Here is a 57,086-nt window from a genome sequence, read left to right on the forward strand (position 1 = left end):
CCGCATCTACCTCGAAGCCAACCGTGACCTCCCTACCCCCTTTTTGAACGCTTTGGATACTCGCAGCCCCTCTTACCTCGACATCATCGCCTACCTCATCGACACCGGAAAGACTCCCGCTACGCGCCAGGACGTGCAGGCCAGCTTCCTCGCCATTCATAAGCGCCTTCCCGGCCCGGCGGAGCTGGAATCCACCGTGAAGCGAGTCCAGGAGTTCGGCCTAGAGGCCAGCTAACCGCACAGCCCCACTGTTCGGAGAATGCTGCCCGAGCCGGCTTGTACATTGGTCAGCATGACCGGAAACTCTTCCCTCGTCCCCCTGCAGCCGACCGTCATCAGCGCGGCCTCGCCCGAGCTTTTCGCCACCTCCCTGGAGGCTCTAAAGCGGCTGCTCGCGGGGGAAATCTCCATCCTCCCCCTCCCCGCGGATTGGGAGCAAACCTGCCCCGAACTGCCGAAACAAATGCGCGCAGGGAGTTCCCTTAAAGACGATTTGGTTGCGCCCGGCACACTCATCGCCTGCACCTCTGGCTCCACAGGCACGCCGAAGGGTGCGGTGCTCGGGTCGCGGCAACTCACCACAAGTGCGGACGCCACCGCCTCCTTCATTGAGCGCCATTATCAAGCGCAGCCGGGGGCGTGGCTGCTCACACTTCCGGCCCATCACATCGCAGGACTGCAAGTGATGCTACGCAGTCTGCGGGCGGGCTACACTCCCCTGGCCGCTGCGCACTTGCAAGCCCAACACCTACAAGCTCAGCGCCCGCACGCCGGCGTGCGTTTCACCGCAACCGGCTTCATCGCAGACACAGAATCATTAGCGGAAACCTACCCCGACGTGGACCTCTACACCTCCCTCGTACCCGCACAGCTGGAAAGAATCGCTGAAGACCCCGCCGCCGTTAAGGCACTGAAGCGCTACGTCTGCGTGCTGGTGGGTGGCGCGGCGGCGCGTGAGGGCGTCATAAAAAAGATGGCCGAGGAAGGAGCCCAGATCGCGCTGACCTACGGCTCCAGCGAGACGGCGGGCGGGATGGTGTACAACGGCCAACCCCTGCCGGGCGCGCAGGTGCGGGTCGACGGTGCGGACGAGCGCGGGGCCGGGCGCGTGCGGATCAGCGGGCCGATGGTGGCGGACGGGTACCGCAACGTGGATTCGGCGGAGGCGTTTCCGGTGGCAGGTGAGTTCGTAACTTCCGACATCGGGGTTCTGGAAGGCGGCGTTCCAAAAGGCGGCGAAGAGTCAGGCGGCACGCTGCGGATTCTCGGGCGCGCCGACGGGGCCATCAACACCGGCGGCTACAAGGTGCTCCCAGAAGAGGTGGAAAAGGCCATCTGCCAGCAGGTTCCAGGAGCCGAGGCTGCCTTTACGGCAGGCGTGGAGGATCCCAAGTACGCGGAGTTCGGCGAGTCAATCGGGGCGCTGGTAGTACTGCGAGAGGCTGGCAACGGCGCGGCCGAGCACCCCCGCGAAGTGACCGACCTGGTGCGCGAGGCAATGCGCGGGCAGGCGGGGCCAAGTCTGATTCCCAGGCGTGCCTGGGCTATCCGCGAGATGCCGACCACTGGGCCGGGCAAGACCGACCGGCAGCAAGCCGCCGCGATGCTGGACGAGCTCTACGGGCAGCCGCACTCGTAAACGCCCCGGCACCTACACACCCCAGCACCTACGAGCTTGGGTCCCGGCGCCTACGGACTAGACTGAAGAGGTTTGCGGCACCCCATACTCGCGGGCGCCGCTCCCCAGTGCGAGCCCCAAGAAAGGCGGACCATGACTTCCACCCCCAGGCAGTATCCCGGCGCGACCCCGGCCCAGTGGCTGGAGGGAGCGCGCCCGCACACCTGGGCAAACGCCGTTGCCCCGGTGCTGGCTGGCACCGCGGCGGCCACCCTGGCGGGCGAGGCAAACCCCCTGCGGGCCGTACTGGCCGGGGTTGTAGCCCTGGCGATGATCGTCGGCGTGAACTACGCCAACGACTACTCCGATGGCATCAAGGGGACGGACGATGACCGCTCCGGCCCACTGCGCCTAACCGGCAGTGGACTCGTGGAGCCGAAGAAGGTCAAGTACGCGGCGTTTGCTTCCTTCGGCGTGGGAGCGGTCGCCGGCATCGCGTTGAGCCTGCTGAGCGCCTGGTGGCTGGTCCTCGTCGGCGCGGCTTGCATCGCCGGCGCATGGTTCTACACCGGCGGCAAGAACCCCTACGGCTACCGAGGGCTGGGTGAAGTCGCGGTGTTCGTGTTCTTCGGCCTGGTCGCAGTACTAGGAACGGAATTCACCCAGACCGGCAGCGTGAGCTGGCGCGGCCTGCTACTGGCCATCGCCGTCGGCAGCCTATCCAGCGCCGTGAACCTAGCCAACAACTTGCGGGACATTCCTACTGACGCCGCCACCGGTAAGATCACCCTGGCCGTTCGCCTGGGGGACGCGAACACCCGCCGCCTGTGGGTGGGGCTGGTTTCCCTGGCGGTAATCGTCACTATCGGCATCAGCATCGGCCACTGGTGGGGGCTCATCGCCCTGCTGGCGGTTCCGCTATTCGTGGTGGCAGCCCGCCCGGTGACCAGCGGCGCGGAGGGCCGGGCGCTGATTCCCGTGCTGGGCATGCTGGGCCGCGGAATGCTGCTGTGGTCGGTACTGGAGTTTGCCGCCGCCCTGCTGGCCTAAGCTGGGTAGTCCCCTGCTGGCCTAGCCTGAGCAGCCTCGCCGGCCAAGGCTGAGCCGGCTTTGGGCTACGCGGGCGCCGGGCCGAAGTCCACCCCGTGGAATCGGACATTGTCCGCGATCTGCTGGGTCAGGCCGTCCCGCCATGCCATGGGAACGGCGGAGCCCAACTTGAAGGTCACCCCGATCGCATCGACCTCGTAGATTCCTCGCGGCAAGCTCAGCACTGCTGCCTCCACCTGCACCGATTGGATGCGGTACACATCCAACGCAGACTGCGTCGGTACGCCAGGGCGACCGGGGCTACCGGGGCGGAGCACCACCTGAAGTGCAAACTCCCCATCCAAGACCCCGGCACTGCGCGTCCACTGATCGGCAAGCTCGGGGCCGAGCCCCACCGACTCCGGCCCCGCACTTTGGTAACGAGTGCTGATCACGTTCACCCGCGCAATGTCGCTCCATGGGATTCTTATGGCTGCATCCCCCACCCCCGAATCGTCCACGACAAGCGCCGGGTTGATCGTTGTACTGGACGTAGCCCGCGCGTTGGCCTGTCGCTGGCTGGTGTACCAGCCAAACATCGCAAGCCCCACCAGGGCGAGGGCTACCAGCGGAATCAGAGTCTTCTCGACCACCATCATGGCTACACACCCCACAGCGAGGGCGGCGAACACTAGCCCAATAGCCAGCCCGCCGAGCTGCTTGCCCCGCTGTGTTCGCGGGTTTACCCACACCACAACGTCCTGGGGTCTGCCATACATGGCAGTCAGTTTAATCGCCTTAGTCGTCCAGGCGCTCGCGCAATTGGTTACGCAGCTCCTGCTTGTGGGCCTGCCTATCGGCATCCCACGCCGCCACCTGTCGGGTCACCCGCAACCGCAGGCCCTTGAACATGAACATCGACAGCGGCAGAGCCAGGATCAGCGCCAACGTCATGCTAATCAGCAGCGGGAAGTAGTTCGCCATTCCCAGCAACACCACGACCATGTGGATGATGAACGTCAGCACCAGGAACAAAACCAGGCGTAAGAAGCCGTACAGTGCAATGTCACGTACAGCCTTGCCCTTGTCGACCGACGGGCTCTGACCCTCCGTCGTGTCCTTTGCCTTCACATCATCATTAGTCACGCCCCCAACACTACGTTCACCCCCTGGATAACCGGTAATCACCGGCTGGAAGTAAACGCGGGTGAATCCTCTATGCTGGAAGCCATGGGTCGCCTTGTTTTGCTCATCTTGATCATCGTCACCATCGTGCTGCTGTGGAAGGCATTCGGTCCACAGACCTGGGGGAATGGGTCGCCGTTGAGGCGAAAGGGCGTCAGCAATAAACAAGAAGGGCTAAGCCACAAGGGGCCGGACGACGACCCGGACTTCCTGTGGAACATCGAGAAAGAGCGCTTCAAGAAGCGCCGCGCGCAGGAGGCCAAAGACGCGGAAGAGGCCGAGCGGAAGCGCCGCCAGGAGCTCCGTGAACAGCAGCAACGCGAGGCGCGCGGCGACAAGCGCAGCGAGAACACCCGCGACGAGCAGAAGCCGAATGACCCGGAAAACACGGACGACCCGGACACCCCGAAAGACGGAGCGTAACTAGAGCAACTCCACGCGCGGCGAACGCCCCGTGCGGTAGTGGTCGATCAGCAGGAATATGTTGTCCCAGTCCTTGTAGATTTCCGCGCGGCGCAGCACGCCCGTATCCTCGGCGCTCTCGGAGGTACGTCCGCCATCCGGCGCGCGGTATAGCGGCCCCGGCATCGGCTGCGGAACACCCGGCACAACGGGGGCTTGGCGACGCTGCTCGTGCTGAATAATTGCCTGTTCGTAGACCATTGTCGGCAGCTCCGGTGCGATGCCCGCGAAGTGCGCATAGTCCAAGGCCGGGTCGCCGACGGTCATGTCGGAAAAGTCGATCACACCCACGCCGCCTTCGGCGTTCCACAGCATGTGGTCCTCGTGCAGCTCCCCGTGGGTCAGCGCGCGCTGCTGCTCCGGACGGGAGATCATCTCGTCCACCTGCGCAAACACGCGCTCCACGAACTCCGCCTCTGCAGCGCTCAGATGAGGGGCCAGGATCGTTTCCGTGCGGGACTTCATCAGCTCCAACTTGCCCGGCAGGGTGCGCGGGGCGTGGTTCAACTCGCTGGTCGCCTCTCCGTCGGTCCACCAGGAATCCACGCGGCTCATCGGCAGCACATCCGGGTCGAAGGCGTGCATCGTGGCCAGCAGGCTGCCCAGCTGCTCGGCCACCCACGCGCGTTGGCTGGTAGACAGCTTTTTCCAGAGCGCGGCGGTCAGCGGTTCGCCCAGCAGCTCGGTCTGCATGGTCAGCATCACGGGCTCGGCGGTGTTGAATGTCCCCCGCGCGTAGGCCTGCCGCACCGTCCCCGGCACCCGCACCTTGGTGCGGCGGAAGAGCTGCGCGATCAGCGAGGATTCCAGCATCGCCTGTTCCCGGTATTCCTTCTCGAAGGGAACGCGCACCACGACGGACTCGGGAAGCATGTCGTTGAGTTCAAATTCCTTTGAGCGCAGTCCGTCCAGAATCACCACTGCGTGGTCGATGCCCTGCTTCGGCACGCGCTGGCCCGTCCATTCCAGGTCGCGCCAGGTGCGCGCCACCATCTCTGGGATGCTCTCGATTGAAATAGCCACTTGTCTACCGCTCTTTCCCACGCTTCAGAAGCCCGCTGAGGTACTGACCGTAGGCGCTCTTGCCCAGTTTGCGCGCGGACTCCCCCAGCTCCACATCGTCAATGTAGCCCAGGCGCCACGCGACTTCCTCCGGGCAGCTGATCTTCAGGCCCTGCCGTTGCTCGACAGCGCGGACGAAGTCGCCGGCGGCGGCCAGGTCGTCCACCGTTCCCGTGTCCAGCCAGGCGGTACCGCGCGGCAGCACCTCCACATGCAGGCGCCCCTCCGCCAGGTAGCAGCGGTTGATGTCCGTGATCTCCAGCTCGCCGCGCTCGCTGGGTTCCAGCGACTTGGCGATCCGCACCACGTCATTGGAGTAAAAGTACAGGCCGGGAACTGCATAGTTGGACTTCGGCTCCGCGGGCTTTTCCGCCAAGCTCAGGGCCGTGCCTTCGCGGTCGAACTCCACCACTCCGTATGCCTCGGGTTCGGCCACCCAGTAGGCGAAGATCGCCCCGCCGTCGGGGTTGTGGAAGCGCCGCAGCTGGGTGCCCAGGCCAGTGCCGTAGAAGATGTTGTCGCCCAGCACCAGGGCCACCGCGTCGTCGCCGATAAAGTCCTCGCCCACAATGAAGGCTTCCGCCAGGCCATTCGGTTGGTCCTGCACCGCGTAGCTGATCTGCACGCCGAACTGCGAGCCGTCGCCCAGCAGCCCGCGGAACTGCTGCGCATCCGCTCCCGTGGTGATCACCAGGATGTCGCGAATGCCCGCCAGCATCAGAGTCGTCAGCGGGTAGTAGATCATCGGCTTGTCGTACACGGGCACCAGTTGCTTGGAAATGCCCTGCGTAATCGGCCACAGCCGCGAGCCGGTTCCCCCGGCCAGAATGATGCCCTTCATCAGTCGGCCTGCTCCCACTCGTCGGCGGCCTGCAGCGCCTCGGCCCAGTCGGCGCGTAGTTGTGCCTCCCATGCCCGCACCTCGCGGTATTCGGGCAGACGGTCGCGCACCTCGCTCAAGCTTGGCGCCGAATCGTCCTTGGTGGATAGTACGGCTTGTTCCTTAGTGACGCCCCAGGCTACAGCCAGTTCCGCATCAAACGGGTCGATACCGTATTCCCTCTGTGGGTTGTATGCCTCGGTGACCAGGTAGTTCACGGTCGTCTGGTCGGTGTGTGCGCGGAATCCGTGGCCCACGCCCAGGGGCACGTAGACGCTGAAGTTATTCTCCGCAGACAGCTCCACGGTGATGTGCTGGCCGAACGTCGGCGAGCCCACGCGCACATCCACCAACACATCCGTAATCGCACCGGAAAGGCAGCTGACGAACTTCGCCTGCCCCGGCGGCACATCCGCCAAGTGAATGCCCCGGACCACGTTGCGGGAGGAGCGCGAAAGGTTCCCCTGGGCCACCTCGAAGGGGTAGCCCAGCTTCTCGCCGAAAGCCTCCGCCTTGAAGCTTTCGTGGAAACTGCCGCGCTCGTCGCCATGCACCTTCGGCACATAAGCCCAGGCGCCGGGGATGGGGAGATCCACAATGCTGCCCGGTTCAGCGGTTGCCAGTAGCTCGTCGGTGCGCGGGGTGGTTTCACTCATGGTTTCTACTTTAGCGGCGCTGCCGGACAACCAACGGCAAGGTTGTGCGGCGAGCTTAGAAGTAGCAGGCCATCGGCCCATCGGGGCCGTCGACGACGGTCACGGGGGTGTCAAAGATGTCGGTCAGGATCTCATCGGTCATGAGCTCCTCCGGGGTGCCGAAGCGCACGATCTGTCCGTCCTTGACGGCGCAGATGTTGTCCGAATACTTCGCCGCGAAGTTAATGTCGTGCAGCACCACAATGATGGTGCGGCCGAACTCCGAGGCCGCCCGGCGCAGGTGCTTCATCATCTGCACCGCGTGGGCGATGTCCAGGTTGTTCAGCGGCTCGTCCAGCAGCACATAGTCGGTCTCCTGGCACAGCACCATCGCCACATAAGCGCGCTGCCGCTGCCCGCCGGAGAGCTGATCCAGGTAGCGGTTCTCCAGCTCGCGGAGGTTAAAGAAGTCGATATAGGTGGAAATAATCTCCTCGTCCTTCCGCGTCAGCCTTCCCTTCGAGTATGGGAAGCGGCCGAACCCCACCAGCTGGCGGACCGTCAGGCGGGTGACGAAGTGGTTCTCTTGCCGCAGGATCGACAGCACCTTCGCCAGGTCCTTGGACTTCGTGGTGCTCACATCAAAGCCCGCGACCTCGATGCTGCCCTCGTCCAGATCCAGCAGTCGCCCCATCATGGTGAGCAGGGTGGACTTGCCCGCGCCGTTGGGGCCGACCAGGGAGGTCACTCCCCCGGCGGGGATCTCCAGGTTTGCCGGACCGATGCTGGCTCCGGAGCCGGAGGCGTCACTATATTTTTTAGCGACTTCGGACAGCTTGATCACAGTCGACCCTTTCTAAGAATGACGTAGAGGAACACTGTACCGCCGACCAGCTCAATGATGATCGAGACCACGCCCTGCGCGTAGAAGATGTGATTCATCACGAAGTACGCGCCCGCCAGCACGCAGAAGGCCGTGGCAATGGCCATCGGGAAGACATAGCGGTGATCGGAGGTGCCCGCGAACTGATAGGCCAGCGTGGCCACCAAGAATCCCAGGAAGGCCATCGGGCCAACCAGCGCGGTGGAGACGGCCATCAGGACTGCGACCAGGATCAGCACCACGATCGACTTGCCCCGGTGGTTAATACCCAGGTTCGTTGTCGCATCCGGCCCCAAGGCCAGCACATTGAGAGTGCGGGACATCAGCAGTAGCGCGCCTGCGGCCACGGCAACCAGCACGATAGAGATCGGAAAGTACTCTGGCTCCGCGTTATTCACCGACCCGAACAGGCGGGCGGTCAGCAGGTCGAAATCGCTGGGCGTCAATAGGCGCTGCATAAAGGTAGACACCGACCCCAAACCTGCCCCGATAATAATGCCGACCAGCAACATCGCGTGCATGTTCGCGTTCTTTCCGGTGAGCAGCCAGGAATACAGCAGCAGCGCGAAGCCGACCATGAGCACCAGCTGGATGATGTAGGTGGTCATGGTGCGGGCCTCCACCAGACCGCTGCCGCCCAGGAAGAACACGGTGGAGGTGTGGATGGCCACGTACAGCGACTCGAACCCCATGATTGACGGGGTGATGATGCGATTATTCGTCACCGTCTGGAAGGCCACCGTGGCCACAGCCTGGGCAACCGCGACGATGGCGATGGCGATTACCGCGTTCATGCGGCGCTCCGCCAGCAGCCAGAAGCCGCGCGTGCCGAAGGGCATCGGGTTGCCATAGGCCAGCAGCCCCACCGCAGAAGCCGCGCCCAGGACAACGATGATGCCGAGGGCTAGCCAGTACTTCGCCGCCATCGACTGCGTGGGGAACGCGCCTGAGGAGCGGCCGGGCGTGCTCGAGAGCAAACGCTGCGGCACCAGCCGCTCGAGGGTTTGGTTCGTCATTAGCGGTTCCTCACAATCAGCACGACAAAGACCACAGCGCCGACGATGCCCAGCACCACGGAAACGGGGATCTCGAAAGGCGAGATCAGTGTGCGGGCCAGTAGGTCACAGGCGGCGACGGTAGCGATGCCCACCAAGCACACCCACGGCAGGTTACTGCGCAGGTCGTCGCCGCGGATCATCGAGACGATGTTCGGCACGATCAGCCCCAGGAAAGGCAGGTTGCCGACCACGACGGTCACCACGCCCACGGCGATGGCGACCATGATGGTGCCGACCAGCACGATCCGTCGGTAGTTCATGCCCACGCTGGTGGCGAAATCCTCGCCTAGACCAGCCAGGGTCAGACGGTCGGCCAGCAGGAACACGCCCACCACGACCAACAGCACTACCCACAGCACCTCGTACTGGCCCTTGTAGACCGAGGTGAAGCTACCGGCGAACCACACGCCCAGCTGCTGCAGCATATCGGTCTGCAGGGCGACGAAGGTGGAGACCGCGGAGACGACCGCACCCAGCATGATTCCCACAATCGGCACGATCAGCGAGGAGCGCAGCGATACGCGCTGCAGGAAGAAGAAGAACACCATCGCGCCGACAAAGGAGAACACGACGGCGCCGACCATCCGCCCCATCACAGTCGCACCGGGGAAGACGACCATCACAAACAGCAGGCCCAGGCCCGCCCATTCAGTGGTGCCGGTGGTGGTCGGTGAGACGAAGCGGTTCTGCGTGAGCATCTGCATCACCAGTCCGCACATAGCCATCGCCGCGCCCGCCAACACCAATGCGATGGTGCGCGGGACGCGGGTGATGGAGAACATGTCGATGCCATCTTGCGCGTTGAAAACATCGTATTCGCCGATCAACAGACTGCCGACGAGAAGCGCCCCTACAACCGCTGCGGCGACCAGGAACTTCCAGTCGACGAGTTTTCCCCGGGTACGCGCAACCCGAGGTTCATTGCGAACCTCGGGTGATGTAGTGCTCTGAGCAGTCATTCCAGCTGGTCAATTCACTTTCTATAGCGTTGTGCAGCGCTGCACGGCGGCAATGCGCGGTGCAGCACGGCGGTGCGCAGTATTCGCGCTATTACTTCCCTTCGAAGGCGTCTGCCAGGGAGTTCAGGATCTCGGTGTAGGTCGTGATCGACTCGTTGATGTACGTATCCTGCGGTGCCACGAGCACGCGATCCTCCTTCAGCGCCGGCACACCCTTCAGCGCATCGGCGCGCTTGATCACGTCTGCCGCCGGGGAGTAATCCGGCTTGTCCGCGTTGATGGCACCGTCGCGGTCCATCACCAGCATCCAGTCCGGCTTCGCATCTGCGATTGCCTCGACGGAGATGTCATCGCCCTCGTGGTTGCTGGAGGCGTTGTCGACCTCCAGTGCCGGGTCCATGCCCAGCCAGTCGAACACGGGACCCCACACGCGGCCGATGTGCGGCGCAACGTAGCCGATTTCGCCGCCGGAGACGTTGACGGCCATGACCTTCTTGTCGCCATCCAGCTTGTCGTAGGCCTTCTTCGCGCGATCCTTCGCATCGTTGAAGTCCTGCACCATCTTGTCGGCTTCGTCCTTCTTATCGAAGATTTCACCCAGGGTGGTGATCTGGCGGATCAGCTCCTCGTCCATCGGCTTATCCTCGCGGGGCTCCAGCTCCACGACGGCCGCATCCGGGACCAGTTCCTTGATCTCATCGTCGCGGTCCTTGAAGCGCTGGCCGCTGATCACCAGGTCCGGCTGGGCTGCCACCAGAGCCTCGAAGTCGGGCTCCTTGTGGTTGCCGAGATCCTTGATCTCCTCGTCATCCTTGTAGTCGGTGACGGTCGCCGGAACCAGCTTCTTCGGAGCAGCGGAAAGTTCCACTCCCCACTCGTTGAGAATCTCGAAGCTGCGGTTATCCAGTGCAACCACGGACTTCGGGTTCTTCGGAACCTGCAGTTCGCCGTTGTTGTCCTCGATGGAAATCGTGCTGTCGCTGCTGGACTGGTTGCTCGACGCACCCTCGTCAGCGGAGCCACAGGCGGCCAGGGACATACCTGCGGCCACGAGTGCGGCCAGCAGCTTGATGCGATTCTTTGCCATTTTTCCCTTACAAGATTCAAACTAACTCAACATACGGTTAGCCGAACCTTACATAGGTCTTACTTACTTAGTCAAGCCTTGCTTAAAAGGGCGGTCACCCCCGCGCGGGTGACGCTACGAGGGATCAACCTCTTCTGCGGTTATTTCTTGTTCGGTGGCGCGGTATTTCTTTTCGGACGCCGCCCTGGACTCAACCCACCACTTCTCATTCTGGCGGTACCATTCCACCGTCTCGGCGAGCCCGGAAGCAAAGTCCGTGAAGCGCGGCCGCCACCCTAGTTCGGCAATGCTGCTGGGATCAATCGCATAACGGCGATCGTGGCCGGGGCGGTCAGTGACGTGCACAAAGTCATCCCCCGGGCGGCCGAACTGTTCCAGCAGGTCGCGCACGACCTGCAGGTTGGAGCGCTCCCCCTCTGCGCCGATGAGGTAGGTCTCCCCCAGTTTTCCGGAATCCAGAATCCTCCACACCGCATCGTTGTGGTCATCCACGTGAATCCAGTCGCGGACGTTCTCGCCCGTGCCGTACAGGCGAGGACGGTGCCCCTCGATCAGGCCAGTGATCTGCCGGGGAATGAACTTCTCCGGGTGCTGGCGCGGGCCGTAGTTGTTCGAGCAGTTGGAGATAGTGGCCTTCAACCCCCGCGAACGCACAAATGCGCGGACGAAGTGATCCGCCGCCGCCTTGGATGCAGAGTAGGGCGAGGAGGGGTTGTACGGGGTATCTACCGTGAAGCGGTTCGGATCGTCCAGGGCGAGATCGCCGAAGACCTCGTCGGTGGAAATGTGGTGCAGGCGCACCCCGAGGTCCGCGGCCGCCTGGGCGACGTTCAGGGTGCCCTCCACGTTGCTGCGGGCGAAGATCGCGGGGGTAGCCAGGGAGTTATCGTTGTGGCTCTCCGCCGCGAAGTGCACGATCGCCACCCGGTCGGCGGCGGACTGCTGGGACTCGGCAGCACCTTTGTTCCCCGCATCCTCTACGGCTTCGGTAAGCGTAATCGCCCGCTCGAGAGCCTCCCGGAACGCCGAGGCATCCGCCACGTCGCCTTCGATGAACTCCACCCGCCCCGGATAAGCAACCTCCAGCGGGATGCCGTCCTCGGTCTGCAGATTCAGTGGGTTCGCGGCATACGTGAGGGCGTCAAAAATAAGAACCTTGACGTCCGGTTTGGTCTCCAGCGTGCGGTGGACGAAGTTCGCGCCGATAAAGCCGGCCCCGCCGGTGACGAGGACGGTGGAAAAACTGCTCACGTTACTCCCCCGTTAGCAGGATCAGCGTAGCTATTGCCGGAGCATCGCCGAGGCTACGCAGAGCGTGCAGTTGGTGAGCAGGTACATGGATTGCGGTACCTGGGGTTAGCTCTACGATCTCCGGCGTACCTTCAGCTTCCGAACCGGCCCAGACAGTGAATTCGATGCGACCCTGCTGCCCCATCACCAGAATCGGCTTCGGTGCCTTGTGGTCTGCAAACACGTCGCCTGGCTGGAAGGAGATACGCACCACGCGGGCACCATCGACATTGGCTTCAACCTTGACCTGTGGAACAGCACGACCACCTTCGACGTCCTTCGGGGCAGTGAGGTCCGAAATGAAGGTGTGCTGAGCGGCATTGTGCTCGGTCACGGAGACATCCTTCCTGGATAAAGGCAGAACGGCGAATCTAGCGCCAGGCTAGTTCAGGCCGGCGTAGGAGTGCAGGCCGGAGACCACCATGTTGATGAAGAAGAGGTTGAAGACCATCGTGGCGAAGGCGAAGACGTTGATCCACGCAGACTTCGGGCCGCGCCAACCCGGGGTGGCACGGGCGTGCAGGTAGGCGGCGTAGAGGATCCAGGTGATGAAGGAGACGGTCTCCTTCGGGTCCCAGCCCCAGAAGCGACCCCATGCGGCATCCGCCCAGATGGCGCCGAAGATGATACCCAAACCGAAGATCGGCAGTGCCCACACGGCGGTGCGGTAGGCCAGTGCATCCAGCTTGGTGACATCCGGCAGCGGGGCGGCTACAGTGCCCAACCAGCCCTTTTCCTCACCCTTCGGGTTCGCGTAGCGCAGCAGGTACATCAGGGAAGCCATGCCGGAGATCAAGCCGATGCCGGCGCCAATAGACACCACGGATACGTGGATGACGAACCAGTAAGACTGCAGCGCCGGTACCACCGGAGCGGTCTCCGCGTACAACTTGGTACCCGCGTAGAACAGCAGGCCGACGACCGGGGTCAGAACCCACGGCCACATGACACGCATCGCCTTGCGGCGGATCATGAGCGCGGCAACGACCATGGCGAACAGGGTGACCACGCCGACGTACTCGAAGAGGTTGCCCCACGGGAAACGGTTGGCGGCCAGGCCACGCAGGATCACGAACACCGCATGGATTGCGATGGCCAGCCAGACCAGGGACTGGGTGATCCCGCCGAGCTTGTCGGCGCGGTCCAGGGTCTTGGAGATACTCTCGGAGCGCAGACGCTCCGGCAGTTGTGCCTCGAAGGAGGCGAAGTCGGGCTCGATGTCCTCGCCCGTAATCTCACCGGCATCGGCAACATCCGAGTCGGCCGCATTGCCCGTAGCACCTGCGCCTACGGTCACCTTGGTGGTGGAGGCAGCGCGCGCGGAGTGCTCCGCCTGCAGCTTCTTCAGCTCCTCGGCGCGCTGGCGACGACGGTCCGCACCTACGCGGACCATCCCGTAGAAGACCAGGGAGACGGCGAGTGCCAGCAGGTACAGGGACTCTGCGGAGCGGAAGGCCAAGTCGGAGAATTCGGATAGCTGCGGATCGATCTGCATCGAAAATCCTTCTAAAGAAAAGTCTTAAATCGCTACAAATTATCAGCTTAGCGCCTGTTCACGCGCTTCCACAATCACCCATTCGGGGTGAATCAACCCCGTGGCGCCAGGTGATCGTCGATGTGGTCCTCCCAGTCGTCGGAATCCACGTCGTACTCCTCGTCCAGGGCCTCTTCCTCCAGCCCCAGCACGCGCTCGGCACGGCGGTTGAATTCGCGGCCCCAGCCGGCGGAGTCAGTGCGGGAAAGGCCGGCGATCTGGATCCGCGTGCCCTCGCCCTCCGGGGTGATGCGCACCCAGAAGCGGCGGCGCTTCACGGCCAGGGAGGCGACGAGCGAGGCCAGCATCAGCACGGCAAACACCAGCACCCAGGTGGTCGTCGGGTCCTTGGAGACCTGCAGGTTCACAAACTCCTTGGCACCGTCGAAGGTGATCTCTGTGCCATCGTCCAGGGTGACGGACTCGCCCTTCTCCAGGTTCACCCGGTCCAGCATCTGCATCTGGCCGGAGTGCAGGGCCTCCGAATCCAGCGCAAAGATGTTCTGGCTGCGCCCGCCATCCAGGCCGGTATCGCCACGGTAGATGTCGATGGCCACCGCGGGATCGCGCATCGCCGGGAAGTTGGAGGAAAGCACCTTTCCATTCGGCCCCGTCCACTCCGCCGATGGCGCGAACAGTCCCTGCAGGGAGATCTGGTTTTGGCGGCGCTCCTGCAGATCCGGGTACATGCCCGCGGGCGGATCCCAGCGCACTGCACCGGAGGACAGGAAGTACGTCATGTCGTCCGGGCGGAACTGCACGGTCTCGGTGCGCTTCTCCCCGTTCGGCCACTTAATCGTGAACGTCGGGGCATAGCCGTGGCCCTGCAGGTACACGCGGTTGCCCTCGATACGCAGAGGGTGGTTCACCTTCAGCGTCTCGTGCTCCCACTCCTCCGTCGGCTTGAAGGCATCCTCCTTGCCGGCGTAGTCGATGTTGGACTCGAAGCCCACCGCCTGACCGTTCTGCAGGTAGTCGGCCTTGAAGTCCTTGACGTTTACACAGAAAGGAGTCAGCCCAGTGCCGTCGAACACCGGGCCGTTGCGGAAGGAATCGAAGTTGGAAACTGCGGAGTTGCAGAACTGCGACTGCTCGGTATCCGTCCCGGCCACCACGATGACCTGGCCTTCGTAGTACACCATTTTGCCCATAGCCACCGCGATGAGAATGCCCACCAGAGACAGGTGGAACACCAGGTTCGCGGCCTCGCGCAGGTAGCCCTTCTCCGCGGACATGGACCAGGCCCCTGCGCGGTCGTTGTCCTTATCGACCTCGTTGACGTTCCAGCCCTTAAATTCCTCGCGCAGGGATTTCTGCACGTCTTCTACCGATTCATCGACGGTTCCGGAGTAGTGGTAGGGCATGCGGTCCAGGCGCTTCGGCGCTGGCGGCGGGGAGGAACGCAGGGCTTTGTAGTGGTCGATGCTGCGCGGCAGGATGCAGCCGACCAGGGAAATAAACAGCAGTACGTAGATCGCCACAAACCAGGTAGACCCAAAGACATCGAAAAGCTGCAGCTTGTCGAAAACCTCGGCGGTCTTGCCGTTGGCGTCAATATATTCGGCAACCTTGCCCTCGTTGAGCGACCGCTGTGGCAGCAACGCGCCCGGGATCGCGGCCAGCGCCAGCAGGAAAAGCAGCACCAGGGCGGTCTTCATCTTCGTGAGCCACTGCCAGCCCTTCTTCGGCAAGCTCAGGATCGTTTTCAGCATGGTTGCTCTTTCGTACTTTCGCTCTCTCGTTATTATTGACGCCCACTTCTCGGCCGCGACCTTTTCCCTTAAGCCGACGGCAGCGAATCGGCTTAGATCGGCAGGGTCTTATCCGAGATGAATACCTCCCGGATATAGTCCACGAACGTCGCCCACTGGCCGGTGACCAGCAGCAAGCCGACAATGATCAGCAGCGCGCCGCCGATCATCTGGATGGTGCGGGAGTGCTTGCGCAGCCAACCGATACCCGTCAGCGCCTTCGAGGACCCCAGCGCCACGACAATGAATGGTAGCCCGAGGCCCAGACAATAAGCGACGATCAAGATCACACCGCGGGCGGCGGTCATCCCCTGGGTGCCGGCGGATACCGAAATGATGGAGGCCAACGTGGGACCCAGGCAGGGTGTCCAGCCCAGGGCGAACACTCCGCCCAGCAGCGGTGCCCCGGCGATGGTGGTCCAGCGCTTCGGACTGAGGCGCGTGTCGCGCTGCAGAGGGGAAATGAAGCCCATGAACACCACGCCCATGGCTATGGTGACCACGCCACCGATGCGCATCAGCAGGTCCTGGTTCAGCCTCAGCGCGTTGATCACCCCGAAGACCGTGACCGTGGCCAGCACGAACACCACCGTGAAGCCCAGCACGAACAGCAGCGCTGCGGTGGCCACCCGGCCGCGCTTGGCTTTGACCACCGTGCCTTGCTCCGTGTACTCGGTCTCCGCGCCAACAACTCCGGCGAGGTAGGAAATATACCCTGGCACCAGCGGAATCACGCACGGTGAGGCAAAGGAAACCAGCCCCGCGGCGGCGGATACCAGCAACGCGAGCAGTAACGGACCGGCGGCGGCCGTATCCGCGAAGGTCTCTCCGATGGACTCCGCGAGGATCATCTACGCTTCCTCATCCAGCAGCGGCTCGACCTGTTCCCAGAGTTCCTTGTCCGTGATCTCCTTCAGGAAGATGTGGGCCGGACGGTGCTGCTTATCCAACACGATGGTGGTGGGAATAACGGAGGCCGGCACGCCACCCAGCGCCAGGGCGGTCTTGAACGGCGGGTCGTAAATAGACGGGTAGGTGATCCCGTTGTCCTTGACGAAGTCCTGCGGCTTTTCCTTAACGTTGTCGCGCACGTTGATGCCCAGGATGGTGCCGCCGCCATGCTTCTCCAGCTTGTCCTGGACGCGCTGCAGGTCGTCGGATTCGCTACGGCACGGTCCGCACCACTGGCCCCAGGCGTTCAGCACGACTACCTGGCCCTCGAAGTCGGAGAGATTAATGTCATCGCCGCCGTCCAGGTTGGTGCCGGTGAAGTCGGCGACCTCCTTGCGCTCCTCTGGTTCGTAGTGGATGCTGGTCTGCCCGCCGGGGGCGACGAACTCAAAAGTTCCGCCGCTGGCCACAGCATCCTTGCCCGCGGTGCTTTCCTCACCGCAGGCGGTAAGCGCCGCCCCACTGGCGAGCAGAGTTGCCGCGAGCGCTGCCGTTAGCTTCTTACGCACCTTAAATCTCCTGTGCCGGCTCAGAATAGAAGATGTCCGTCAGTTGCCCACCATCGAATACCAGCGAGGTCACGGAGGCCAACTCGCACTGGCGATCCGCCGGGTTGTGCGCCAGGGGCAGGCCCTGCACGTCGCGCTGGATCATCACGATCGGCAGCTGGTGGGTCACAAGCACTGCCTCGTGTCCGCGGGCCTTCTCGCGCGCGGCGTCGACAGCCTCCCACATCCGGTCGGCGATCTCCTGGTAGGGCTCGCCCCAGCTGGGGATGGTGGGATTCTTCAGCATGGGCCAACGCTTCGGGTTCCAGAGCGCGCTGCGCACACCCTTGATGTGCAGACCTTGCAGATCGTTACCTGCCTCGATAATGCGCTCGTCCGTGTGGACCTCCAGGCCCAGTTTTTCGGAGAACGGCCGGGCGGTTTCCTGCGCCCGCTGCAGCGGGGAGGCAGCCAGGTACACCACGTCGTGGTCAGCGAGGTCGGCTGCGGTGGCATGCGCCATGTTCCGCCCCCGCTCGGAGAGGTGATAGCCGGGCAAACGGCCATAGAGAATGCGATCCGGGTTATGCACTTCTCCGTGCCGTACAAGGTGAACGATCGTTGCCATGGTCACCTAGCTTAGCGTGCCCGGCACCCCAACCCAAGTAAGGCAAACCCTGCTTTAAGTGCTTCTTACTGGGGTTTTAGATTCTTTGAATTAGACCCCAGCGCGAAACTTAAACCGCAGGGGTGGCCGCCGCTGCAGCCTCCGCAGCCGGGGTAGCGGCCGCCGCGATCTTCTCGAAGTCGGCATCGGTCAGTGCCGTGGAGACGAACCAGGTCTCAAACACGCTCGGCGGGGCAAACACTCCGTGGTCCAGGAAGGCGTGGAAGAAGGCCGGGTAACGGAAGGTATCCGCGGCCTTCATGTCCGCGAAGTTCGCGCCCTCTCCCTCGGCGAAGCGCACGCTCAACATGCTGCCCGCGCGCTGGATGTGGTGGGCCACGGAGGCCTTAGTCAAAGCGTCGGACAGGATGCCTGCCAGCGCGTCGGCATTCGCATCGAGCTTCTGGTACGCGGCGGCGTCAGCCAACTTCAAAGAGGCCAGGCCCGAGGCGACGGCAACCGGATTGCCCGACAGAGTACCTGCCTGATAAACCGGGCCAACCGGCGCGAGGTGATCCATGATCTCCGCCTTGCCACCGAAAGCAGCGGCAGGCAGGCCACCGGAGACGACCTTGCCGAAGGTGGTCAGGTCGCCGGCCACGCCATCCTTGCCGTACCAGCCGGACTCGCTGACGCGGAAGCCCGTCATGACCTCATCGACGATGAGCAGGGCACCGTTTTCGTGGGCAATGCGCTGCAGCTCCGCGTTGAAGCCATGCGGGTTCACGGTGCCCATGTTGCCGGCGGCGCCCTCCACGATGATCGCGGCGATCTCGCCCGCGTGGGAGGCAAACGCATCTTCCACGGCCTGCACGTCACGGTAAGGCACCACGACGGTATCGCCCGCGGCGGCCTTGGTGATGCCCGGGGAATCCGGCAGGCCAAACGTAGCCACGCCGGAACCGGCCGCCACCAGCAGCGAATCGACGTGACCGTGGTAGCAGCCCTCGAACTTCAGGATCTTGTCGCGACCCGTGTAGCCGCGGGCCAGGCGAATGGCGGACATCGTGGCCTCGGTGCCGGAGTTCACCAGGCGGGCCTTCTCCACGGAGGTGCGGCGGACGATTTCCTCCACCAGGTCGACCTCCATCGTGGTCGGCGCACCGAAGGAAAGACCGTGGCCGGCGGCCTCCCGAACTGCCTCCACGATCTGCGGGTGGGCGTGCCCGTGGATCATCGGCCCCCAGGAGCAAAACAGGTCCACATAGGAGTTGCCGTCAACGTCGTGCAGCGTGGAGCCCTGCGCGGAGGTGATAAACGGCGGGGTGCCGCCCACAGATCCGAACGCGCGAACCGGGGAGTTCACCCCGCCCGGGATCAGCGTGCGAGCCCGGTCGAAGGCCTTCTCGCTGGCCTGGCTCTGGGAGTTATTCGAGTGCTGAGGGTCGGCATTAACAGACACGAAAAGGATCCTTCCTGCCACTTCACTAGTGGTTAGCTTGCAATCCCCACCAGCCTAGCGCGGCTAACGCTGGGACTGCTCATACTCCTCGTCCGCGGCCTCCGCACGGGCCAGGGAGATCGCCTCGGCGCGCTGCTTCTCCTGCTTGCGCAACTCGCGGATCTCCCGCCGGCGCTCCACCCAGCCCTGCCACGAGTGAGTCTGGCGGAGCGTGCCGCGCGCGTAGTTGCGGTGCAAAATGCGGGCGCTCCGGCTCTCGATCAAAGTGGAACTGAGCAGCATAAACACCGTGGCCAGCAGGGGGTTGAGCACGCCGACGACTGCTAGAGTCGCGCCGACCGCGTTATAGGTCCAGGACAACCACACGTTCCAGTCAGTGGTGTTGCGGATGTGTCGAACCAGGTTCACCAGCTCCGGCAGCGCGGAAACATCCTCGCGCTGCATCACCACGTCCGCCACCTCGGCGGCAGAGGGATCGATGCGGTTGGAAGAAGTCATGAGGATGCCCACATCCGCAACTCGCAGCGCACCCAGCACGTCACTATCGCCCACCATCGCCACGCGCACGCCCATGGCGTGGACACCGCGCACAGTGGCCGCCTTGCGATTCGGTGCGATGCCGGCCAACACGGTGGAGATGCCGAGTGCGTTCGCCGTACGGCGTGCCACAGGATAGATGTCTCGGGAGAGCATGTACGTCTCCATCTGCATATCCTCCAGCTGGTCGATCGCAGCCGGGGCATCGTCCTTGAAACTATCTGCCAGGTTAATGACGCCGCGGTCCTTGCCCTTCCAGCTGACGATCACGGGCGAGCCGCCGTTCAAAGCTGCCGTCGCCAGGCGCGGATCACGGATCTCGCCCAGGTCGTGCGGGCGCCACAGGCGTGCCTTGACGTGGCGCATTTCCCCTTCAATCGGCAACTCCGCCATTCCCTCGAAGGTGCCGTCCTTGGTGATCTTCACCTCGCCCACATCCAGCCAGTGGGGAATCCCTTCCCCGCCAGCACCGCTGTCGCGTGCCTCGCGGTCGGCGCGCACCAGCGCCTGAGAGACCGCGTGATTCGACTCCAGGGACAGAGCGCCAGCCACACGGAGGATCAGGTCCGGGTTCTCCCCCTTGACAGGCGTCACGCCGATGACATGCATCGGCCCATCGGTGAGGGTGCCCACGCGGTTGAAGACGATGGCGTCCACCTCAGCGAGCTTGTGAATGGTACTCGTATCGCGCAGTAGAGCACCCGCAGTGGCAGCACGCCACAGCCCCAAACGCAGCGCCAACGGCGCAGACAGAGCCAGGGCAACCGGCGCGACGACTGCCAACAGGGAGAGGGCGGTAGCCATCGCCGCATCGACGGACTTAGTAATGGCCAGCCAGGCGATGAAGTCCACTGCAGCCAGCACGAAAGCCCACGGCACAAGCAGGCTGGCGGTACGGTTTGTCAGCTGGGTAAGACGAGTCTCGTCCAACGCGGACCCGCGCACCCAACGGTGCATGGCGGCCAGGCGCGTAGAGGAACCCGTGGCGTGCACGCGCATCTTCAACGTGCCGCCGTGATTGCGGGCACCGGCAAAGATGCGGTCGCCGACTGAGACCTCGAAAGTACGGTGCATACCGCCGACGGGCCCCATGTCCACAAGGGACTTACCACTGATGATCTCGCCGTCGCTGGGCACCATCATGCCGGTATGAATGATGATGTCATCGCCCGTGCGGATCTCCGCGATCGGAATGTCCTTCTTTTCCGTCTTCGACTTACGAGTCTTGCGCACCACCGTGACTTCCTTGGCGGCGGGCACAGTCAGCACGGATAGGATCGACTTCGAGCGCAGCGCCGTGCGCCGGGAAAGTAGCCTGCCGAAAAGCAGCAGGATAGTGCCGCCACAGGCGACGTCGAAGAAAACTGCTCCCTTAATGTCCTGCGCAGACCACACTCCGGCGAACAGCACCTGATGGCTGTGCCAACCCACGTTGCCGGCGGAAGTGAAAATCAGGGTGCACGCCGAGTACAAGTAGGCCAGAAGGATCGCCACGGAACTGGCGCCATCCAGGGCGGATTGCCCCCGCCTTAAACCGCCGAAAAAGGCCCGGTGGAAGGGCCACGCGCACCACGTCGCCACTGGGGTGGCCAGCGCCAAGCAGACCCACTGCCAATAGTCGAACTGCCAGGCGGAAACCAGCTGCAGAACCACCACCGGCAGCCCCAGCACCACGGCGACGATCAACCGCATGCGCGTAATCAGCTGCCGGGCGGTGTGCAGACCCTCGGTGGAGTCGAAGGGGTTCTGGCGGCGGAACCTATCCATCTCCACCTTGTTCCGGTCGCGCCGTTTGCGGCTCTCCGCCGCAGCCCATGCCCTTCTGTGGTCGCTGGCATGGCGCCGCATGCGCCGGCGCGTTTCCTCGATCTCCAGCCGCGAGGCGCGGCGGCGCAGGGAGGAATCCGTCAGCCAGCTATCCAGGTTGTGCTTTTCCAGCACCTCCTGGATCTGGGCGGGCAGCACGTGATCTTCAGCGGAGATCCACGCCATGCCGGTGGAGTACACCACCGCGGCCTGCACGCCCGGAATGTCGTTGAGTTCCTCCTCCACGGTGGTGGCGGCCACCGCGGATTCCAGCCCTTCCAGGCGGTAGGCGAAACTGGCGAGCCCCCAGTGTTCGCGTGCGGCACGGTCGGCTTCCTCTTCGGTGGACGGCGTGCGGTCCATGTCGAAGCCGGCCCTCGCCGCTGCCTCTCGAGCCTTCAGGATGGCCTCGTCGACGTCGTCGACACCCACGGCAGCTTTTCGCGCCGCCCGGCTGCTGGCCGGGACGATCTTTGATTCCTGCTCAGTCATCTCCACTAGCTCCGCAGGCTGTCGCCCGGCAGGGTGCCGTCGCCTTCGATGGGAGGGCCGTCGAGCCGATGCCCGGCGTCAAAAAACGGGTTAACCGCAGGGCGGTAGGCCAGCAGCAGCGCGACTGCCAACAGCAAGGCCATGATGGCCTGGCCGGGGCCGGTGAAGCCGAAAACCCACCCTGCCAGCATGAACAGAATGCCCAGTGCGCCGAACCACAGCACCAGGCGGCGCTTGCCGCGGTAGCCGTCGCGCACGCCGCGGGAGAAGTAGACCAGCACCGCGCCGACTACGACGTTGATGCCGCCGAGAATGCGCACGTTGTTGCGCACGAAGTCCATGTTCTCGGCTTCCTCTGCGTTCATCGGCTCGCGATCCCACGAGGCCGTCAGGGCCAGCACGCCGAAGAAGATCATCAGTAGCCCCACAACCACCAGCATGGCGAAGCTGACGATCACAAGGCGCGGCGTGGGGTCCCCGGGCTGCCAGTACTTAACGTCGCGGTTAGGATCCTGGCCACCCGGAACCATCGAAGGAAACATCGCGGGCATGGTCAGCGCCCTCCCCAGGTGTGGTCGGTGTGATCGGTGCGGTCTTTATCGTCGCTGTTCTTTTGTTCTTTTCGCTCTTCTTTTTGACGCCGCGTTTCCGCCTTGTACTCCTCCATCTCCTTGGAGTACTTCTCCATCTCCTTGACGCTGGGCATACCCAGCCAGTCGTGGTTCTCCGGGCGAGACATAAACCACAGGCCCAGCGCAGCGCATACGCCGGACAGAATGGTCAGGATGCCGATGAGCAGCACGAAGCCTACGGGCATGAAGTCCGGCCCGCTAGCGAACGTGATGAGCACCGCGTTGAAGATCATGAACACGGAGGCGACGTTCAAGAACAGGCGGGAGTACGGAGCTCCGCGGCCTGCGCGCCAGGCCAAGTAGGCACAGGCTGCCGAGGCGATAATGCCCCACATCAGTGAGCTGATGTTTACCTGCGTGGCGATCTCGGAGGCATCCTGATCTGCAAGAACGCTGGCGAACATGCCGCTTTGGCTATCGAGGATGCCCTGGCTGCTCTGGGTCAGTGCGCGCGGGTCGACAATGTTGGCCACGAACTGCACCACACTTGCCAGCAGCTGCAGCACGGCTACCGCCAGCCAGGCCCATACGCCGTAGCGGACGTCTTCCGGCGCCTCCTTGAGGTTCGGCGCGAGGCCGTCCTTCCGCCCCACCTTCGGAGGCTTCGGCGGCTTCGGGGGTTGCTGCGGGCCGTGTGAACCATACGGCCCCTGCGGGCCGTGCGGCCCCGGCTGCCCCTGCAGGTTCTGCTGGCCTCGCTGTGGCCCCGGCTGCTGGCCGTGCGAGCCCGGCTGGGGGCCGCCCTGGGAACCACCCTGGAGGCGGGGGTCGTGTTGCTGTGTGCTCATATGTGCGCTGCTGTCGGTGCTGTTCATACAGCCATCTAGCCTACTGTGATTACTGGTGGTTAAGCATCTTAGCCCTGCAGCATCTGCGCCACGCGGGTTGCCCAGTAGGTCAGGATGATGTCCGCCCCGGCGCGGCGGATGCCATAGATGGATTCCATGATCGCAGCTTCCTCGTCGATCCAGCCGTTCTGGGCGGCTGCGGAGATCATCGCGTACTCGCCGGAGACCTGGTAGGCAGCCACTGGCACCGGGGACATGTTCGCGACTTCGCGCAGCACGTCCAGGTAGGGCATCGCGGGCTTGACCATCACCATGTCCGCCCCCTCGTCGATGTCCAGCTGAGTTTCCAGGATGGATTCCCGCAGGTTGCGGGGGTCCTGCTGGTAGGTGCGGCGGTCGCCCTGCAGGGAGGAGCCCACGGCCTCGCGGAAGGGGCCGAAGAACGCGGAGGCGTACTTCGCGGAGTAGGCCATGATCGATACGTCCTGGTGGCCGGCCTCGTCCAGCGCCTCGCGGATGTGGCGGATCTGCCCGTCCATCATTCCGGAGGGGCTCACGATGTGCGCACCGGCCTCGGCCTGTGCAACTGCCATTTTCGCGTACTGCGGCAGGGTTGCGTCATTGTCCACGATCTGGTGGCCGTAGCGGTCGGTGGAGAGCACGCCACAGTGGCCGTGGTCGGTGAACTCGTCCAGGCACGTATCGGCCATCACCAGGATGTCGTCGCCGAAGCGCTCGCGGACGGCGCGCAGGCCGCGGTTGAGAATGCCGTCCTCGGCTACTGACTGGCTGCCGGTCGCATCCTTGTCCTCATCCAGCGGCACTCCGAACAGGTCGATGGATCCCACGCCTGCGTTCGCGGCTTCCTCCACCGCGCGTAGCAGCGAATCCTCGGTGTGCTGCTGCACGCCGGGCAGGCTGGTGATGTCCCGTGGGGCGTCCAGCCCATCGGCGATGAACATCGGCAGCACCAGCCGGTTGGGGTTCAGGTCCGTCTCCGCAGTGAAGTTGCGCATCTGCGGGGTCGTGCGGAGTCGGCGGGGGCGGCGGAACGGGGTGTAGTTCGAAGTCATGCCAACGATGCTACTCCCGCGTCCGGACGGGCTTGTTAGGCCCCGGTGTCCTTCTTCTCGCTCGTCTTTTTACGACGCCGCCTCCGCTTCCGCGGAGGCGGAAGCTGTCCCTTGGCGCGCAGGTCAGCCACGTGGTCAGCGAGGGCGTCCACAAGCTCCGGCACGCCAGCGGCCTCGGGCATGACGTCGACGCGCAGGCCGTGCTCGCGAGCGGTCTGTGCAGCCATCGGCCCGATGCAGGCGATGATGGTGCGCGTGTGCGGCTTGCCCGCGATGCCTACCAGGTTCTTCACGGTCGAGGAGCTGGTGAAGCAGACTGCGTCGAAGCCGCCGGTCTTGATCATGTCGCGGATCTCCGGGCTGGGCGGGGCGGCGCGGACGGTGCGGTAGGCCACGACGTCCTCTACGTCCCAGCCCAGGTCGATCAGGCCGTCGACCAGCACGTCGGTGGCAATGTCGGCGCGCGGCAGCAGCACGCGATCCACCAGGTCCAGGTCTGGGTCGTGCGGCGGGAAGACATCCACCAGGCCGGCTGCGTTGCGCGCATCGTCCTTCGGCAGCAGTTCCGGGGTGATTCCCAGGTCCTTCACTGCCTGGGAGGTCTTCGGCCCCACTGCGGCCACGCGCACGCCCGCCAGGGCGCGGGCGTCGAGTCCGAACTCGCGCAGCTTCTCCCACACGGCCTTCACTGCGTTGACGCTGGTGAAGACGATCCAGTGGTAGCGGCCATCGACCAGCCCCTTGATGGCGCGCTCCATCTGCACGGGGCTACGAGGTGGCTCGACGGAGATGGTGGGCACCTCCACGGGGATAGCGCCGTGCGAGGCCAGGCGGGCGCTCATGGGGCCGGCCTGGTTCTTGGCGCGCGGCACCAGCACGGTCCAGCCATACAGGGCGCGGTTTTCCCACCAGGAGTACTTGGAGCGGTTGCCCACCTGGGAACCCAGCGTGACGATCAGCTCGGCGGGCAGCTCGCCATCCTTGGCGGCGGGGCCGGACTGGGTGGTGATGGATTTCAGCGTATCCAGAGTCGCATCGTAGCTGCGCTGGCGGCGGGTGGTGCCATGTAGCGTAACGGTCGCTGGAGTGGTCCCGGCGATGCCGCGGGCCTTCAGCTCCTGCGCGATGGTCGCCAGGTCACCCGGGGCGGCGGTGAGGATCAACGGCAGCCCGGAGGCAGCCAGCTGATCCCAGTCGGCCCCACCGCGAACATCAGCCTCGGTGACATCCGGGCCAAGGCCAATACCGGTGAAGGCGGGAACGGCCACGGATCCGGTCATGCCGGGGATGACCTGGAATTCCACGGGGCTTGCCGCGACGTGCTGCAGCTCGTGCATGACCGCCGGGTTGCTCAGTGGGTTACCGGCGACGAGGCGAACAACGTCGTTGCCTGCCTTGGCGCAGGCGACCATCTGCTCGGCCAGAACGTCCGGGGCGACGGCATCCGGCACCGGCTCGCCGTAGGTCTCTGCGCCAGCATCTGCACCAGTATCTGTGCCGGCACCTGCGTTGGCCCCTGCACTTGCCTCTGCGTCAATCTCAGGGTCGGTGTCCGCCGGGGCGGCCAGCACGATCTCCGCAGCGGTCGGCGGTGCGGGGCGCGGCGGTCGGCGACGCGCACCGGCCTCCTTGGCGGCCTTCACCTTCGCCTCCCACTCTGCCTCGGCGGCATCCAGCTTCTCCTGCGGCACCGGCAGGCGGGTGGCGATGATGTTCTGCACGGATTCCAATACCGACGGATCCACCCACGCATGGGCAGTGGTCTCCAGAATGTCGCGCGCGCGGATGGTCAACAGCTCCGGGTTTCCGGGGCCCGCGCCCACGAAGAGGATCCGGCCGCATCCAGTGGGTGCCAGGTCGGCGACTGCCGCCACTGCGGCGGAATCAGCGCCTCCTACCTGGGCATTTCCGGAATCGGTCATAGTGGAACTTTCTAACTTGTCGGGTCTGTAATTGTCTCTTAAAAAATCTGCTTGGGGCGGCCGTGCGCGTGTAGCCCCGGGCTACGTGCACGGTGCCGGTGAAGTTTGAGGGGCGGGGCGCCGCAGGGGGCGTCCCGAAGAAAAAGCTATTCGGCCTCGGCCACTAACTCAGCGGCACCGTCCTCGAGTAACGCTCTACCTATGTCGGTGCCTATAGCCCTGGCGGCTTCTATGCACTCGCGCCAGCGGGGCTCCTGGGCGGCTGGGAATCCCTCGTCCGCGGTCGGATCCGGAATGTCGAAGGCAGCCTCGCCGCTGCGCACCAGCTTGCGGGAACCATCCATGGCGAACACGCCACCAAATACGCGCAGGACGTAGCCCTTGTCTGTGCCTCCTGTGCCTTCTGTGCCTTCCTGCTCCACCCACTCAGAGTATGCGGCAACCGGCGCGGTGCAGCCGGCCTCCAGGGTGGACAGCACGGCGCGCTCGGCCACGGCAGCCATGTGGCTGGGCAGGTGATCCAGGTGGCGAACGGCCTGCCAGGCGGCCTCGTCATCCGCGCGGACCTCCACGCTCAGCGCACCCTGGGCGGGCGCGGGCATAATCGTGGACGGGTCGATCGACTCGGCGGCGCGGTCCAGCTGGCCGACGCGCTCCAGGCCCGCGCGTGCCAGAACCACCGCGTCCAGATCCTTTTCCGTCCGCCCCATGCGGGTATCAATGTTTCCGCGCAGCGGCATAAGCTCCAGGTCCGGGCGCACCGCGCGGATCTGGGAAACGCGGCGCGGGGCGGACGTGCCCACCTTGGCGCCCTGGGGCAGCTCCAGCAGGGGCTGGTTGCTTCGGCTGACCAGCACCTCGCGCGGGTCCACCCGACGCGGGACGACTGTGCGGAAACGCGGGTCCGGAGCAGTCGGCAGATCCTTGAAGGAATGCACGGCCACGTCGCACTCACCGGCTTCCAAGGCCTTGCGCAGCGTCTCGGTGAACACTCCCACGCCAATCTGCGCGACCGGGGTCTGCGCCGCCTGGGAGGCATCGCCCGGGGTCTGCACCAAGTGCAGCTCTGCGGCGTAGCCAGCGGATTGCATCCCGGCGCGGACGTGGCTGGTCTGCGTTGTAGCCAGTGCGGACCTGCGGGTGCCGATCAGGAAAGTGCGGTCGCCACCGGCCACTGACTTAGCTGAGTTAGCGGCGTTGGTGGCGTTAGCGGGATTAGCGCTATTCGACGTTGCGGACATGGAAAGTCTTAAGCCTCCTTCGCTACCTGGCTAATGCGGGCAGCGCTTGGAATTTGATCGGCACGGGCAGAGGTTCCCGCGGTCTGGGCCGGCCTGGTGTCGGTCTGCCCCGGCTGGGTCACCGAATCCACCATCCCGTTGGGCAGGTTGAACAAGGCAGCCAATGCATCCGGGTAGCTGACCTGCTGGCCACCGGCGGAAAGCTTCTTGGCCTGCACCGTTGGGGTGTGCAGCAGCTTATCCACCACGCGCTTCATCGACTTGACCACAGCCGCGCGGTCGGCCTCTGACATGTCGGGGGTCAGCCGCTCCAGCGTCATCAGCTCTTCGGCCATGACCTCCCCGGCCTTCTGCCGCAGGGCCTTCACGGTGGGCACCACGGACTGCGCACGCTGCTGCTCCAGGAAGCTCTGCAGCTCGTCGGCCACGATTTCGCGCGCCGGATCCTCGTCCTGCACCCGGTCGCCGGCCATCGTCGTGAGCTCCTCGATGTTCAGCAGCTTCACGCCGTCGATGTCAGCCACGGAACGCTCGATGTCCGCAGGCATGGACAGATCAATCAGCACCTTCGTGCCAGCTGCCCCCATGGCCGCGCGTACGTCCCGCTCGGTGACCACATTGCCCACCGCACCGGTTGCGGAAACCACAATGTCCACGGCACTCAGGCAGTCTGCCACCCCGTCCAGCGGCACGGCGGAGGCATCCACCCCCGCCTCACGCGCGTGGTTCACCAGGTTCTCCGCGCGCGACAGCGTGCGGTTGGCCACGGTCACGTGGTCGATACCCAGCCTGCCCAGGTGGGTGGAAGCCAGGGATGCCATAGCCCCCGCACCGATAATCAGCGCGCGGTGGCCGGCGAGGGGTTGGGACGAGGGGGCGTCATCCACAACAGAAGAAAGAGCACGTGCGGGTTCGATGAAGCGCAGCGCCTGGTCCACGGCGAAAGACACCATGGAGGCACCCGCCGAATCGATGGCGGTCTCGGAGTGCACGCGCTTGCCCGTCCGCAGTGCGCGCTGCGTCAGGTCGTGGAGGGTGCGCCCGACCGTGCCGGTCTCGTTGGCAGACTGGTAGGCGCTGCGCATCTGGCCGATGATCTGCTGTTCGCCGATGACCATCGAATCCAGCCCGGAGGCGACCTTCAGCATGTGCTCGGCCGCGGAGTCCGCGTAGTGCACGTACAAGTGCGGCTCCAGCTCGGTGGTCTCCAGCCCAGAGAACTGCGCGATCGTGTCCACCACGTGATCTAGCCCGGAGTGGAAAGCGTTGGCGACCGTGTAGAACTCCATGCGGTTGCAGGTGGAAAGCACCAGCGATTCGGAGATCACGTCGTTATCCACCAGCGATAGCTGCATCTTCGGCAGGTCCGCATCGGCGACCGTCGCCTGCTCCAGCATGGTCACCGGAGCCGAACGAAAAGACAGTCCGACCAGCAACACCGACGCGGAACCAGTCCGGGTGCTACTACTCATATGTCTTCATGCCTCCTGCGGGGATCACTTGGGGGACGGCCGCGCGCGGGGCTAAACCCCCAAGTAGTTACGAGTGTCTACGGTAGCCCTTAACCCACCCCGTTGCCAAAACGAGTTCGCGAGGCTGCTATATAGCGGCAAAACAGTGCCCTAGCCCTGCTCCAGCGCCGCGATCAGCTCGTCATCGTCGATTTCCCAGCACGCGACCTCCTCGTCGTCGACGAGCACTACGGGCACGCGGTCGCCGAACTCTTGTGCCAATTCCTCTTTTTCTTTGGTGACGCCACCACGGTCCAGCTCAATCACTTCCACCGTCGTGCCGAAGCGGTGTGCGATGGGCAGGATTTGCTGGTGCACGCGGGCACAGGAGCCGCACGTCGAGCGGCTGATCAGCTGCACTCGTGCGGGCTGGGCTGGGGAATTATTGTCAGAGTTCACGGCCTTCCATGCTACCCGCCGCACAACTTCGGACTAATAGCTCTCGGCAGCGCCCTGGTCGCACTTTCGGGGTAACTTATTGTGTGTGAATGCAGCGCCTGATCTAGAACCGTCGAACCGCCCCACCCCGGCCCCAGGCCGGAATGCGGGTGAGCGCGCGGCCCTGTTGGCGCAATTGCGCGACATTGGCAGCGAATGGCGGGGATACCTGCGCGCGCTGTCCCTGACTGCGCAGTCATTCCTCCGCGAGTTCCGGGAGGAACGTTTAGGAAAATCCCGCCGCGAGAAGCACTCAAGCGATGCTGAACGTCTGGCGGCGGAGAAGGTGGCGTCCCAACCCAAGAAACACGAACACTCCACCCCAACGACACAGAACCTGCAGGTCGGGTACGGCACCGGCGCCCCACAGGCGCTCTGGGAGCTCAGCGAGGCGCAGCTGGATCAGCTGGCGCACAGCTACGAGATCGAGGGCGACCAGCTGCGCACCGGGCTGGCCAACCTGGAGGGCGCGGGGCTGTCGGCGGAAAAGCCGCGGCATCTGGATCACCCCGACCCCTCGATCCCGCAGGATGCCGGAGTCGGCGCGTTCTTCGACGTGGACAACACGCTGATCAAGGGCGCCTCGATCCTGCTCTTCGCCCGCGGGCTAGCGAAGCGGCGCTTCTTCACAGCCCGACAGCTGCTGGGCTTCATTTGGGTGCAGATGAAGTTCCGGGTGCTGGGCAAAGAAAGCGCGGACGACATTTCCAGCGGCCGGGAGCAGGCGCTGGCGCTGGTGAAGGGCCGCAAGGAATCCGAGGTTATCGACATGGCCCAGGAGATCTGGGCGGCGACGATCGCGGAGCGCATCTTCCCGGACACCAAGGAGCTGGCCGACATGCACATTCAGGCGGGCCAGCAGGTGTGGCTGGTGACTGCCTCGCCGGTGCAGCTGGCGCAGATCATCGCCAAGGAGCTGGGTTTCACCGGCGCGCTCGGCACCGTGGCGGAGGTGAAGGATGGGCGCTTCACCGGGCGGATGGTCGGCCACATGCTGCACGGTGAGGAGAAGAAGCACGCCGTTATCGCCCTGGCCAACTACGAGGGGCTGGATCTGCAGCGCTGCACCGCATACTCGGATTCCGTGAACGACCTACCGATGCTTTCCACCGTGGGCACGGCCGTGGCGATCAACCCGGATTCCAAGCTGCGCAAGGCGGCACTGGAACGCGGCTGGGAGATCCGCGACTACCGGCGGGTGCGCCGCGCGCTCCGGCGCATCGGCGGGGCGCGGCTGGCAGCAGGGGCTGCCCTGCTGGGCCTGGCCGGCGGCGCGGGAATGTGGGCGCGGAAGCGGCGCTAAAGCTCACCCGGGAACGCAAAAACCCACCGTGGCCACGCCCCTTTTTGAAGGGCGCCTGCGGTGGGTTTCTTTCTATATGCGGCAGCGGAAGGCTACTTACCGAGCTTCCTACGCTGAACGCGGGTCCGGCGCAGCATCTTGCGGTGCTTCTTCTTGGACATGCGCTTGCGGCGCTTCTTGATGACAGAACCCATGGGGTAAGCCTCGTTTCTCTCGGTTAGTTATCTCTTCAGGTTAAAGGTCTGCTCCCCCACCGCCGGACCTTATACGGCGGTAGAGAAGATGTGTCCTCGGATGCACGCTGCCTGCCACAAGGGGCTGCCGTTATGGGCTGCCGCGCAAGAGTTGCTTCACATCCGTAGACACGAATGCTCCACAGTTTAGCCCCCAGCACCCTGGAGAAACAAAAATCCCCCATCACCGGGCGGGTGGCTCAGGCCACCTGACTCCGAAAATGGGGGACTGTTGCGTCTCGCTGATTAGCCGGTCTGGCCGGGGTTGTACTCGGAAGCTCCGAGGTACGCCTCAACAGCGGATCCACGAACGCGGAAGTTGCGGCCGACCTGTACGGCGGGCAGCTCCTCCGAGTGGATGAGACGGTAAACAGTCATCTTCGACACGCGCATCAGATCGGCGACCTCTGCGACGGTCAGAAATGTTCCATTTTCGGTGTTAGCCATAGATCATCACTTTCTTTGCGCTCTCATGCGCTGCAGGCTTCCCCTCCTGCAGGACTTCACACGTGATCGCTCGCGAACCATCATAACGTGAACCATGTGAATAATGTGCAACAAGGGTGACCATTGAGGGCAGATTGCTACTTGTGGCCTACGCAACTCTAGGTGCCACAAGCCCACGCCTGTTACCGAGCGTGACTGGATTGAACAGGCGTGATTTGTGTTAAACCGTTGTGTCTAAAAAGATCACTGAGGCCGCTCGGAGAGGGGAAGAAATTAACCCCATTTGGGCGGGGCTCGCGCCCACGCACCGGACGCAGGCGCGCTTAGTTATCGCCGTTAGCTCCGTTCGCACCAGGCTTCGGCGCACCCAGTTCCTCGGAGCGGTCCTTACATGCCTCCATGGCACGGAAGAACGCTCCGCGAATGCCGGACTCCTCCAGTTCGCGCAGAGCCGCCGCAGTGGTTCCTCCGGGGCTGGTCACCTTGGTACGCAGAACGGACGGCGTATCCCCGCCCTCTGCTAGGTTTCGGGACATCATGGTGGCCGCGCCTTGCACGTTGGCGATGGCCAGCTTCTCCGCCAGCGGACGGGCGAGCCCCAGCTGTACGGCAGACTCGATCATGGCTTCCACGACCAGGAAGATGTATGCCGGGCCGGAACCGGAAACGGCCGTGACTGCGTCCAGCTCCTTTTCCTTAACGATGACGGCCTCGCCGACCTTAGACATGATGTCCTGCACCGTGTTCAGCTGATCCTCTTCGGCAAAGCGGCCACCGGCGATGCCAATCGCACCCTTGCCAACCAACATCGGGGTGTTCGGCATGGTGCGCACAACGGTGGTGCCCGCAGGCAACGCGGACTCCATGGTGTTGATAGTCACGCCTGCCGCCAAGGAAACCACGATCGTGTCCTGGGAGTTGCTGTCCAGCACCTCGGCCACCTCGTCCAACACGATGGGAACGATGTTGGGCTTCACGCAAATGAATAGGATGTCGGTGCCTTCAGCGGCTTCGCGCCCCTCGCGGGCGGTGACCATACCGTACTTATCCTTGAGTTCGTCCAGACGCTCCTGCGACGGGTCCGCGACGATGATCTTCTTTGCGTCTGCGGCACCTTCGGTGTCCGCAACGATTCCGGCGAGCAGGGCTTCGCCGATGTTTCCTCCGCCAATAATTCCAATTTGAGTCATATAAACCAGCGTGCCAGGATTGGCGGCTTCCTGCTACCCGCCCATTCTTAGCCCCCAGGTTCTAGTTCCCCCAATGTTCGCTAGTTCCCCACAAAACCCAAAAAGGGCGCTGGTTCCCCAACCAGCGCCCCGCTCACATCACAGGAGACTTCTTACAGCCCCTGGATCAGTCGCGGCCCGATCGTCAGCACCAAACCGACGACGGCGGCGAGAATCATCAGCAGCTTGTCGCGGTGGCGCAGCAGCGCGTGCACCAACCCGACCAACAGCAGCGTCACGGCGATGGCCAGCACCAACGCCAGAACCGCCGGAGCCTTGGCCCAGATCAGGCTAAAGCCGAAGAACACGCCCACACCCACGGCGATCGCCAGGATCGCCTGCAGGATCATCATGGGCCAGGAGATCGTGTCGTCTTCGTACTCGACGACCTCGCCGTCCTCGAGGGATTCTTCGAGCTGCGCGAACTGTGCCTGCTCGTCACTGGTGGCCTGCACCCCCGACTTGACGCCCACCTTGTCAGCAGCGTCCGCCTCAGTCGACTTAGCAACCCCAGCGGCGCCGACTGCTCCAGCTCCGCCCGCTGCCGCTGCCGCTGCGACTCCGGCCTTGCCAGACTTGCCGGGCTTGTCAGACTTGTGAGACTTGTCAGTCTTACCAGACTTGTCGGCGTCACCAGGTTTGTCGGCGGCGCCGGGCTTGTCAGCCTTGCCCGTTTCGGCAGGCTTGATCGGCTTAACTTCCTTGGTTGCCTTCTTGGCCTCCGGCTTCTTTACTTCAGGCTTCTCGACCTCGGGTTTCTCAGCCTCCGGCTTTTCGGCCACCTTGCCACGCGCGACCTCGCCGAAGGTCGGCTTTTCAGCCTCTACACTCTGGGAGCCCTGGGTGCCCTGGGCATCCTTGGAGTCCTTGCCTTCCTTTGCGTCCTTGGCAGCTGCAAGCTGGCCAGTCTTCTCCTCCGGGCGCTCCGGGGTACGACTTACGGAACGCTGATCCGGCTGGGACTTCTGGTCCTGCTTCTCCTGCTTCTCGGGCTGCGCCGTCGCAGCGTCCTTAGCGGCATCCTTCGGAGCGGCCTTATCAGCAGGCTTGACTGCAGACTTATCCGCAGCGGCATCGTCCTCGGTCTGGACTACTGGAATGGAACCCGTCAGCTCGGCAACGGAAACGCCGCCCTTCTCCAAGTTGCGGTGACGGCGTCGACGCCGGCCAGTGTCAGCAGAACTTGGTTCGCGCCCGTTACGGGCGAGAAGTTCGGCGACTGTCAGCTTCTCACTCATCCATTGATCCCATCACTTGATCACTTACAGCGCAGTCTCAACTGCCCTCAAGCGTCACTTTAAACATATGTCTTCAAACACACTACTTTACTCGCCTACATATAGGCGGAAGCAACTGGCGTTATTTACGTCAGATCCGGATTATGGTCGAGCTGACGGAAGATCACGCCCTCGCGCAGCGCCCACGGACACATGTGCAAAACCTCGATGTCCAGCTTGCGCATCGCCGCCTCGGCCACCAGCGCACCGGCAACGACCTGGTGCGAACGCTCCGCGCTCACGCCTTCCAATTCCGCTCGGTCGGCGGCGGTCATGCGGGAAATAAAGGCGATCAGCTGGCGCAGGCCGGCCTGGGTCAAGGTGCGCTTGACTCGCGGACCTGCCGAAGATGGCGCCGCACCCGTCAGGCGCGCCAGCATCCTAAAGGTCTTGGAAGTACCCACCGCCAGGTCAATATCGCCGGAATCCAGCAGCTTTTCCACCGGATCATTCAACTCTTCATCGATGAACTCCCCCAGCTCCGCGACTTTCTTTTTAGATGGCGGGTCGGTGTCGAACCATTCGCGGGTCAAGCGCCCCGCACCCAGATTCACACTGCAGGCGATGTCCGGGTCCTCGTCCATGCCAATGGACATCTCCAGGGAGCCGCCACCGATGTCCAGGTCGCAGATACGCCCTGCAGACCAGCCGTACCAGCGCCGCACCGCCAGGAACGTCAGCCGCGCTTCCTCGTCCCCCGACAGAATCCGCAGGCGCACGCCGGTTTCATTCTCTACCCTGTCCAGCACTTCCTCGGCATTCTCAGCCGAGCGGATCGCGGAGGTAGCAAAAGGCAGCATTCCCTCGCAGCGGAACTGGTCTGACATCTCCTTAGCCAGCGCCACCCCGTTGAGCAGCTTCTCCTGCCCCTTTTCGTTGATGGCACCCTTCTTGTCCAGGTATTCCACCAAGCGCATGGGAGTCTTCCAATTGCTCATTGGAGTCGGCGGCCCGCCGCGCTGTGCATCGACGACCACCAGATGAACCGTATTGCTTCCTACGTCAAGCACACCTAATCGCACGCACCCCAGCCTAATGGGTCTACGGTGGAACACGTGAATGAAACGTCTGCGGAGATTGAATCGGGCACCTCGAACAACGAGCTAGCCACCGGCTATCCGGAGGGCACACCCGCTGACCTATCCATCCGCGCGGGCCACGAAATGCCCGCTGACCACCCTCGCGAATGGTTGGAGTTCATCGACCCCGCCGATTCCGAGCACATCATCCAGGTGGATCTCACGTGGTTGCTGTCCACGTACCGTTGCCGGTTTGGTACCGAAGCCTGTTTAGGTATTGACGCCGAGAATCCGGACGTCGGCTGTTGCACCCACGGTGCATTTCTCACCGACGAAGACGACCGCGCGACCCTGCGGAATGTCGCGGAAAAGCTCACAGCGGAAGAGTGGCAGAACCGCCCCGCGGAGATGGATGAATGGGAGGCGAAGGGGCGTCCACAAGAAAAACGCGGCGACGACATCGAACCGTGGCTCGAATGGGACGAGCTAGAAAACGACGAGGGCGAGATGGAACCCGCGTTGAAGACCGTGACCACCAACGGGGCGTGCATTTTCGCCAACCGCGAAGGGTTCCCCGGAGGCCGCGGCTGCGCGCTGCACGCCTGGGCGTTGCGCAACGACGTCGAGCTGACCGCAGCGAAGCCCGAAGTGTGCTGGCAGGTGCCGCTGCGGCGACTTGAGGACTGGGAAACCCGCCCCGACGGGGTAGAGATGCTGCGGACAACCGTCACCGAGTACAACCGCCGCGGATGGGGCGACGGGGGCGAGGACTTTGACTGGTACTGCTCCTCGGACCCGAACTGCCACGCGGGCGGCGAGGCATTGTGGCGCACCGGGCGCGAGGAGCTGACGGAGCTGATCGGCGAGGAGGCCTACGAAGTGCTGGCCGCGCACTGCGAGGAGCGGGAAAAGCTGGCGCAGGTATCGCCTAGCGGGTTTCCGTTGCTGTCGATCCACCCGGCGACGGCCGAAGCACGGCGGCGCGGGATTTAAACGGGGTAAGGCACACCCTAGGCGGGGTTAGGCCTCGAACTTGTAGCCCAGGCCGCGGACGGTCACCAGAATCTCCGGGCGGGAGGGGTTGCGCTCGATCTTGGAGCGCAGGCGCTTGATGTGCACGTCCAGGGTCTTGGTATCGCCGACGTAATCGGCGCCCCACACACGGTCGATCAGCTGGCCGCGGGTCAGCACGCGGCCGCTGTTACGCATAAGGTACTCAAGCAGATCGAATTCCTTGAGCGGCATAGGAACCTTCTGCCCGTCGACGGTGACGATGTGGCGCTCCACGTCCATCATCACGCGATCCTCCTGCAGTACCAGGCCGTCGTCGGCGGGAGCCTCGACCTCGACCTCGCCGCCGCGGCGCAGAACAGCGCGGATGCGGGCGATCAGCTCGCGGGCGAAGTAGGGCTTGGTCACGTAATCGTCGGCGCCGAGCTCGAGGCCTACGACCTTATCGATCTCACTGTCGCGAGCCGTCACCATAATCACCGGCACGCTGGAGGTCTGGCGCAGCTGGCGGCACACCTCGGTGCCGGACATGCCGGGCAGCATCAGATCCAACAGAATGATGTCGATGTCTTCCGCAGCGAAGGTATCCAGCGCAGTGGGACCGTCCGGGGCCATGAAGACCTCGAAACCTTCCTTTTTCAGCAAAAACGCAAGAGGTTCCGCCAAAGACTCCTCGTCTTCGACAATCAAAACGCTCGTCACAGCCGCTCAATAACCTTTCAAAGAAAAATTTTTAAAGCTACAGAAACTATCCATAACTATCGTAACGTGCCCACAGGCTTTAGGGAGTAGCAACCCTCAAGACACCCAGTTCACTAAGGGATCACCAAAAGATAACCCGAAGGTCATTCTTTGTCCTCTGTTTCTGGTGTTTCTGGATCCGCGCCCGTGCCCTTCGCATCGTCCAGGCGCCGCGCGTCCGGAATGACTGGAATCTCTCCGCTCGGCAGCTCCTTGGTCTTACCCTCCTGGAAGCGTGGGAGCTCCAAAGTAAAGGTGGAGCCTGTCCCCAGCCGGGACCACAGGGAAACACTGCCACCGTGGTTGGCCATCACGTGCTTCACGATGGCCAACCCCAGACCAGTGCCGCCCGTGTCTCGCGAGCGCGCTTTGTCCACGCGGAAGAACCTCTCGAACACCCGCTTTTGGTCGTCCTGGGAAATGCCGATTCCCCGGTCCGTCACGCGGATGGTCACGGTATCGCCGTGTATTTCGCGGGAAATGGAAACGGGCGAGCCCTCTGGCGAATAGTTGATGGCGTTGGTCAGCAGGTTGGACACGCTGGTAACCAGCAGCCCTTTGTCGCCCTTCACCATCGCCCCGGAGCGCCCGTCCTTAACCAGCTCGATGTTGCGCGCTTCGGCCGCCAGGCGGCAGCGATCAATCGCGTCTTCGATGACCTTGTCGATGCTCAAGACCTCTAGGTCCGGCAGAGATTCTGCGCCCTGCAACTTCGACAGACTGATCAGCTCGGTAATCATCTGGTTCATGCGGCGCACCTCGACGATCAGCTTTGAACCGAAGTACTCCACAGCCTCTTCGTCGTCACGCACCGACATGAGGGTCTCTACCAGCAGCGAGATCGCCCCCACCGGGGTTTTAAGTTCGTGGGAGACGTTGGCTACGAAGTCGCGGCGGGCGGATTCCATGCGCACGGACTCGGAATCGTCGGTGGCGTACACCACCGCGAAGCGGTCATCCACAAGGGAAAGCAGCTGAACCTGCCCGGCCACCGCAATGACGGGTCGGTTGCTGCGGCGCGGTGGGGGCAGGAAGTTCAGCTCGCGGGGCTCCTGGTCGGCGAAGACCCGCTCCACCATCTTCCACGCTTCGGCGTTCAGGTTCCGCTCGTGCACCAGGCCCAGCTCGTGGGCACGCGGGTTGGAAAGCACAACGTTGCGCTTGCGATCCACCACCGCCACCGCATCGGGCGAAGACTGGATGGCGAAGTGCAGAACCTGCGCCACCGTGGAAACACGATTGCCCTCGAGCTCCCTTTGGGTGTGGGTGTTGCGCTGAGCCTTCACTCGCTTGCGGTATCCCCACATGCCGAGCGCGCCCAGGCACACGCCGACGATCAACCCAAAGAGCAGCCCAAGGGCAACCCCTGAGGTTAGAAATCCCAAGGCTTAAAATCCCAAGGCTAAAACTTAGCCCGGCTCTTACTTAGCCTGGCCCTGTGCGGCGACGGCTGCGGCGCCAGCGGCAGCTGCCTCCGGATCCAGGTAGTCGCCACCCGGGTTCAGAACCTTGCCCTCCGCGTCGATGCGGTAGACCAGCGGGATGCCGGTCGGGATGTTCAGACCCGCGATGTCCTCGTCGGAGATCTTATCCAGGTGCTTAACCAACGCACGCAGGGAGTTGCCGTGCGCGGCAACCAGGACGGTCTCGCCGTTCTTCACGCGCGGCTCGATCTCTTCCTCGTAGTACGGGATGAAGCGCTTGACGACATCCAGCAGGCACTCGGTGGCCGGGACCTCAGGAAGATCGGCGTAACGCGGGTCGTTGGTCTGCGCGTACTCGTTATCAGCGTCGATGGCCGGCGGCGGGGTGTCATAGGAACGGCGCCATGCCATGAACTGCTCTTCGCCGTACTTGTCCTTGGTCTCTGCCTTGTTCAGACCCTGCAGTGCGCCGTAGTGGCGCTCGTTCAGGCGCCAGTCGCGCACGACGGGGATCCAGTGGCGGTCCGCCGCATCGAGGGCGATGTTGGCGGTGGTGATGGCGCGGCGCAGCAGGGAGGTGTACAGGATGGTCGGCTCCAGACCGGCTTCCTTGATCATCTCGCCGCCGCGAACTGCCTCCTCGCGCCCCTTGTCGGTCAGTCGCACGTCTACCCAGCCGGTGAACTGGTTGGAGGCGTTCCATTCACTCTGGCCGTGACGCAGCAGGATCAGATTTCCGTGGGAGTTATTTTGCTCGCTCATACTCCCAATTCTGCCATGATGTGCGTCCGCGTGCCCCTGGTTTAGGCTGCGCCGCCTATTCTGTTTATTCTTCCGAGTCTGCTTTTGTTTCTTCCGCTTCGCTTTGCTCACTGCCGTCAGCACCACCGTGCTCCGTACCGTCGCTGGTGCCGTCTAGGTCGGGGGTGCTCGGGCTCTTCGCTTCGGACGCCAACTTGGAGCCCGGTGGCGGCGCCAGCAACTGAACCTCCTGCTCGGAGGGCTTGAGGTGTGCGAAGGCCGCGAGGTTCATAGTCGGCTCGCCACGGGACAGGCGCCATGCCCACTCGTGGCGGATGGAGGAAGCGAAGCCGCGTTCCAGGATGCGGTTAAAGTCCGCATCCGCCCGCTCCAGCACCTGCCCCAAGATCCGCTGGATGTCCTCACTGCTGGTGTTGTCCGAGAACTGGCCGACCAGGTAGATGTCGTTATTCCGATCCAGCGTGTAGTGCACTCCGAAGCTGCGGCGGTTGGCGTGCAACAGGAGCTTGTAGACCTCTTCCTGGCCTTCCTCCACCGCGCGGCAAACAAAGGCCTCCACGCGGAACATTCCGTCCTGCGGAATAAAAAGGCAGTTCGTTTTCAGCCGCTTCTCCCCCGGCAAGACGACTACGACGGTGTCGCCGTCTCCGGCCGGCCCCTCGGGGAGGGTGTACTCGACTTCCGCTTCGTCCAGAAGTTCACAAATCCGTGTGCGATCCATAAGTCCCAAACTACATTTCCGCCCGCCCCGGCGCAGTCACCTTGGATTTTCCCCGGTTCTACCCGGCGGGTTGGCGCTCTCCGCGGTGGCCGGCAGGCGGCAGTTCTTCGTACAGCTTGTACAGTGCTTCCGCAGATGCCTGCCAGGAGAACTTAGCGGCGTGGCTGGGGGCATATTCCCCCATCGCGATGCGCAGATCGTCGTCTAACACCAGCTTGCCCAGCGCGTCGGCCCAGTCACCCGCATCGTGGCCGTCCACCAGCAGGCCAGATTTCTCATCTTCCACCGCGATCGGCAGGCCACCCGTGCGCGTAGCCACGACGGGCGTGCCACACGCCTGCGCCTCCAGCGCCACCAGCCCGAAGGACTCGTTGTAGCTGGGCACGGCCACGATGTCCGCCGCCCGGTACACGCCCACCAGCTCCTCGGGCGGGCGCGGAGCCAAAAAGCGCACGCAGCGGCTAATCCCCAGCTCCTCAGCCAGCAGCTGTAGTCGCTCCAGCTCGTTGCCGCCAGCCCCGGAAGATCCACCGCAGATCACCACAGCCAGCTGCTGTTGAGGGTGCCTGTTCAGCAACTCCGCCACTGCTCGCAGCAGCACCTGCGGCCCCTTCAACCGCTGTAACCGGCCGACGAAACCAATGACCTTCGTACGGAAGGGAATGCCCAGTTCGCGGCGGGAGCGCTCGGTTGCACGATCCGATCCAGGCGTGAAGCGATCCACGTCTGCCCCCGGTGGGACGACCTTGATCGCGCACGTGGTGGCGTCATAACCCTCAATAAGATCCTGCACCTCCTGGTCCGTGTTTACGATCAGCAGATCCGCATTGTCCACGATCTGCTGCTCGCAGATGCGGCGCGATTCCGGCTCGCGCGAATCGCCGTCGGCCAGGGAGTTGTTCTTCACCGCCGCCAGAGTGTGCGCCGTGTGCACCCAGGGAACCTGCCAGAGGTCGCGCAACAGCCACCCAACCTGCCCGGAGAGCCAATAGTGCGAGTGAATCAGGTCGTAGCTCACCCCCTCCTCGCGGCAAAAAGCCAGGATCGATCCCGTAAACGCCGCCAGCTGCGTGGGCAGCTCCTCCTTCGACAGCCCCTCGTACGGCCCAGCCACGCAGTTGATCACCCTTAACCCCGGGCGAACGTTGACTACCTCGCCCTGCAGAGGCCGGGTCGCTCGAGTAAATACATCGACGGTGACGCCCCTACGTTCCAGCTGCTCAGCAATGTTTTTCACGTACACGTTCATCCCGCCGGCATCCCCCGTGCCGGGTTGCTCGAGGGGTGAGGTGTGCATGGAGATCATAGCGACGCGCATACCGCCCAAGCTTAGCCAGGTTAGAGCGGGACTGGGGGTAGGTAGCGTCCACAAAAAATTGCTTAATTCCACCAAAGAAAACGAGAAAGTTAGATAGGGTGCCAAAGTAACGTGCATCACGTTTTGAAGACTGTTTCTTTAGACCTAAGGGATCTACATGACTGACACCGAGCGCCCAGAGGGAACGGCCTGGAAGGACAAGCCTTACCTGAAGTACTACGCGGAGTGGACTCCGCACAGCCTGGAGTACCAAGACGACACCATGGCTAAGCTTCTCGACCGTACTGTCGCCGAACACTCGAGCGCCGACATCCTGGACTTCTTTGGCCAGACGATGACCTACGGAGATTTCCTCAAGCAGGTCAAGAGCGTGGCCGCCGGCTTGCGCGAGCTAGGCGTGCGCCCGGGCGACCGCGTGGCCGTAACCCTACCGAACTGCCCGCAGCACCTGATCACGATTTTCGCAGTCCACAAGCTGGGCGGCGTGGTAGCCGAGCACAACCCGCTGTACACCGCCCGCGAGCTGCAAGGCCCCTGCAAGGACCACGGCGCGAAGGTGGCGGTGGTCTGGGACAAGATCGCCCCCATGTTCCAGGAGCTTTCGCGCACCACGCCGCTGGAGAAGATCGTGAGCGTGAACATGATCGACGCGATGCCGCTGGTGAAGCGCCTGGCTCTGAAGCTGCCGATCAAGTCCATCAAGGAGAAGCGCGACCAGCTACACGGCGAGGCGCCGGGCACCATCCCGTTTTCTCAGCTGCTGAGTGCCAAGTTCGGCGGCGATGGATCCGACATCGAAAACTGCCCGGAGACGAACCAGGACTCCCCTGCGTTCATCCTGTTCACCTCCGGCACCACCGGCAAGCCGAAGAGCGCGCAGCTAACGCACGGCAACGTCATGTCCAACGTTGCCCAGGGCCAGTCCTGGATCAGTGGCATCGGCGAGCGTGGCCAGGAGAAGTTCCTCGCTGCCCTCCCCTTGTTCCACATCTACGGCCTGACACTGACCGCCGCACTAGCCGTATCCACCGGCGGCAAGCTGCTGCTACTGCCGAAGCCGGAGATTCCGCTGATTGTGGATCAGCTGAAGCGCGAGACCCCCACCTACATGCCGGGCGTGCCGACCCTGTACGACAAGATTCTGGCTGCCGCGGATGAGCACAACCTTGACCTGCGCGGAATTGCCAACGCCCTATCCGGCGCAGCACCGCTGCCGGTACACACCACCCTGGAGTGGGAGAAGAAGACCGGCGGCAAGATCGTGGAGGGCTACGGCCTAACCGAGTCCGGCCCGATCCTCACGGCCAACCCCGTCACCCCGGAGCGCCGCGCGGGCTACATCGGCATCCCGTTCCCGGATACCGAACTTCGCGTGGCCGACCCGGACGACTTCAGCAAGACCATGCCGGACGGCGAACCGGGCGAGCTGCTGGCCCGCGGCCGCCAGGTGTTCCACGGCTACATCAACATCCCGGACGAGGATCAGCCGTTCTACGAAGACTGGTTCTGCACTGGTGACATGGCTGTGATGGAGCCGGACGGCTTCATCAAGATCGTCTCCCGCATTAAGGAAATGATCATCACCGGCGGGTTTAACGTTTACCCCGCCGAGGTCGAGGAGTTCCTGGAGGAGCACGAGCAGATCCAGAAGGCCGGCGTGGTCGGCCTGCCGCAGGACGACGGCTCTGAAGAGGTTGTCGCCGCAGTTGTTCTGGCGGACGGCGTGAGCGAGGCTGACTTCGACAAGGAAGCCATCCGGGAGTGGGCTCGCGAAGGTCTGACCCGCTACAAGGTTCCCCGCCGCTTCTTCGTCGTCGACGAGATGCCGGCTGATCTGATCGGCAAGATCCGCCGCCGTGAGGTTAAGGACCTGATCATGACGATGCTGTAGGCGGACGCTTCCCCTCTTCTAGCTCTTCCCGAGTTCGGCGAATACGCCGGGCTCGGGTTTCTGCTTTCTTGGCTCCCTAAGCGCCGAATGTCGCTAGAACGGGAATGCGTTAAAGGAAACTATTTTCACCTGCATAAAGTCGCAGGTTAGAGCGTTGCGCTGTTTTGGAACCTTGCGTTTCCATTTACAGATTCCCGTTCTAACGACATTTCCACATTCCACCCCTCCCGGAACCCCTCCTCCAACTACCTCCAAAGCCCTAATTTCATATTGTTGTGAAAACCATATGGTATTCTGTGTCACATGTGCGAGGCAGAGCGCTCCGCCATCCGGGCGCCATCCGGGCCCATCCACGCACCATTCGTGGGCCATACGTGCACGACTCGCACGCCAACTAGATACCAACTGAATACCAACCCCACACCATCGATATGCACAGGAATGCAGGTGAGTCGACGATGACAACCACGCAAAACCCAGCGCACACAGCCAACGGCGCTAGCACCTCTCCCGGTACGGCTCCAGCCAAGCGCCCACCCGGTTGGAAAGACTCCAAGAAGTACGCCTGGACTTTCAGCCTCGTTCCGGCGGCCATTCCACTGATCGTGTGGGGCGTTGCCTCCTGGCTCAAAGCCATCAACGGCCCCGACCTGCTGATCCATGTCACCTGGTGGGCCGGCCCCATTGCCGTGTTTATCCTGATCCCACTGGCGGACGTGATCCTCGGCCGCGATGGCGAGAACGTGCCGGAAGAGTTCGTCCCCTGGCTGGAAGAAACCAAGTACTACCGAGTGGTGACGTACCTCTACTTCCCCATCATGCTGGCCAGCCTCATTGCCTGCTGCTACCTATGGACCAGCTCGGACCTGTTGATGATCGACCGCCTGGGCCTTGCCTGGTCTATGGGCATGAGCTCCGGCATCGGTATCGTCGCTGCCCACGAACTAGGCCACAAGAAGGGCAGCTTCGAGCGTTGGATGGGCAAGATCACCCTGGCTGTCCCCGCCTACGGGCACTTCTACATCGAGCACAACAAGGGTCACCACGTTAAGGTCGCCACCCCGGAGGATCCGGTGAGCTCCCGCATGGGCGAGAACGTCTACACCTACCTGGTCCGATCCATCCCTCACCAGATCCCACGCGCCTGGAACATCGAGAAGAAGCGTCTGGCGCGCAAGGGCAAGTCCCAATTCCACCTCAGCAATGAGGTGCTGAACGCTTGGCTGGTCACCGTGCTGGTCTGGGGCGGGCTGTTCATCGCCTTCGGCATCTACATTCTGCCGTGGATGCTAATCCAGGCCGTGCTGGGCATCGCCTTGCTGGAGTTCGTGAACTACCTAGAGCACTACGGCCTGTTGCGGCAGATGCAGCCGGATGGCCGCTACGAGCGCTGCACCCCGGAGCACTCCTGGAACTCCGACAATCTGACCACCAATATTTTCCTCTACCAGCTTCAGCGCCACTCGGATCACCACGCGAATCCGACGCGCCGCTACCAGTCGCTGCGCTCGGACGTGAAAGCTCCGGAGCTGCCAGCCGGCTACGCGACGATGATCGCCATGGCTTCGATTCCGCCGCTGTGGTTCAAGGTCATGGATAGCCGCCTGATGAAGCACTACAACTACGACGTCTCCAAGGCGAACGTCCTGCCTGGCAAGGAAGAGAAGCTGGCTGCGAGGTGGCAGCGATGAGCACGACCGCCCCAACCGGAAGCACCATCAACCCACCCAACCCAACCACTCACTACCTGCTCAGTGGCGCTGGCACGGCGGTCGGTGCTTTCTTCCTACTGCTCGCGGTCTTGGGCTTGTTCGGCGTTCCCGCTTTGAGCAACGTCGTTCCATGGCCTCTGTTGATCAGCCTTTTCTTCCTGATCCCCGGGATCGCCGGCTTGTGGCGCGGCCCCGGCCAGCCCTCGACGTATGAGATCCCCCGTCCGAAGCAGCGCAAGTTCACCGACAAGAACCGCGCGGCCAAGGCTGCTTCTAAGTGACGCCCCTAGCCCCAACCCCAACCACTTCAGTCCAAGCGAAGGAGTCCCCCATGTCCGTTTTCCAATGCCCTGTCTGTGACTATCGATTCGATGAGGCCGTAGGCGATCCCGCCGAGGGCTTCAACCCCGGCACCCCGTGGTCCGAGGTGCCGGATGACTGGTTCTGCCCGGACTGCGGCGTCCGCGACAAAGTGGATTTCGAGCCGGTCGCCTAGCCTCAGCCGGTCGGCTGGTCTCAACTACCTCGAGCTAGTCGATGCTCACGCCGACCCAGATCGGCTCCGGCTCCAGCACTACTCCGAACGCTTCCTGCACGCCGGCCCGCACGGCGCGTGCCAGTTCCACCACATCCGCACTGGTCGCGGAACCGCGATTGGTGAGGGCCAGGGTGTGCTTGGTGGACAGGGAGGCGCGGTCGTTCCCCGGTACGTGCCAGCCCTTTGCAAACCCGGCGCGCTCGATCAGCCACGCTGCAGAGAACTTGAACTGTGGCTCGCCCACGCCCGTACCGGCATCCGTGCCAGCAGCCGCGCCCGCAGCGGCGCCACCATTGGCCTTCACCGGGTACAGGGGCATCGACTCCACCCCATCGTCGCCGCACTTCTCCCGCACAGCGGCCACTACCGCGTCGCGCGCCTCCTCGCCGGTGACAATCGGGTTCGTGAAGAAGGACCCAGCCGACCACGTATCGTGGTCAGCCGAATCCAAAACCATGCCCTTGCCCGCGCGCAGTTCCAGCACGGCCTGGCGCACATCGGCAGCGGGCCGACGGATCTCCCCGGCGGCAGCCTCATCCGCATCCACGCCCAAGCGCCGCGCCAGCTCGCCGAAGCGCAGCGGCACACTCAGGCCATCGGTGGTCAGCTGGAACTCCACGGACGTCACCACGGCCCGCGAGGTGAACTTCAGATTCGAGTAGCGATACCCCAGGTCCAGGGCGGAAGGTTCCACCCACTCGAGCTCCCCGCTCGTACGGTCATACAACTGCACGCGCCGCAGCACCTGCGCAACCTCCGCGCCATATGCGCCGACGTTCTGCACAGGCGTGGCACCCACGGAGCCGGGGATCCCGCTCAGGCACTCCAACCCGCCGAGCCCAGCCTCGACAGTCGCGGCCACCAGCTGATCCCATTCAACTCCCGCAAAGGCTCGCACCACACCAGTCTCGCGGTCGATCGTCACCCCTGTCTCGCCCGTCGCGTCACCGTCAGCGTCTTCGCTATCGCCTACGTCACCGTCACCCGCGCTCAACAGCACCACAACCAACTGGGATACTGCATCCCCTTCGCCCACCACGAGGTTCGATCCGCCGCCGACGACAAGCAGTGGCTGCGTGTGGGCGTCCAAAAAAGAAACGACCTGGGCAACAGCCTCCGCCGAAGAGCATTCGACAACCCCGGCGGGTGCGGCGCCGATGCGCAGGGTGGTCATTTCGGCGAAGGAACGGCTGGTCACACGGGTGTCGGGGATAGAAACTGGGTCGGCGCCAGTGCCGCTGAGGCGCTCCAGAAGGTGGTGTGCGCGTTCCTCGGACGTGAAATGTGCGTTATTAGTCGAATCAGTCACATCACTAAAGGTAGTCTGTTGGCATGACTACTCACAGCGAGAACACTGCAACGATTAACTTCCCCATTGAAAAGGTCTACGAGGCACTCTCCTCCGCAAATTACTGGGCCTACGAGGTCGAGAACATCGGCGACGAGCCTGGCGAGGTAAACTCTTTCACCCCCGAGCCCATCGAGGCCGTCCTATTCGAGCTGCTGCCGAAGTCCGCTCTGCCGGAGGCCGTGCGTGGCATGGTTTCCCAGGACCTGAAGCTCAAGCGTGTCGTCGAGTTCGGCCCGCTGGCTGACGGCACCACCACCGGTAAGGTCAACGCAGAGGTCAAGGGCGCACCGGTTTCCTTCTCCGCGGATGTCACCCTGACCGGCTCCGGTGACTCCACCGAGCTGAAGGCCGACTGCGCCGTGGACGTGAAGATCCCGATGATGGGCGCCGTCCTGGAGCCGAAGGTTGCCGAGTGGGTGGAGGAGTTCCTGACCCGCGAGGCCGCCCTGATCCAGAAGTGGATCAGCGACAACGCCTAAAGCCCGGCATAGGCTCCGCCTGGACCTTTAACGAAAACAAACTCACTCACCTGAAAGGCTCGGTTAACCCGCGTGGCTGACCACGCCCACAATCTCAAGGCCCGTTCGTGGAATACGGACGGGCCTGTTGGCGTCCCTACCCGCGGAACGACTGGCTACAACCGCCTGCGCAAGTCCGACCGCTGGCTGGTGGCGCAGCCGCGGGTGCAGGCCCAGCTGCAGGGTGCCGTGCTGCACGAACACCGCAACCCCGTGGCCGTCGACGTCGGCTACGGAGCCTCCCACACCACCACCTGCGAGTGGGCTCGGTGGCTGCGAACTATTGCTCCCACGGTGGAGGTCACCGGCCTGGAGATCGAGCCTTCCCGCGTGCTCCCCGACCGCGAGGGTGTGCACTTCGCCCTCGGCGGCTTCGAGCTGGCGGGGCTGCAGGCGGACGTTGTGCGCGCCTTTAACGTGCTGCGCCAATACGACGTGGATCAGGTGCAGGCCGCGTGGGACACGATGCGTGCGAACCTGCGCCCCGGTGGCGTGATCATCGAGGGCACCTGCGACGAGGTCGGCCGCCGCTCCTGCTGGGTACTCCTGGATGAGGCTGGCCCGCAGTCACTGACGCTCGCGTGGGACCCGCAGGACATCGAAAAACCCTCCGACCTTGCCGAACGCCTGCCGAAGATCCTGATTCACCGCAACACCCCCGGCCACCTCATCTACGACGTCCTCGCGGAGCTCGACCGCTGCTGGGAACGCGCCGCACCCCTGGCCGTCTTTGGGCCACGGGTACGGTGGCGCTCGGCGAAGCAGGAATTCTTGGGTTCTCTTGGTGACGCCCACGCTCCCGCGGCGCGGCTCAACCCGCGCCGCCGCTTGGCGGATAATTCAATCACCTTGCCATGGTCATTGGTGTGCGAGCCTGTGTATTAGCTATCTGTTCGCTGCCAAGTCTTGGCTCAACTATGGGCTCTAAAGTGGGCTGGGGCTAAGATACGGGTTGGCACAGCTCCGACGATAAGGAACACTGATACGGGTGACTAACCCACAAAACCCATCACAGAACCCGTCCTCGAATGCCGGCGGCAACGAGGATCAGACGGCTGTCTGGAACACCAGCGACAACAACAGCCCGAACCAGTACGGCTCTGGGTACGGCGCTCCGCAGGGGCAGCTGGGCCAGCCGAACCAGCAGCTGCAGTTCGGTCAGCCGGGGCAGCAGGGCCCGTATGGCCAGGCAGGCGCGTACGGCCAACCACCGCAGAACATGTACCAGCAGCAGCCAAAGAAGAGCAAGCTTTGGCTGAAGGTCCTTATCGGATTCTTGCTTGTCATTGTTTTGCTGCTGCTTCTCGCCGAGTTCGGCCTCCGCTGGTTCATGAAGGACCAGATTCAGAGCGCGTTTAGGGAGCAACAGCAGGAATCCGGCGTGTCTGAACCCGTGGATCCGGATATTTCCCTGGGCGCTTCCCCAGTGCTGCTGGGAATTGTGCAAGGCAAGATCCCCCAAATGACCGTCGATATTCCCTCCACGTTGGACATCACCTACGAGGGGCAGGATAAGTCCAAGCCCAAAATCTCCGGCGAGCCCGCGGTTCACCTGGAGCTTCGTGACATGAAGATGGATACCGACAATCCTGATGACTCAGTGGTGGGCGACCTGCGACTACGGACGGTCATTACCAAGGAGATGCTGCTGGCTCAGGCCTCCGAAAGCGCCAGCGACGGCGGTGGGGATGAGGACAACCCGCTGGCTGGGTTACTGCAGATTACTGACGTCCGCCCCAACCCGGACAAGCAGACCCTAAGCTTCGACCTCACTGGCGGTCTGGCGACCTTCGAGGTCAAGCCAGTTATCCAGGACGGGCAAATGAAGATGGAGATGGAGAACGTCTCCCTGCTGGGTATGGATCTTCCGGAGTCCTTCACCCAGGAGATGGAGTCGCAGTTGGAGGATTCCATCCCCGCTGATGTTCAGGGCGGCATGGACTTCGAATCCATCAACGTCACCGACGAGGGGCTGGAAGTAAACATGCACGGCACGGACGTTAACTTCGCCGAGCTGGACACGGGCTCCGCCACCGGCGGCTCCAGCGGCGGCAGCGGCTCTGACGGTGGCAGCGGATCCGGTGGCTCCGGCGGCGGCAGTGGCTCGGGTAGCGGTTCGGGCAATACCGAGGACGCGGACCTCACCCGCCCCTGGAAGGAAGACGGCCCGGTCGGTTCCTCCAACATGGCCGCCTAGCAGCGCCCCTAGGCGCCCCCAAGATTCTTCTAGGCGCCCAGCACCTTCGCTGCCGCGGAAACCCCCAGGCGGGTAGCTCCCGCCTCAATCATCGCCAGGGCCGTATCCCAATCCCGGATGCCACCCGAGGCCTTGATCCCCACCAGACCCGCGGCAATGCGCTCATCCTCCCCCATGCCAAACGGCGCCAGCTTCCCCAGCTTGCGCAGCTCGTCGGCCATGATGCTCACAGCCTCCACGCTCGCCCCACCCGCCGGGTGGAAGCCCGTGGAGGTTTTTACGTAGTCTGCACCCGCCTGCACGCACGCGCGCACGGCAGTGCGCAGCTGCTCCTCGTCCAGCAGTGCGGACTCCACAATCACCTTCAGCACCAGCGGGTGCGGCACGGCCTCCCGCACGGTAATTAGCTCCGCCAGAAGCGCATTCTGATCCTTCGCCAGGGCCGCCGCCACGTCGATCACCACATCGATCTCTTCGGCGCCCAACTGCGCGGCATAACGCGCCTCGGTGGCCTTCACCAAGGAGGCGTGCTTGCCGCTAGGGAACCCGGCGACGGTGGCGATGCGCAGCGTGGCGTCAGTACCCAAAGAACCCAAAGGCAGCAAAGAGCCCAGGGGCAGCATCGAGGGCGACACGCACACCGCGCCGCACCCCAACTGGGTGGCCTCGCGAACCAGAGCCGCCACGTCATCGCGCGACGCTTCGGGCTTCAGCAGTGTGGCATCCAGGATGGCGGCAACGGCCTCGCGGGAGACCTTAGAACGGTCGAAGGAAGTCACCAGGAACCACCCGAGTTATCCAGCACGTCGCGGATCGCGGGGCGCACGTCCTGCCAGTAAATACCGACGATGACCGCCGCGATGATCCACAGCAGCTCGATGGCGATGAAGAAACTCAGGATGGACAGCGCCACCGCACCGCCCATCAGCATCAACCAATTCTGCTTTTCACGATCGATCACCATAAAAGCGTCGTCGCGCGTACTAGCCAGCTGCGCCAGACCGACTGCCGCCAGCACGAAAATAGCAACCGCCAGCGCCAAATTGATACCCATATATACGTTAGCCAACGTCGTAAAGACCATGTACATGCCACTCAGCCTAACGCAAAGATCAGCTCAGTCAGGGAGTAAATCGCCAGGCCAGCCAACGCGCCCACAATCGTGCCATTCACGCGGATGAACTGCAGGTCCTTGCCCACCATCAGCTCGATCTTGTCGGAAGCCTCCTGCGCGTCCCACCGCTCGACTGTCTCGCCGATGATGCCGGTGACCTCGCCCGCATAGTTATCGGCAAGGTAGCTGGCCGCCCCGACGATGCGCCGTTCAAGCTCTTCGCGCAGCTCTGGCTCTTCTTGGATACGACGCCCATACGCCTCCACCCATTGCGCAATCTGTCGGCGCAGCAGGGAATCTGGGTCACGGGACCAGGAGGTGAGTGTTGCGCGGGTGGACTCCCACAAGCGGCCGGGCATCGCGGTGACAGGCCCGGAGGTCATCACGTCATTCTTGAAGCCCTCCACCCGGGCGATCATCTTTTCATCGTGCTGGAGGTCCTGCGAAAGCTGGTAGATGAACGAGCGCAGCTGGCGGCGGGCATCGTGGTTGGGGTCGCGGCGAACGTCGCCTGTGAATTCCACCAGCTCGCGGTACACGCGGGAGCCCACGAGCTCGCGGACGAAGCGGGGCGCCCAAGACGGGGTGCGCTCGTCGATGAGTCGGACGACGAAGTCTTCGGAAGTACGGGCCTTGTCGTCCATCCAGACGACGATTGCGTCGACTGCGGGTTCAGTGCGGCCTTCCTCGATAAGTTGCTCCAGGCCGCGGCCCAGCGGCGGGCCCCAGGTGGGTTCGCTGAGCTTGTCGATGACCAGGGCGCGGAGGACTTGCTCTGCTTCCTGGGGGTTGATGCCGTTGACTGTGAGGTCGATGATCTTGCCGACCTCCTGCGAGACTCGGTTGGCGCCGCCGTCGTTGACGACCCAATCGCTGGCGCGCTCCGGGATTCGCGCCTTGCGGAGCTTATCGCTGATGAGGGCGGCATTGAGGAAGTTCTCCCCCACGAACTCGCTGAGCGCGTGGCCGACCTGGTCTTTCTTCCGCTTGATGATGGCCGTGTGCGGGATGGGGATGTGCAACGGGTGGCGAAACAGGGCAGTGACGGCGAACCAGTCGGCGAGGGCACCGACCATGCCGGCTTCGCTGGCCGCGCGGACGTAGCCGATCCAGGCGCCGGGGTTGCCCTGGTACTCGAGCCAGCGCATGGCCACGTAGATGAGAGTCGCGATGACCAGCAGGCCGGTGGCTATGGCCTTGTGTTTGCGCAGTTCCGCCCGGCGGGTGGCCTCGGTGGCCGGGTCGGGCCCCGGGACCTGGGACAGCGGTGCCGGGGCCTGGGACAGCGGTGCCGACTGGTGGTGCTGCTGGGGTCGCCCGGTCTGCTGGTGTGCAGAGCGGCCTCGCGCGGCGGAGTTCTCAGAAGCAGTCATTGTTCAATTATGGCACCGGTGAGGCGTCAAGAGAGTTTCGATCAGGCGCTTGCGGGGTTCGATTAGGGTGAGCGAGCGTTCAACTAAGTCCAACAAGCTGTCCAACAGCTATCCAACAAGCTAAATGTCGGAAAAGTTGCAAAACGTTATTGGGGATTATTTGCACTAACATAAAAGCGCTGGTCAGGAGGTTTTCAACCCTAGCCGCAAACAGTCGAGTAGAAAGAAATGCAACTTTTCCGACATTTTGCCCCCATCCCCACTCTCCAAGAGGAATCTTCGGCGCTTTACTGTGCAGACAAAGCACTATGCAGGCAAACCACGTGCAGACAAAGCAAACCGCGCCACCGGAAGTGGTGGCGCGGTCTGCGCAATTGGAGGTGCTTTAGCTCTGGCTTCAGCTTCGGCTCAAGCCCAAGCTCTGACTCAAGCTCAAGCCCTGCCGTTAGCCCTAGCCTCAGCTGAAGCTATGACTAACCGCTAGCTAGATGATGCGGCCGGAACGGCTCTTGTAGTCGCGGTAGTTCTTGCGACCTGCGTGGATGCACGCAGAGCCAGCTACAACTGCAACAACGGCCATTACAACGCCGATAATCAGGTACGTCATGCCGTTTTCCTGAGTGCCGGACATGTTGGTAGCCAGACCGAACACGATGGTACCCAGACCCGGCATCAGCAGCAGCCAAAAGCCCATGCCGATCCAAGTGAGGGAGCGCTGCAGCGAAGAGTGCGGCGCATCAAAGCTGGACGGCTGGTAGCCATCAACGTAGTAACGCTCCATGTGCAGGTTCTCACTGAGTGCCATGGTTCTCTCCTACTTTCTGATACTTGTCTTGGAGTTGATCTTAGTCATCCTTGCCGCGGAAAGCGGCACGGGTGCGTTCCTTTGTGATAGCTGCCACAGCCGTCAGCGGGATACCCGCCGGGCAAACGTCAGCACACTCGCCGTACAGCGAGCAAGGACCGAAAGTACCCTCGACCTCATCAACCATCTTGCGGGCGCGCTTGCCGCGCTCCTCACGCCCCAGCGGGGACAGCGTCAGGTGCACCAGCTTTGCGCCGGTGAACAGGTGAGCTGCACCGTTCGGGCAAGCCGCGACACAGGCGCCACAGCCGATGCAGGCTGCGTGGTCCAGTGCCTTCTCGGCGTCGGAGTGGTTCACCAGCAGGGAGTCGGCATCCGGGGCGGTGCCGGCCATGACGGACACGAAGCCACCCTTTTCCATCACGCGGTCCAGTGCGGAACGGTCGACGACCATGTCCTTGATAACCGGGTAAGCAGCGGAACGCAGCGGCTCCAGCTTGATGGTGTCGCCATCGTTGAAGGAGACCAAGCGCTGCTGGCAGGCCGGCTTGTTCTGATCCGGTCCGTGGGGACGGTCGTTAACCATCAGGCCACAGGTACCGCAAATACCCTCGCGGCAGTCCGAGGCGAAGGCAAAGGGCTCCTTGCCCTCTTCAACGAACTTGTTGTTTACGTGGTCGAGCAGCTCCAAGATGGACATCTGCTCTGCAGCGTCGTCAACGTCAACAGACTCGAAGTGGCCTTCGGCATTCGGGCCCGCCTGACGCCAGATTTCAAGATGCAGTTTCATTACTTGTAATTCCTTGTCATCAGCGGGATACGGTCGAAGTACAGGGGCTCAGAGTGGCGGATGAACTTGTTCTCGCCATTCGGCTCCCAGGCGGAGACGAAGCACCAGTTGTCATCGTCACGCTCTGCCTCGCCGTCTTCGGACAGGTGGTCATCGCGGTAGTGGGCACCACAGGACTCGTCGCGGTCCAGTGCGTCCACGCACATCAGCTCGCCCAGATCCAGGTAGTCGGCAACGCGGGTTGCGTACTCCAGGGTCTGGTTCATTTCCTCGGTACCGCCCGGGATGTGGACGTTGGCCCAGAAGTCCTTGCGCAGTGCGCGGATCTTCTCGATGCCGTCCTTCATGTCCTTCACGTTGCGGGACACGCCGCAGGAGAAGTACAGGATCTCGCCCAGCTGGCGGTGGTAGTACTCCGGACCGTGCGGGTCGTCGCCCTTGATGGTGGTCAGACGCTCGATGCGATCCTTGGCGCGCTGCAGGGCTTCCTGAGCTGCCGGGGAATCGGCGGCCGGAATTTCCTCGCCCAGGTGCGGTGCCAGGTAGTTCGGGATGGTGAACGGCAGGGTGAACCAGCCCTCCACGGAGGAGGACAGCAGGGAGTTAGCACCCAGGCGGTTCGCGCCGTGGTACATCCAGGAGGACTCACCGGAGCAGAACAGACCGTCGATGGACGTCATCTCGTTGAAGTCGGTCCACAGGCCACCCATGGTGTAGTGGCAGGTTGGGGCGATGCGCATCGGAGTCTCGTAAGCGGACTCGCCGATGGCCTCTTCGTACATCTGGATCAGGTTGGAGTAGCGCTCGCGGATCGTGTCCTTGCCCAGGCGCTGGATAGCGTCGCCCAGGTCCAGGTACACGGAGTTCTTCATCGGGCCCACGCCGTAGCCAGCGTTAATCTGCTGAGCGTTGGCACGGGAAGCGATATCACGCGGAACCAGGTTGCCGAAGGCCGGGTAGCGGCGCTCCAGGAAGTAGTCGCGCTCGTCCTCCGGGATGTCGTTCGGCTTGCGGTCGTCGCCCTTCTTCTTCGGGGTCCAGATGCGGCCGTCGTTACGCAGCGACTCTGACATCAGGATCGTCTTGGACTGCCAGGTGGAGTTCACCGGCAGGCCGGTCGGGTGGAACTGCACAAAGGACGGGGACGCCATGTAGGCACCCAGCTCGTAGGCGCGCATGATGGCCGAGGCGTTGGAGTTCTTGGCCAGCGTGGACATGTGGTACACGTTGCCGTAACCGCCGGTGGCCAGCACGGTTGCGTGGCCGGTGTGAGCCTTCAGCTCGCCGGTCAGCAGGTTGCGCATGATCACGCCCTCACAGCGGCCGTCGTTGACGATCAGGTCAACCAGGTCATTGTGGGTGAAGATCTCCACGTGGCCAGCACCGATCTGGCGATACAGCGCAGAGGTGGTGGCCAGCTGCAGCTGCTGACCTGTTTGGCCACGGGTGTAGTAGGTGCGAGAGACCTGAACGCCACCGAAGGAACGGGTTGCCAGGGTGCCGCCGTACTCGCGGGAGAACGGTGCGCCGACAGCGTTCATGTGGTCGATGACCTTCGGGGACTCCATAGCCAGGCGCCAGCAGTCGTTCTCGCGGCAGCGGTAGTCGCCGCCCTTGACCGTGTCCTTGGCGTGCAGGTAGGTGGAGTCGTTATCCAGCTTCTTACCGCGGGAGGAGTTCACACCACCCTGCGCAGCGATGGAGTGCGCGCGGCGCGGGGAGTCGTGGTAGGTGAACACCTTGACGTCGTAGCCCAGCTCGCCGAGTGCGGCGGCTGCGGCGCCACCGGCCAGGCCGGTGCCGACGATGAGGATGCGGAACTTGTTGCGGTTCAGCGGAGACACCATTCCGAAGTGCTCCTTGGCGTACTGCCACTGCTTGTCCTGGCCGACTACGTGGGGTGCGTTGTCCTTCAGGACCTTGCCGACGGTCACGCCCTCGACGACGGATTCCGGCGCAGTAAAAGCAGCGACGGCCTTGTCGTAGTCGAAGTCCGCGGTCTGATTGTGCGGGTGGTTAGTTACTTCGCTCATTTAACTCTCTTCTCCTTGTAACCAGACTCGCCGTTATTGCCCAGCCGGGACGAACGGGACCTGATCAACCAGCCCAAACATCACAGCCAGCGGGATGGAGATGTTGCCGATCATCACGATCGCGGGCAGCAGGTAAGCGATCCACAGCATGACCTTGCGGGTGCGGTGGCCGGTGATGCCCAGGTCCGAGGTGGCAGTCCAGATGCCGTGGGACAGGTGCATGAACAGGATCAGCATCGCCAGGATGTAGAAGATAGCCACAGCCGGGCGGTCGAAGGATGCAATCAGGTTCTGGTAGGCAGCGTGTGCGCCGTCAGTCGGCCCCTGGAAGTCCTCGGAAGCGACCGGCTTTACGCCCATCGTCAGATCCAGGATGTGGAAGATGATGAACAGCAGCAGCACGATGCCGGTGACGATCATGCTGCGGGCGGTAAAGGTGTTCCAGCTGCTGACCATGCCCTTGCGGCGGTAACGGCCACGGGACTGGTGAGCACGGCTGGTCAGCGCGAATGCGCACCATACGTGCAGGATCAGGCACACCAGCAGCACGATACGAGCAACCCACAGGAAGGACTCGTGCGGCAGCAGCGGGTAGCCAAATTCACGCAGGAAGTCAGCGTAGGTGTTGAAGGATTCGGCCCCCATGTAAACCTTCAGGTTTCCAACCATGTGAACCAGGACGAACAGCGCGAAGATGATGCCCGTGATGGCCATCGTCAGCTTCATCGCCCACGAAGGGAAGCCTGGCTTCTCGCGCAGGCTCGAAGTTCTCAGTTTTCCGTGAGCGATTGCCTCACGGTCGTCATATTTAACAGTCATGGCACCTCCAGTGTCATAGACACTGTATGTGCTTTAGCCCCCCTCGGACTACTCGTGTACCTGCATATTCCCGCTCTTACACCCCGTTATGGGGTATAACATTTCCGCAATACAAGCCTTGCAAAAATACCCATAACGGTACGACCGTACTGTTAGATTCCCCCTAAGAGACCGTCGTCGCTCAGCGTCACACTGGTCACACGGCTTTCGGGGGTTACCCTGTTTCTTTCTTATTGACGCCACGCCCCAACTTCTTCACGCCCACCACCCACCTCACAGAGAATGCGGGGGTGACGGCGCGCGCTGGCGGTAGGCGTCAGAAAATATATATTTTTATAGCTTTACCCAGTGATCCGGAGAGACAGGCGAAGAACTGCCGTCGGCCCCGTCGGCACGGTGTTCGCTGAGCAGCGTCGCACCCTTCACAACGACGGGCTCGTGGCCGACAACAACCTCCTCGCCCATAACCCAGATCGGGCCGACCTTGCGGTCGCCTTCCTCGAGCACCAGCTCGACCTCGCCGGGGCGAACCTCCACGCGCAGGCGCTCGCCATACAGGGTGATGTGGTAGGTCAGGGAGTCCCACTCGTCCGGCAGGCGCGGGTCGATGGTGTACTGCCCGTAGAAATCGCGGAAACCGCCGAAGCCATTGGTCAACGCCGTCCACGCGCCACCACAGGAGGCGATGTGCACACCATCGGAGGCGTTGTGGTGCAGGTCGCCCATGTCCACGAACAGACCCCGGTAGAAGAACTCCTCGGCCTTCTCCTTGTAGCCCAGCTCCGCGGCGATGATGGACTGCACGACGGCCGACAGGGTGGAATCTCCCGTGGTCAGAATGTCGTAGTAGTCGTAGTCCGCACGCTTGACTTCAGTGGAGAAGCGCTGACCCTGCAGGAACAGTGCCAGCACCACGTCGGCCTGCTTCAGAATCTGGTAGCGGTAGATCGTCAGCGGGTGGTAGTGCAGCAGCAGCGGGCGCTTCGGGCCGACCTCCGGATCGTCCAGATCCCAGATGCGACGATGCAGGAACTGGTCGTCCTGGGGGTTGACCTTCAGCTCCTCGTTGTACGGGATGT

At 63.3% G+C, this 57,086-nt stretch carries 57 protein-coding genes (2 of these 57 cut by a window edge); 13 read left to right on the forward strand and 44 right to left on the reverse strand.

Annotated features, from left to right (window positions below):
• The 3 genes from MHX52_RS02895 to MHX52_RS02905 form a co-directional block, all read left to right on the forward strand.
• Positions 1-235 carry the 3' portion of a hypothetical protein gene (locus tag MHX52_RS02895; RefSeq protein WP_035002994.1) on the forward strand. Its footprint begins 122 nt before the window's first position, so 235 of the gene's 357 nt are visible here — the last part of the coding sequence; its start codon lies beyond the left edge, outside the window; the stop codon is at positions 233-235.
• 57 nt (positions 236-292) lie between these two features.
• On the forward strand, positions 293-1,639 hold the full coding sequence (locus MHX52_RS02900; RefSeq protein WP_239316474.1) for an AMP-binding protein: 1,347 nt from the start codon (positions 293-295) through the stop codon (positions 1,637-1,639).
• Between the two features lie 132 nt (positions 1,640-1,771).
• The gene (locus MHX52_RS02905; protein WP_239316475.1) at positions 1,772-2,668 is read left to right on the forward strand and encodes a 1,4-dihydroxy-2-naphthoate polyprenyltransferase; all 897 of its coding nucleotides are present in this window, start codon (positions 1,772-1,774) and stop codon (positions 2,666-2,668) included.
• A gap of 65 nt (positions 2,669-2,733) precedes the next feature.
• Here MHX52_RS02905 and MHX52_RS02910 read toward each other — a convergent pair whose 3' ends face one another.
• Both MHX52_RS02910 and MHX52_RS02915 read right to left on the reverse strand, forming a co-directional pair.
• On the reverse strand, positions 2,734-3,426 hold the full coding sequence (locus MHX52_RS02910; protein WP_239316477.1) for a hypothetical protein: 693 nt from the start codon (positions 3,424-3,426) through the stop codon (positions 2,734-2,736).
• 19 nt (positions 3,427-3,445) lie between these two features.
• A complete protein-coding gene (locus MHX52_RS02915; protein WP_049048917.1) occupies positions 3,446-3,793 on the reverse strand; it encodes a DUF4229 domain-containing protein in 348 nt (115 codons plus the stop codon).
• 84 nt (positions 3,794-3,877) lie between these two features.
• Between MHX52_RS02915 and MHX52_RS02920 the strand changes: the two genes are divergently transcribed.
• Positions 3,878-4,255, forward strand: a complete 378-nt coding sequence (locus MHX52_RS02920) for a hypothetical protein (RefSeq protein ID WP_239316479.1) — start codon at positions 3,878-3,880, stop codon at positions 4,253-4,255.
• Here the strand turns inward: MHX52_RS02920 and MHX52_RS02925 are convergent, their stop codons facing one another.
• From MHX52_RS02925 to MHX52_RS03035, 23 genes are all read right to left on the reverse strand, one after another.
• A complete protein-coding gene (locus MHX52_RS02925) occupies positions 4,256-5,317 on the reverse strand; it encodes an aminoglycoside phosphotransferase family protein (protein WP_239316481.1) in 1,062 nt (353 codons plus the stop codon). It lies immediately after the preceding gene.
• A gap of 4 nt (positions 5,318-5,321) precedes the next feature.
• Entirely contained in the window at positions 5,322-6,197 is an 876-nt protein-coding gene (rfbA, locus tag MHX52_RS02930) for a glucose-1-phosphate thymidylyltransferase RfbA (protein ID WP_049048912.1), read from the reverse strand.
• Positions 6,197-6,892 (reverse strand): dTDP-4-dehydrorhamnose 3,5-epimerase, encoded by a 696-nt coding sequence (rfbC, locus tag MHX52_RS02935; RefSeq protein WP_070488056.1) that lies wholly within the window; start codon positions 6,890-6,892, stop codon positions 6,197-6,199. Before rfbC ends, rfbA begins: the two co-directional genes overlap by 1 nt.
• Before the next feature lie 55 nt (positions 6,893-6,947).
• On the reverse strand, positions 6,948-7,715 hold the full coding sequence (locus MHX52_RS02940; RefSeq protein WP_035002982.1) for an ATP-binding cassette domain-containing protein: 768 nt from the start codon (positions 7,713-7,715) through the stop codon (positions 6,948-6,950).
• Positions 7,712-8,770, reverse strand: coding sequence for an iron chelate uptake ABC transporter family permease subunit (locus MHX52_RS02945; protein ID WP_049048909.1), 1,059 nt, complete (start codon positions 8,768-8,770; stop codon positions 7,712-7,714). The genes MHX52_RS02940 and MHX52_RS02945 overlap by 4 nt, the downstream gene beginning before the upstream one ends.
• A complete protein-coding gene (locus tag MHX52_RS02950) occupies positions 8,770-9,771 on the reverse strand; it encodes an ABC transporter permease (RefSeq protein WP_035002979.1) in 1,002 nt (333 codons plus the stop codon). The genes MHX52_RS02945 and MHX52_RS02950 overlap by 1 nt, the downstream gene beginning before the upstream one ends.
• A gap of 91 nt (positions 9,772-9,862) precedes the next feature.
• Positions 9,863-10,858 carry a siderophore ABC transporter substrate-binding protein gene (locus MHX52_RS02955; protein WP_049048907.1) on the reverse strand — a complete coding sequence of 332 codons (996 nt, stop codon included), beginning with the start codon at positions 10,856-10,858 and terminating at the stop codon, positions 9,863-9,865.
• A 114-nt stretch (positions 10,859-10,972) separates the two neighbouring features.
• The gene (locus tag MHX52_RS02960; RefSeq protein WP_239316483.1) at positions 10,973-12,109 is read right to left on the reverse strand and encodes a dTDP-glucose 4,6-dehydratase; all 1,137 of its coding nucleotides are present in this window, start codon (positions 12,107-12,109) and stop codon (positions 10,973-10,975) included.
• 1 nt (position 12,110) lies between these two features.
• On the reverse strand, positions 12,111-12,482 hold the full coding sequence (locus tag MHX52_RS02965) for a hypothetical protein (RefSeq protein WP_239316485.1): 372 nt from the start codon (positions 12,480-12,482) through the stop codon (positions 12,111-12,113).
• Between the two features lie 48 nt (positions 12,483-12,530).
• Positions 12,531-13,643, reverse strand: coding sequence for a c-type cytochrome biogenesis protein CcsB (gene ccsB / locus MHX52_RS02970; RefSeq protein ID WP_239316487.1), 1,113 nt, complete (start codon positions 13,641-13,643; stop codon positions 12,531-12,533).
• Positions 13,644-13,735: 92 nt separating this feature from the next.
• Positions 13,736-15,394, reverse strand: coding sequence for a cytochrome c biogenesis protein ResB (locus MHX52_RS02975; protein ID WP_035002968.1), 1,659 nt, complete (start codon positions 15,392-15,394; stop codon positions 13,736-13,738).
• 92 nt (positions 15,395-15,486) lie between these two features.
• Positions 15,487-16,284 carry a cytochrome c biogenesis CcdA family protein gene (locus MHX52_RS02980; RefSeq protein ID WP_239316489.1) on the reverse strand — a complete coding sequence of 266 codons (798 nt, stop codon included), beginning with the start codon at positions 16,282-16,284 and terminating at the stop codon, positions 15,487-15,489.
• Entirely contained in the window at positions 16,285-16,893 is a 609-nt protein-coding gene (locus tag MHX52_RS02985) for a TlpA disulfide reductase family protein (RefSeq protein ID WP_080722656.1), read from the reverse strand.
• 1 nt (position 16,894) lies between these two features.
• Positions 16,895-17,500 (reverse strand): histidine phosphatase family protein, encoded by a 606-nt coding sequence (locus MHX52_RS02990; RefSeq protein WP_034985255.1) that lies wholly within the window; start codon positions 17,498-17,500, stop codon positions 16,895-16,897.
• Between the two features lie 109 nt (positions 17,501-17,609).
• A complete protein-coding gene (hemL, locus tag MHX52_RS02995; RefSeq protein ID WP_239316491.1) occupies positions 17,610-18,941 on the reverse strand; it encodes a glutamate-1-semialdehyde 2,1-aminomutase in 1,332 nt (443 codons plus the stop codon).
• Between the two features lie 63 nt (positions 18,942-19,004).
• A complete protein-coding gene (locus tag MHX52_RS03000) occupies positions 19,005-21,776 on the reverse strand; it encodes a cation-translocating P-type ATPase (protein ID WP_239316493.1) in 2,772 nt (923 codons plus the stop codon).
• Between the two features lie 5 nt (positions 21,777-21,781).
• Positions 21,782-22,327, reverse strand: a complete 546-nt coding sequence (locus MHX52_RS03005) for a hypothetical protein (protein WP_239316495.1) — start codon at positions 22,325-22,327, stop codon at positions 21,782-21,784.
• 2 nt (positions 22,328-22,329) lie between these two features.
• Complete coding sequence (locus MHX52_RS03010) at positions 22,330-23,196, reverse strand: hypothetical protein (RefSeq protein ID WP_237746221.1); 867 nt, start codon at positions 23,194-23,196, stop codon at positions 22,330-22,332.
• A gap of 68 nt (positions 23,197-23,264) precedes the next feature.
• Positions 23,265-24,269, reverse strand: coding sequence for a porphobilinogen synthase (gene hemB, locus MHX52_RS03015; protein ID WP_239316497.1), 1,005 nt, complete (start codon positions 24,267-24,269; stop codon positions 23,265-23,267).
• 35 nt (positions 24,270-24,304) lie between these two features.
• On the reverse strand, positions 24,305-26,191 hold the full coding sequence (locus MHX52_RS03020; protein WP_035002960.1) for a uroporphyrinogen-III synthase: 1,887 nt from the start codon (positions 26,189-26,191) through the stop codon (positions 24,305-24,307).
• A 146-nt stretch (positions 26,192-26,337) separates the two neighbouring features.
• Positions 26,338-27,432, reverse strand: coding sequence for a hydroxymethylbilane synthase (hemC, locus tag MHX52_RS03025; RefSeq protein WP_193393330.1), 1,095 nt, complete (start codon positions 27,430-27,432; stop codon positions 26,338-26,340).
• Between the two features lie 8 nt (positions 27,433-27,440).
• Positions 27,441-28,904, reverse strand: coding sequence for a glutamyl-tRNA reductase (locus MHX52_RS03030; RefSeq protein WP_239316499.1), 1,464 nt, complete (start codon positions 28,902-28,904; stop codon positions 27,441-27,443).
• 150 nt (positions 28,905-29,054) lie between these two features.
• Complete coding sequence (locus tag MHX52_RS03035) at positions 29,055-29,342, reverse strand: glutaredoxin family protein (protein WP_049048888.1); 288 nt, start codon at positions 29,340-29,342, stop codon at positions 29,055-29,057.
• An 85-nt stretch (positions 29,343-29,427) separates the two neighbouring features.
• Here MHX52_RS03035 and MHX52_RS03040 point away from each other — a divergent pair, with 85 nt between their 5' ends.
• Positions 29,428-30,684, forward strand: coding sequence for an HAD-IB family hydrolase (locus MHX52_RS03040; RefSeq protein ID WP_239316501.1), 1,257 nt, complete (start codon positions 29,428-29,430; stop codon positions 30,682-30,684).
• A 92-nt stretch (positions 30,685-30,776) separates the two neighbouring features.
• Here the strand turns inward: MHX52_RS03040 and MHX52_RS03045 are convergent, their stop codons facing one another.
• From MHX52_RS03045 to MHX52_RS03065, 5 genes are all read right to left on the reverse strand, one after another.
• A complete protein-coding gene (locus MHX52_RS03045) occupies positions 30,777-30,878 on the reverse strand; it encodes a 30S ribosomal protein bS22 (protein WP_003855542.1) in 102 nt (33 codons plus the stop codon).
• 285 nt (positions 30,879-31,163) lie between these two features.
• Complete coding sequence (locus MHX52_RS03050) at positions 31,164-31,364, reverse strand: helix-turn-helix domain-containing protein (RefSeq protein WP_005292138.1); 201 nt, start codon at positions 31,362-31,364, stop codon at positions 31,164-31,166.
• 323 nt (positions 31,365-31,687) lie between these two features.
• A complete protein-coding gene (gene proC / locus MHX52_RS03055; protein ID WP_035002958.1) occupies positions 31,688-32,554 on the reverse strand; it encodes a pyrroline-5-carboxylate reductase in 867 nt (288 codons plus the stop codon).
• A gap of 152 nt (positions 32,555-32,706) precedes the next feature.
• Positions 32,707-33,831 (reverse strand): AI-2E family transporter, encoded by a 1,125-nt coding sequence (locus tag MHX52_RS03060; RefSeq protein ID WP_239316503.1) that lies wholly within the window; start codon positions 33,829-33,831, stop codon positions 32,707-32,709.
• Between the two features lie 125 nt (positions 33,832-33,956).
• Positions 33,957-34,892, reverse strand: a complete 936-nt coding sequence (locus tag MHX52_RS03065) for a Ppx/GppA phosphatase family protein (RefSeq protein ID WP_049048885.1) — start codon at positions 34,890-34,892, stop codon at positions 33,957-33,959.
• Between the two features lie 33 nt (positions 34,893-34,925).
• Here MHX52_RS03065 and MHX52_RS03070 point away from each other — a divergent pair, with 33 nt between their 5' ends.
• Entirely contained in the window at positions 34,926-35,882 is a 957-nt protein-coding gene (locus MHX52_RS03070) for a hypothetical protein (protein WP_239316505.1), read from the forward strand.
• Positions 35,883-35,909: 27 nt separating this feature from the next.
• On the opposite strand, the gene MHX52_RS03075 is transcribed toward MHX52_RS03070, so the two are convergent.
• The 5 genes from MHX52_RS03075 to mshA form a co-directional block, all read right to left on the reverse strand.
• Positions 35,910-36,602 (reverse strand): response regulator transcription factor, encoded by a 693-nt coding sequence (locus tag MHX52_RS03075; RefSeq protein WP_035002955.1) that lies wholly within the window; start codon positions 36,600-36,602, stop codon positions 35,910-35,912.
• Positions 36,603-36,745: 143 nt separating this feature from the next.
• Complete coding sequence (locus MHX52_RS03080; protein ID WP_239316507.1) at positions 36,746-38,026, reverse strand: cell wall metabolism sensor histidine kinase WalK; 1,281 nt, start codon at positions 38,024-38,026, stop codon at positions 36,746-36,748.
• Between the two features lie 36 nt (positions 38,027-38,062).
• Complete coding sequence (locus MHX52_RS03085) at positions 38,063-38,827, reverse strand: phosphoglyceromutase (RefSeq protein WP_239316509.1); 765 nt, start codon at positions 38,825-38,827, stop codon at positions 38,063-38,065.
• Between the two features lie 64 nt (positions 38,828-38,891).
• A complete protein-coding gene (locus MHX52_RS03090; RefSeq protein WP_239316511.1) occupies positions 38,892-39,548 on the reverse strand; it encodes a YbjN domain-containing protein in 657 nt (218 codons plus the stop codon).
• 58 nt (positions 39,549-39,606) lie between these two features.
• Positions 39,607-40,866, reverse strand: coding sequence for a D-inositol-3-phosphate glycosyltransferase (gene mshA / locus MHX52_RS03095; RefSeq protein WP_239316513.1), 1,260 nt, complete (start codon positions 40,864-40,866; stop codon positions 39,607-39,609).
• Positions 40,867-41,023: 157 nt separating this feature from the next.
• On the opposite strand from mshA, the gene MHX52_RS03100 reads away from it, so the two are divergent.
• From MHX52_RS03100 to MHX52_RS03115, 4 genes are all read left to right on the forward strand, one after another.
• Positions 41,024-42,757 (forward strand): long-chain-fatty-acid--CoA ligase, encoded by a 1,734-nt coding sequence (locus MHX52_RS03100; RefSeq protein WP_239316515.1) that lies wholly within the window; start codon positions 41,024-41,026, stop codon positions 42,755-42,757.
• A 458-nt stretch (positions 42,758-43,215) separates the two neighbouring features.
• Positions 43,216-44,448, forward strand: coding sequence for an alkane 1-monooxygenase (locus tag MHX52_RS03105; RefSeq protein WP_011274219.1), 1,233 nt, complete (start codon positions 43,216-43,218; stop codon positions 44,446-44,448).
• Positions 44,445-44,750, forward strand: coding sequence for a hypothetical protein (locus MHX52_RS03110; RefSeq protein WP_005292164.1), 306 nt, complete (start codon positions 44,445-44,447; stop codon positions 44,748-44,750). Before MHX52_RS03105 ends, MHX52_RS03110 begins: the two co-directional genes overlap by 4 nt.
• A 50-nt stretch (positions 44,751-44,800) precedes the next feature.
• On the forward strand, positions 44,801-44,965 hold the full coding sequence (locus MHX52_RS03115) for a rubredoxin (RefSeq protein WP_034985227.1): 165 nt from the start codon (positions 44,801-44,803) through the stop codon (positions 44,963-44,965).
• Positions 44,966-44,999: 34 nt separating this feature from the next.
• Here MHX52_RS03115 and MHX52_RS03120 read toward each other — a convergent pair whose 3' ends face one another.
• Positions 45,000-46,316, reverse strand: coding sequence for a UDP-N-acetylmuramate dehydrogenase (locus MHX52_RS03120; RefSeq protein ID WP_070488024.1), 1,317 nt, complete (start codon positions 46,314-46,316; stop codon positions 45,000-45,002).
• 23 nt (positions 46,317-46,339) lie between these two features.
• Here MHX52_RS03120 and MHX52_RS03125 point away from each other — a divergent pair, with 23 nt between their 5' ends.
• The 3 genes from MHX52_RS03125 (at position 46,340) to MHX52_RS03135 (ending at position 49,073) form a co-directional block, all read left to right on the forward strand.
• Positions 46,340-46,837, forward strand: coding sequence for a DUF2505 domain-containing protein (locus MHX52_RS03125; RefSeq protein WP_034985223.1), 498 nt, complete (start codon positions 46,340-46,342; stop codon positions 46,835-46,837).
• Between the two features lie 72 nt (positions 46,838-46,909).
• Complete coding sequence (locus tag MHX52_RS03130) at positions 46,910-47,761, forward strand: class I SAM-dependent methyltransferase (protein WP_239316517.1); 852 nt, start codon at positions 46,910-46,912, stop codon at positions 47,759-47,761.
• Positions 47,762-47,864: 103 nt separating this feature from the next.
• Positions 47,865-49,073, forward strand: a complete 1,209-nt coding sequence (locus MHX52_RS03135) for a DUF2993 domain-containing protein (protein ID WP_239316519.1) — start codon at positions 47,865-47,867, stop codon at positions 49,071-49,073.
• A gap of 29 nt (positions 49,074-49,102) precedes the next feature.
• Here the strand turns inward: MHX52_RS03135 and deoC are convergent, their stop codons facing one another.
• The 8 genes from deoC to MHX52_RS03175 all read right to left on the reverse strand — a co-directional run.
• Positions 49,103-49,852 carry a deoxyribose-phosphate aldolase gene (gene deoC / locus MHX52_RS03140; RefSeq protein ID WP_049048862.1) on the reverse strand — a complete coding sequence of 250 codons (750 nt, stop codon included), beginning with the start codon at positions 49,850-49,852 and terminating at the stop codon, positions 49,103-49,105.
• Complete coding sequence (locus MHX52_RS03145) at positions 49,849-50,163, reverse strand: DUF2516 family protein (protein WP_035002941.1); 315 nt, start codon at positions 50,161-50,163, stop codon at positions 49,849-49,851. Before MHX52_RS03145 ends, deoC begins: the two co-directional genes overlap by 4 nt.
• A 5-nt stretch (positions 50,164-50,168) precedes the next feature.
• Positions 50,169-51,560 (reverse strand): DUF445 domain-containing protein, encoded by a 1,392-nt coding sequence (locus tag MHX52_RS03150; RefSeq protein ID WP_239316521.1) that lies wholly within the window; start codon positions 51,558-51,560, stop codon positions 50,169-50,171.
• Between the two features lie 484 nt (positions 51,561-52,044).
• Positions 52,045-52,365, reverse strand: coding sequence for a hypothetical protein (locus tag MHX52_RS03155; RefSeq protein ID WP_035002940.1), 321 nt, complete (start codon positions 52,363-52,365; stop codon positions 52,045-52,047).
• 40 nt (positions 52,366-52,405) lie between these two features.
• Entirely contained in the window at positions 52,406-53,155 is a 750-nt protein-coding gene (locus MHX52_RS03160) for a succinate dehydrogenase/fumarate reductase iron-sulfur subunit (protein ID WP_034985210.1), read from the reverse strand.
• Complete coding sequence (locus MHX52_RS03165; protein ID WP_034985208.1) at positions 53,155-55,188, reverse strand: fumarate reductase/succinate dehydrogenase flavoprotein subunit; 2,034 nt, start codon at positions 55,186-55,188, stop codon at positions 53,155-53,157. The genes MHX52_RS03160 and MHX52_RS03165 overlap by 1 nt, the downstream gene beginning before the upstream one ends.
• 33 nt (positions 55,189-55,221) lie before the next feature.
• A complete protein-coding gene (locus MHX52_RS03170) occupies positions 55,222-56,007 on the reverse strand; it encodes a succinate dehydrogenase cytochrome b subunit (RefSeq protein ID WP_034985206.1) in 786 nt (261 codons plus the stop codon).
• A gap of 333 nt (positions 56,008-56,340) precedes the next feature.
• Positions 56,341-57,086: the 3' portion of a glycoside hydrolase family 65 protein gene (locus tag MHX52_RS03175; RefSeq protein ID WP_239316523.1), read on the reverse strand. The gene runs 1,906 nt beyond the window's last position; the window shows 746 of its 2,652 coding nt (coding positions 1,907-2,652); its start codon lies beyond the right edge, outside the window; it ends in the stop codon at positions 56,341-56,343.

This window comes from Corynebacterium sp. ACRQJ (assembly GCF_022346045.1).
In the GTDB taxonomy this organism is placed as follows: domain Bacteria; phylum Actinomycetota; class Actinomycetes; order Mycobacteriales; family Mycobacteriaceae; genus Corynebacterium; species Corynebacterium evansiae.

Bases quoted from the DNA above. Each gene is read 5' to 3' on its own strand.
- MHX52_RS02900 (WP_239316474.1), top strand. From the start codon at position 293: ATGACCGGAAACTCTTCCCTCGTCCCCCTGCAGCCGACCGTCATCAGC.
- MHX52_RS02905 (WP_239316475.1), top strand. From the start codon at position 1,772: ATGACTTCCACCCCCAGGCAGTATCCCGGCGCGACCCCGGCCCAGTGG.
- MHX52_RS02910 (WP_239316477.1), bottom strand. From the start codon at position 3,426: ATGTATGGCAGACCCCAGGACGTTGTGGTGTGGGTAAACCCGCGAACA.
- MHX52_RS02920 (WP_239316479.1), top strand. From the start codon at position 3,878: ATGGGTCGCCTTGTTTTGCTCATCTTGATCATCGTCACCATCGTGCTG.
- rfbA (WP_049048912.1), bottom strand. From the start codon at position 6,197: ATGAAGGGCATCATTCTGGCCGGGGGAACCGGCTCGCGGCTGTGGCCG.
- rfbC (WP_070488056.1), bottom strand. From the start codon at position 6,892: ATGAGTGAAACCACCCCGCGCACCGACGAGCTACTGGCAACCGCTGAA.
- MHX52_RS02945 (WP_049048909.1), bottom strand. From the start codon at position 8,770: ATGACGAACCAAACCCTCGAGCGGCTGGTGCCGCAGCGTTTGCTCTCG.
- MHX52_RS02950 (WP_035002979.1), bottom strand. From the start codon at position 9,771: ATGACTGCTCAGAGCACTACATCACCCGAGGTTCGCAATGAACCTCGG.
- MHX52_RS02955 (WP_049048907.1), bottom strand. From the start codon at position 10,858: ATGGCAAAGAATCGCATCAAGCTGCTGGCCGCACTCGTGGCCGCAGGT.
- ccsB (WP_239316487.1), bottom strand. From the start codon at position 13,643: ATGCAGATCGATCCGCAGCTATCCGAATTCTCCGACTTGGCCTTCCGC.
- MHX52_RS02975 (WP_035002968.1), bottom strand. From the start codon at position 15,394: ATGCTGAAAACGATCCTGAGCTTGCCGAAGAAGGGCTGGCAGTGGCTC.
- MHX52_RS02980 (WP_239316489.1), bottom strand. From the start codon at position 16,284: ATGATCCTCGCGGAGTCCATCGGAGAGACCTTCGCGGATACGGCCGCC.
- MHX52_RS02990 (WP_034985255.1), bottom strand. From the start codon at position 17,500: ATGGCAACGATCGTTCACCTTGTACGGCACGGAGAAGTGCATAACCCG.
- MHX52_RS03000 (WP_239316493.1), bottom strand. From the start codon at position 21,776: ATGACTGAGCAGGAATCAAAGATCGTCCCGGCCAGCAGCCGGGCGGCG.
- MHX52_RS03005 (WP_239316495.1), bottom strand. From the start codon at position 22,327: ATGCCCGCGATGTTTCCTTCGATGGTTCCGGGTGGCCAGGATCCTAAC.
- MHX52_RS03010 (WP_237746221.1), bottom strand. From the start codon at position 23,196: ATGAGCACACAGCAACACGACCCCCGCCTCCAGGGTGGTTCCCAGGGC.
- hemB (WP_239316497.1), bottom strand. From the start codon at position 24,269: ATGACTTCGAACTACACCCCGTTCCGCCGCCCCCGCCGACTCCGCACG.
- MHX52_RS03020 (WP_035002960.1), bottom strand. From the start codon at position 26,191: ATGACCGATTCCGGAAATGCCCAGGTAGGAGGCGCTGATTCCGCCGCA.
- hemC (WP_193393330.1), bottom strand. From the start codon at position 27,432: ATGTCCGCAACGTCGAATAGCGCTAATCCCGCTAACGCCACCAACGCC.
- MHX52_RS03030 (WP_239316499.1), bottom strand. From the start codon at position 28,904: ATGAGTAGTAGCACCCGGACTGGTTCCGCGTCGGTGTTGCTGGTCGGA.
- MHX52_RS03045 (WP_003855542.1), bottom strand. From the start codon at position 30,878: ATGGGTTCTGTCATCAAGAAGCGCCGCAAGCGCATGTCCAAGAAGAAG.
- MHX52_RS03050 (WP_005292138.1), bottom strand. From the start codon at position 31,364: ATGGCTAACACCGAAAATGGAACATTTCTGACCGTCGCAGAGGTCGCC.
- proC (WP_035002958.1), bottom strand. From the start codon at position 32,554: ATGACTCAAATTGGAATTATTGGCGGAGGAAACATCGGCGAAGCCCTG.
- MHX52_RS03060 (WP_239316503.1), bottom strand. From the start codon at position 33,831: ATGAGTGAGAAGCTGACAGTCGCCGAACTTCTCGCCCGTAACGGGCGC.
- MHX52_RS03085 (WP_239316509.1), bottom strand. From the start codon at position 38,827: ATGAGCGAGCAAAATAACTCCCACGGAAATCTGATCCTGCTGCGTCAC.
- MHX52_RS03090 (WP_239316511.1), bottom strand. From the start codon at position 39,548: ATGGATCGCACACGGATTTGTGAACTTCTGGACGAAGCGGAAGTCGAG.
- mshA (WP_239316513.1), bottom strand. From the start codon at position 40,866: ATGCGCGTCGCTATGATCTCCATGCACACCTCACCCCTCGAGCAACCC.
- MHX52_RS03100 (WP_239316515.1), top strand. From the start codon at position 41,024: ATGACTGACACCGAGCGCCCAGAGGGAACGGCCTGGAAGGACAAGCCT.
- MHX52_RS03105 (WP_011274219.1), top strand. From the start codon at position 43,216: ATGACAACCACGCAAAACCCAGCGCACACAGCCAACGGCGCTAGCACC.
- MHX52_RS03110 (WP_005292164.1), top strand. From the start codon at position 44,445: ATGAGCACGACCGCCCCAACCGGAAGCACCATCAACCCACCCAACCCA.
- MHX52_RS03115 (WP_034985227.1), top strand. From the start codon at position 44,801: ATGTCCGTTTTCCAATGCCCTGTCTGTGACTATCGATTCGATGAGGCC.
- MHX52_RS03125 (WP_034985223.1), top strand. From the start codon at position 46,340: ATGACTACTCACAGCGAGAACACTGCAACGATTAACTTCCCCATTGAA.
- MHX52_RS03145 (WP_035002941.1), bottom strand. From the start codon at position 50,163: ATGTACATGGTCTTTACGACGTTGGCTAACGTATATATGGGTATCAAT.
- MHX52_RS03150 (WP_239316521.1), bottom strand. From the start codon at position 51,560: ATGACTGCTTCTGAGAACTCCGCCGCGCGAGGCCGCTCTGCACACCAG.
- MHX52_RS03155 (WP_035002940.1), bottom strand. From the start codon at position 52,365: ATGGCACTCAGTGAGAACCTGCACATGGAGCGTTACTACGTTGATGGC.
- MHX52_RS03160 (WP_034985210.1), bottom strand. From the start codon at position 53,155: ATGAAACTGCATCTTGAAATCTGGCGTCAGGCGGGCCCGAATGCCGAA.
- MHX52_RS03165 (WP_034985208.1), bottom strand. From the start codon at position 55,188: ATGAGCGAAGTAACTAACCACCCGCACAATCAGACCGCGGACTTCGAC.
- MHX52_RS03170 (WP_034985206.1), bottom strand. From the start codon at position 56,007: ATGACTGTTAAATATGACGACCGTGAGGCAATCGCTCACGGAAAACTG.